This window comes from Paraburkholderia sp. RL18-085-BIA-A, assembly GCF_046027075.1.
Classification (GTDB): Bacteria; Pseudomonadota; Gammaproteobacteria; order Burkholderiales; family Burkholderiaceae; genus Paraburkholderia.
Genome location: NZ_JARESU010000030.1, coordinates 1 through 56,159, shown reverse-complemented (window position 1 = coordinate 56,159; position 56,159 = coordinate 1). Strand labels below are relative to the sequence as shown.

Sequence of the window (56,159 nt, the reverse complement as noted above, 5' to 3'; positions counted from 1 at the left end):
ACGTGCAATCGACCAGTTCGGCCAGTGAAGTGGCGCCCGCTTTCGGATGGCCCTGGCGGCACACGATCACCGGATCGGACGGATAAAGCGGCGTCACCGACAGATCGGCCGTGTCGGTATGTTTCGACACGAGCGCAACCGCGAAGTCGAGCGTGCCTTCGCGAATCCACGAGATCATCATTCGCGACGTGCCGGTGCGTAGATGCACCGCGACCCGCTCGAAGCGCGTGCGAAATTCCATCAGCACCGGCGCGAACGCATCGACGAGCGGCTCGGTCGTCATGCCGAACGTCACCTCGCCGACGTAATCGCCGCGCAATTGCTGCACTTCCTGCTCGGCTCGCTCGCATTCGCCAATGATCGCGCCGGCCCGCTGCAACAGCCGCTGGCCGAGCGCGGTCAACGCGATGCCACGGTTCGTGCGGATGAATAGCGTCGCGCCCAGCATCGCTTCGAGGTTCTGCAACTGCTGCGTGATGCCGCTCTGCGCGATGCCGAGCGCGCGTGACGCCGCGCGGATGCTGCCATGCTCGGCGACCGCCGTGAACGCGCGCAACTGGGAGATCGTCAACGCCATGAAGAGCTTCCGTCTGGTGATCGGTAAAGGTGATCATGATAGTTCGAACGGGACTTCTTTGAGGCGCGGCGGCGGCATACGATGGCGCGGTCGTCCTTCGACCATCCCACACCCGGTTCCCCATGAAAATTCCGCTGATGATCCTGAGCGCCGCGCTGACTTTCAGCAGCGGCGTGTTCGCCGCCGAGCCCGGCACATTGCGCCTCGGCATCGACCCGAGCTATCCGCCGATGGACGCCAAAGCGCCAGACGGCAGCTTCCAGGGTTTCGACGTCGACCTCGGCAACGAAATCTGCCGGCGCATTCACGCGCGTTGCCAGTGGGTGGAGCTCGAATTCTCGGGGATGATCCCGGCGCTGCAAGCGCGCAAGATCGACGCGATCCTGTCGTCGATGGCGATTACCGAAAAGCGCGAGCAACAGATTCTGTTTTCGTCGAAGATCTTCCAGTTCAAGTCGCGGCTGATCGCGCGCCAGGGTTCGCCGCTCGCGGCTGGCGTGAACGCGCTGGCCGGCAAGCAGATCGGCGTGCAGTCGGGCACGCAGTTCGAGGGCTACGCGTTGAAGAACTGGGCGCCGCTCGGCGCGCACATGATTGCGTACAAGGGGCAGGACGAAGTGTTCGCGGACTTGCAGAACGGCCGCCTGGACGGCGCGTTGCTGGGCTCGGTGGAAGCGGGCCTCGGCTTTCTGCGCACGCCGGCGGGCAAGGGCTTCGTGTTCGTCGGCGAGCCGCTGTCGATGGGCGATCGCGGCGTGGGCATCGGCCTGCGCAAGGACGAGACCGCGGTGCAGGTGTCGATCAACGAGGCGATCGCTTCGATGCTCAAGGACGGCACGTATGCGCGGATCGCGAGGAAGTACTTCGACTTCGACCCGTACGGCAATTGATCATTTACTTCGTATTCTTCTCCCCCAGGCTTTCCGCTCATGAACAGGCAATCGATTCCGCTTCTATCGCCGGCTATCGGCACGCACCGCGAACTGGTGTCGTTTCACTTCGGCACGCGGGGCAGCGGGCAGAAGATCTATATCCAGTCGTCGCTGCACGCGGACGAAACGCCCGCGATGTTGACGACCGTGTTGCTCAAACGACGCTTGCTCGAACTGGAGAAGCAGGGCGCGCTGAATGCGGAAATCGTGCTGGTGCCCGTGGCGAATCCGGTTGGGCTCGGACAGTATGTGCTCGGTCAGTTCCTCGGGCGCTTCGACCTCGGCAGCGGCAAGAACTTCAATCGCCACTTCCTGCAATTCTCGAAGCTGGTCGCGCGTGCGAAAGAGGCGTTGGGTTCCGATGCTGCGGAGAACCGGCGCATCGTGCGCGAACTGGTTGCGGCTGAACTGGCCGAACAGAAACCGCTGACCGAATTCGAGTCGCTGCAATTGGCAATGCTGAAGCTCTCGTTCGATGCGGATGTCGTGATCGACCTGCACTGTTCGCTCGAAGCCGCGATGCACTTGTACACCAGTGAGGCAGCGTGGCCCGAGTTCGAGCCGTTGTCGCGCTATCTCGGCGCGCAGGCGTCATTGCTGGCGACCAACTCGGGCGGCGAGTCGTTCGATGAAACCCATAGCCTGTTGTGGTGGACGCTGCAGCAGCAGATGCCGGCCGACAAGCCGGTGCCCACTGGCACGATTGCGGTGACGGTGGAATGCCGCGGCCAGCGCGATGTCTCCTACGAAGTTGCCCAACGTGATGCGGACGCGATCGTCGATTATCTGGTGTGGCGCAACGCGATTCAAAGGGACGTCGAGCCTTTGCCCGCATTGCTTTCGCCTGCCACGCCGCTTGCGGGGAGCGAGCAGTTTTACGCACCTGTCAGCGGGATTCTGATTCATCGCGCGAAGATCGGCGAGACGGTTGATGTCGGACAGGCCTTGTTCGATATCGTCGATCCGCTGACCGACGAGACGACCACGATCTCCAGCAATACCGAAGGCGTGCTTTATATGCGCCGTGCAATCCGGTTCGTGACCGCGGGTGCGCCGCTAGGGCGTGTGACGGGGACGCGGCCGTTCAGGACCGGGGTCTTGCTGGGCGCGTGAGTTGTTCTCCCAGCGGCGCGTCCTGCTATTTTCTGCCGACCAGATACGTCACGCCATTCGGACCATAGCGCTCCGAATGCGCGTAATCCGCAGGCAAGTGGAACACATCGCCGGGCCGGTACAGCCGCTCTTCAGCGCCGATGCGTATGTGCAATTCGCCGTCGAGGATCAGCGCCTTGGCTTCGAACGGATGCTCGTGCAGATCCATCGCTCCGTTGGCTTCTCGCGTCACGACGACAGGCTCGGGGAAACCGTCTTTCGTCAGGCTTTCGGTGAAGGCGTTGCGATCCATGGTGGCACCATCGTCGGGGAATAACGAAGACTGACTGTACCGCCATCCGCCGATATGTGCAGAGCGCCTTCAGCGCACCGACAACGCCAACACCAGCGAAATAAAGCCCGCAGGCTTCGATCGACCACCGCAGAACCAAGCGGCGAGTCAACCGAAGCCGGGCGCGGCATGATACGGCTTAGTTCACCACCAACACCGGCGCGACCGCCGCCGGATCGCTGATACTCGGACGGCCATTCTCGACGTGACCCGCGAAACGGCGCGAGAAGCTCGCATCGTCATTGCTCGTCACTGTCAGGTCGTACCAGTGATGGCTCGACGCCAGCACCCACGCCTCTTCGACATGCGCGCCGGCCGGCACCAGCACCGCACGCGTGCGCGCGCCATACGCGTTGTCGGTCACCGTCAGGCGCGCAATGCCGTCGCCGCTGTTGGTGAACTTGAGGAACACGTTGCCGTTCGCGACGTCGTATTGGGGCTTCACCTCAGGCTGCGCCGGCTTGTTGTTGCCATGCCGGCCCTCGCCTTGCGCGCTCTGCGTGTTCACCTGCTGCGCATTGCCCGCGAACTTGCGCACGAAGCCGTTCGGTCCGAACACTTCGAACGAGTAGACGCCGTTCGTCGTCGTCAGATCGAAGGTCTCGCTGAGCGACTTGTCCGCTTCGACTGTGTAGCGCCACGGACCATCGGTGCGATTCGTCGAGTACACGTAGAAGTGCGCGCCCTGGTCGCCGGTGTTGGCGATCGAGATCTCGAACGTGTTGCGGTTCGCGTCCGCGTCGCCGTTCACATGCAGTTCGTACGGCAACGCACGCGCGAAGCGAATCCCGCTTTCCTGCGGGTCGACGACGCCCGGCGTCGCCGGCACGGTCGGCTTGGGCTGCGTCGCGCACTGGTTGTCGGCGATGCTCTTGTAGTTGCTGGTGTCCGGCAGCGGCGGCACTTTCGAGTCCGGCGTGCGGAAGTCGAACGCGGTGGTCAGGTCGCCGCACACTGCGCGGCGCCACGGCGTGATGTTCGGTTCATGAACCCCAAAGCGCGTTTCGATGAAGCGGATCACCGACGTGTGATCGAACACCTGCGAGCACACGAAGCCGCCCTTGCTCCACGGCGACACGATCGTCATCGGCACGCGCGGGCCGAGGCCGTACGGCAGGCCGTCGGCGGTATAGCTGCCGCCACGCGCGGGATTGACCACGTTGTGAATTTCGCCGTCGGTGCTGACCGTCGACTTGCCTTGCGCGGGCGTGGTAGCCGGTTGCGGCGGCACCAGGTGATCGAAGAAGCCGTCGTTCTCGTCGTACATGATGAACAGCACGGTCTTGCTCCACACCTCGGGATTCGACGTCAACGCATCGAGAATCTGCGACGTGTATTCGGCGCCGTATGCGGGCGTATATTGCGGGTGCTCGGAGTAGGCGGCCGGCGGGCACAGCCACGAAACTTGCGGCAGTTTGTTCGCGAGCACATCGGCCTTCAGGTCGTCGATGGTGCGCACGGTTTGCGCGCGCTCATACAACGGCGAGCCCGGTTGCGCGTTGATGAAGTTCGTGAAGTTCTGCAGGATGTTGGTGCCGTAGTTGCCGTTCAACGGATCGACGCCGGTCAGGCCCTGCTGATAGACCTGCCACGAAATGCCCGCGGCTTGCAGGCGCTCCGGGTACGTGGTCCACGAGAGCAACTGGTAATTCGGCGGACTGTCGCCGTCGACGAAATCGTTGTTGTCGAGAAGCGGTCCTCCGAGCGTGCCGGTCGGGTCGACCGTGCCGCTCATCAGATACGACCGGTTCGGGTGCGTGGGTCCCGGCAGTGAGCAGAAGTATGCGTCGCAGACGGTGAACGCATCGGCCAGCGCGTAGTGAAACGGAATGTCGCTGCGCAGGTGATAGCCCATCGTCATGTCGGTCTTGTTGGCCGGCCACTGATCGTAGCGGCCGCCGTCGATCGCGGCATGGGTCTTGTACCAAGAGTGATCCAGATCGCCAACGCATTGCGCGCTGGTGGTCGACGTGTCCAGATGGAACGGCAGCACCGGCTTGGTCGCATCCGCTTTCGACGGCTGATACCAAACCGGCTTGCCATTCGGCAGCGGAATCGGGAAGCGGTCGTTGTAGCCGCGCACGCCGCGCATGTGGCCGAAGTAGTGGTCGAACGAGCGGTTCTCCTGCATGAACACGACGATGTGCTCGACATCGCGGATCGTGCCCGTGCGCGAGAACGCGGGCACGGCCAACGCATTGCGAATCGATTCGGGCAGCGCGGTCAGCGCGGCGGCAGCGCCGGCGGAAGAAGCCACGGTCTGCAGGAAACGGCGACGGCTAGTTGATGTCATCGAATATCACCTCTGCGGATGGAAAGAATAGCGCGCGTTGGAGCGTGGGGAAAGCAGGTCAGTTGTTGCTGGCGCTGTCGCCGGGGGCGTAGTGCATGACGGGTGTGACTTGCTGGGTGTCGGCAGCGAGACTGGCTTGCATGTTCTGCGTGATCGGGTCGGACGCGGCGGCGGGGTTCACCGCGAGTGCAGCGGATGCGTCGGGGAGCGCAGCCGCTAACGATGTCGCCTGATGCCGCTGCGCGCCGCTATCGGCAACGGGCGGCGATGAAGTCGAGGCGTTCACGCTTGAGTCGTCAGCGCCGCAAGCGCTCAACGCTACGGTGGCGACTGCGATCGACGCGATGCTCGCGAGGCGTTTGCTTCTTCTCATGTCTGCATCCGGTTTCGTGAAAGCGGGTGCAGTCTCCAATCCTTTCAAGAAATAATTGTGAAACGTTTGCGAGCCGCATATCTTTCGTCAATTCGTTGGTTATTCGAAAGGAAATGGAAAGTAATAGGAAGGACAATCGTCACCGTTACGCCATTTGACTAACGCCTCAGGTACGCCCAATGAATGATTGACGGCTTTGCATAACCGGTTGATCCATGACACGCATCGAACGACCCTTCGACATCACGCGTCTTGAAGAGGAATGGCTGGAGGCGGACGGCTTTGGCGGTTTCGCGTCGGGCACCGTGGGCACGTTGCGCACGCGCCGCTATCACGCGTTGCTGCTGAGCGCGACGCGCGCGCCGTGTGGGCGCATGGTGCTCGTCAATGGTGTCGAGGCGTGGCTCGAAGCGGGAGGGCGGCGCTATCCGTTGACCATGCAGCGGTATGTGCCCGATGTCATCTATCCGGATCTGGGCGCGAGTCTCGTCGCTTTCGACACCGTGCCGTGGCCCACGTGGCGCATTCAACTCGATGCGCAGATGGCGCTGACCGCCGAAGTCCTCGTCAGCAAGGCGACGTGTGAAACGGTGTTGCGTTGGCGGCTGGAGGGCACGGCGACGTCCGCTGATATGAACGCGCTCGTCCTGAAGGTCAGGCCTTTGCTGTCGGGCCGCGATTACCACGCGCTGCATCATGAGAACACCGCGTTCAACTTCAGCGCACGGATCAGCGACGATCACGCATGCGCGAGCTGGCAACCATATGGCGATGTGCCGGTGATCCATGCCGCGACGAACGGCGCGTACACGCACGCGCCCGATTGGTATCGCAACTTCAGCTACGCGCGCGAAGAGGAGCGCGGCCTCGACTTCAGCGAAGATCTGGCGACGCCCGGCGTGTTCAGCTTCGTTCTCGTCGGCGGTGAAGCGGTGATGGTGCTCAGTGCATCCAATGCAGGTAGCGCGGGAACGTCCGTCCTTGCAACGCAATGTGAAAACGCGCGGGCTGTCGCCACTCACGCAACCGAACTCGCACGTATCGAGCAGCAACGCCGCAGCGCGCTGGGCTCACGCCTGCAGCGCTCCGCCGATGCCTACGTGGTCTCGCGCAACAACGGCCGCACGATCCTCGCGGGCTTCCCGTGGTTCACCGACTGGGGCCGTGATACCTTCATCGCGATGCGCGGGCTGCTGATCGCGTCGAACCGTCTCGACGAAGCCGAAGCGATCCTGCTCGAATGGTCGGGCTTGCTGTCCGAAGGCATGCTGCCGAACCGCTTTCCCGACTACGGCGACACGCCGGAGTACAACTCGGTCGATGCGTCGTTGTGGTTCATCGTCGCCGTGTACGACTACCTGGCCACGCGTCACGCCGGCGCCGCGACCCGCACACGCTTGCAACAGGCCGCCGAAACGATTCTGGCCAGCTATACGAAAGGCACGCGCTTCAACATCCAGGCCTGCGCCGACGACGGCCTGCTGCGCGCCGGCGTCCCCGGCGTGCAACTCACGTGGATGGACGCGAAACTCGGCGACTGGGTGGTCACGCCGCGCATCGGCAAACCGGTCGAAGTGCAGGCGCTCTGGATCAACGCGTTGCGCATTGCAGCAACCTGGAACCCGCAGTGGCAGCCACCCGCCGAGCGAGCGTTGCAAGCGTTTCATGAACGCTTCGTCGACCCGTCCACCCAAACGCTGGCCGACAACGTCGACGTCGATCACATGAAAGGCGCGGTGGACCGCTCGATCCGGCCGAACCAGATTTTCGCGGTGGGCGGCCTGCCGTTCCCCTTGCTCGAAGGCGCGGCGGCGTGCGCGGTGCTCGAACAGGTCGAGACGCAATTGCTCACGCCCCTCGGCCTGCGAACGCTCGCGCCGTCCGACCCGGCGTATCGCGGCCGCTATAGCGGGCCGCTGCTCGCGCGCGATGGCGCCTATCATCAAGGAACCGTCTGGCCGTGGCTGCTGGGCCCTTTCGTCGAAGCATGGCTGCGGGTTCGCGGCGCCACGGCGGATGCCCGCGCGCAAGCCAGATCGCGCTTTCTCGACCCGCTCTACGCGCATCTGGACCACGCCGGCCTCGACCATCTGTCCGAAATCGCCGACGGCGACGCGCCGTATACGCCCGCCGGCACGCCGTTTCAGGCGTGGTCGCTCGGCGAATTGCTGCGCATCGAAAGCCTGCTTGCCGGGTCGGGGCCCACCGCCGCGTAAACCGCGCTACGATGTGTGTCCCATCGCCAAGCCTGAAGCAAGGACGAAGTCATGCCACCGCTGCGCGCTGCCAATCTGCTCGACACCATTGAAGGCTCACGCCTGCATTCGGCCGCTTGCGACCGTTGGCAGCGCTGGGGGCCGTATCTGAGCGAGCGCCAATGGGGCACGGTGCGCGAGGATTACAGCGCAAACGGCACCGCCTGGGACTCCTTTCCGCACGACCATGCGCGCAGCCGCGCGTATCGCTGGGGCGAAGACGGTATCGCCGGTTTCGGCGACGACAAGCTGAGCTGGTGCGTGTCGCTCGCACTGTGGAATCGCAAGGACCCGATCCTCAAGGAGCGCCTCTTCGGCCTCACCAACGCCGAGGGCAATCACGGCGAGGACGTGAAGGAGCTGTACTTCTACCTCGACGGCACGCCGACGCATTCATACATGCGGATGCTCTACAAGTACCCGCACGCCGCCTTTCCGTACGAAGATCTGGTGCAGGAAAACGCTCGACGCGGCGGCGACATGCCCGAGTACGAGATTCTCGATACCGGCGTGTTCGACGATCTGTGCTATTTCGACGTGCAGGTCGAATACGCGAAGCACGCGCCCGACGACATCGTGATGCGCGTGACGATCGAAAATCGCGCGGACGAGGCTGCGTCGCTCGATGTGCTGCCGCAAATCTGGGCGCGCAACTCGTGGTCGTGGAAGGAGAACAAGGACAAGCCGTCGCTGGTCGCCGGCACGGACCACAACGGTGACACGCACTTGATTGGGCGTCAGCATGGTCATGAGCCGATCGTCGTGACCGCGTGGTCGAAAGACGCGCCGCAACTCGCGTGGCTCTTCTGCGAAAACGACACCAATGTGAAGCGCCTGTTCCACATGGACGGCGCCGGTCCGTTCAAGGACGGCTTCAACGACTATGTCGTCCAAGGCGACCAGCAGGCAATACGCCGCGATGCCGGTACCAAGGCCGCCGCGCATGCCGCGCTCGAATTCGCTCCGCACGGCCGCGCCGTGGTGTATTTGCGCTGGCGTCCGGAGTCGGCCCCGGACGATGCGCAGTTCGATGCCGATGCAGTGTTCGCGCAGCGCATCGCCGAGGCCGACGAGTTCTATGGCGCGCTGCAACACGAGATCGCCGACCCCGACGCGCGCCTCGTGCAGCGTCAGGCGCTCGCCGGCATGCTGTGGTCCAAGCAGTACTACCAGTATGACGTGCAACGCTGGTTCGACGGCGATCCGCTGCAACCCAAACCGCCGGCGAGCCGCAAACACGGCCGCAATGCGGACTGGCGTCACCTGTGCAATGCGGACATCGTATCGATGCCCGACAAATGGGAGTACCCGTGGTACGCGTCATGGGACCTCGCGTTCCATGCGGCCGCGTTCGCGCTGATCGACCCGGCGTTTGCGAAGCGTCAATTGCTGCTGCTGGTGAAGGACCGCTATCAGCATCCGAACGGCCAACTGCCTGCGTACGAATGGGCGCTCAGCGACGCGAACCCCCCCGTGCATGCATGGGCTGCGTGGCGCGTGTACGAGATTGACCGCGCGCTCACCGGCAAGGCGGATCGCGATTTTCTCGAACTTGTGTTCCATAAGCTGTTGCTGAATTTTTCGTGGTGGGTGAACCGCAAGGACGCCGACGGCCACAATATTTTCCAGGGGGGCTTTCTCGGACTGGACAACGTCGGTATCTTCGACCGCTCGTCACCGCTGCCGACCGGCGGCCACATCGATCAGGCCGACGGCACCGCGTGGATGGCCGCGTATGCGCTCGACCTGATGCGGATCGCGCTCGAACTCGCGTATGCGAACCATGTGTTCGTGGACATCGGCGTGAAGTTCTTCGAGCACTTCCTGTATATCGCCGAGGCCGTGAGCTGCGACGACGGCTGCGAGACGGGCCTGTGGGACAGCGACGACGAGTTCTTCTACGACAAACTGCGCCTGCCTGACGGCAGCAGCATGCCGATGCGGGTGCGCTCCATCGTCGGGCTGATTCCGCTGTTCGCGGTGCACGTGCTGGAAGAGCGTCTGCATGGCGGCTTGCCGTGTCTGCGCGAGCGGCTCGTGTGGTTCCTCGAACATCGTCCGGATCTCGCGAAGCTGGTCTCGCGCTGGAACGAGCCCGGCAAGCGCAACGCGCTCTTACTCTCGTTGCTGCGCGGTCACCGGATGAAAGCATTGCTGCGGCGTGCGCTCGACGAAAGCGAATTTCTTTCCGATCACGGCGTGCGGGCGTTGTCGCGCTTTCATCGCGATCACCCGTTCGTGTTCAATCACAACGGCAAGAGTTTCTGCGTCAAGTATCTGCCGGCGGAATCCGACACGCGCGTGTTCGGCGGTAATTCGAACTGGCGCGGTCCGGTGTGGATGCCGGTCAACTATCTGCTGATCGAATCGCTGTACGAATTTCACCGCTATTACGGTGACGAGTTTCGCGTCGAATATCCGACGGGCTCGGGACAGAAGTTCTCGCTTAGCGAAATCGCCGATGAACTGGCGCGCCGCGCGACCACGTTGTTTCTCAAGAACAAGGATGGCGAGCGGCCCGTGATGCGCGCGTATCCGCTGTTGCAGGCCGACCCGCGCTCGAGCGACCTCGTGCTGTTCCATGAGTACTTTCACGGCGACAACGGGCGCGGCGTCGGCGCTTCGCATCAGACCGGCTGGAGCGGGCTCGTTGCGTTGCTGCTGCAACCGAGGGTGATGGCGGCATCGGGCAACGTGCCGTTGGCGGGCGAGCCCGAACGCGCGCCGATTCCTGTTGCGGCGTCGGCGCCGGCTACCGCGCCGGCCCGTATGCCCGAACCAGCATCCGAACTGGCGTCCGCGCTCGCAGCTACCACAGCAAAGTAGTAAGCACGGCCGACGCGCATGCCGCGCGGGCCGCGTGATCGTTTTTGAACTGTGTCGGTTCAAGCGTGGTCTTTCATGTATCGCCACGTCCGTTCCATTGGCTTCCTCAAGTGAATCCCATGTCGACTACACCGAACGCCCCAGCTTCCGATCATTCCGCCGCCGCTCAGGCACCGAGCTGCAAGGTCAGCGCGAGTCCGCATGACGCGCCGCCGTCGCCGGCCGGCAAACGGCCCGCGCCACCTTGCACGCTGGTGATCTTCGGCGCCGGCGGCGACCTCACCAGGCGGCTCTTGATGCCCGCGCTGTACAACCTCTCGGTGGACGGCCTGCTCGATGGCGCGATGAAAATCATCGGCGTCAATCACGGCGAGCGCGAGACGAGCGAGTGGCGCGAAGACCTGCACAAGTCACTACAGCAATTCGCCGCCGACAAAGCCAGCACCTTCCACGCCGGCAAGCTTGACGACCACGCGTGGGACTGGGTCGCGCAACGCCTCGAATACATGGCCGGCGAGTTCGAAACCGACGACACCTTCACGAAGCTCAAGCAGGTCTTCGAACAGTCGCCGGGCGGCAACGTGATCTTCTATCTCGCAGTCGGCTCGCGCTTTTTCAAACCGATCGTCGAGCATCTCGGCAAGGCGGGCTTGCTGAAGGAAGGCGACGGGGAAAGTGGCGGCTTTCGCCGTATCGTGATCGAGAAGCCATTCGGCACCGACCTCGCGTCGGCGCGCGATCTGAACGCGCACATTCTGTCGTACGCGAAAGAATCGCAGGTCTATCGCATCGATCACTTTCTCGGCAAGGATACCGTGCAGAGCATTCTCGCGGTGCGCTTCGCGAATGCGCTGTTCGAGCCGATATGGCGGCGCGAATATATCGACAGCGTGCAGATCACCGCGGCGGAAACGATCGGCGTGGAAGGGCGCGGCAAGTTCTACGAGCAGACGGGTGCGTTTCGCGACATGGTGCCGAACCACCTGTTCCAGTTGCTCGGCATGGTCGCGATGGAGCCGCCCAACTCGTTCGACGCCGAAGCGGTGCGCGACAAGAAGGCGGAAATCTCCGACGCGATCCAGCCGCTGACTCCGGACGACGTCGTATTCGGCCAATACGAAAAGGGCCCGGCGGGCGTCGGCTATCAGGAAGAACCGAACGTCGCGCCCGGCAGCACGACGGAGACGTACGCGGCCGCACGCGTGTTCGTCGAAAACTGGCGCTGGGCCGGCGTGCCGTTCTATCTGCGCACCGGCAAGCGGCTGGCGGCGCGTCGCACGGAAATTTCGGTGCAATTGAAACCGGTGCCGTTCCGCCTGTTCCGCGATACGCCGGTCGATGCGCTCACGCCCAACGTGCTGACCTTGCGCATCGATCCCGCGCATGGCACGAGCTTCGACTTCAATGTGAAAACACCGGGCCCGGTGATGCAGGTCGGCGGGGTGCAGTCTTCGTTCGACTATGCCGACTTCTTCGCGGAACGCGCCAATGTCGGCTATGAGACGCTGCTATACGACTGCATGCTCGGCGACGCGACGCTGTTCCAGCGGGCCGACAGCATCGAAACCAGCTGGTGCGCGGTGGACGACGTGCTGCATCCGAAAAGCGGCGGCGCAATGCCCGTGCGCGGTTATGCGGCCGGCAGCGAAGGCCCCGCACAGGCCGACGCGCTGCTCGCGCGCGACGGCCATGCATGGCGGCCATTGCAACAGCATGCAGTCGAGAAGAAGTAACGCCAACACGCGCTCATCAACGTCAACATGATCGGGGGACACCGTGGCAACAACCAAGACGAAAGTAACGGGCAGCACTGAGCGGATTCTTGCAATCGACGTCGGCGGCACCGGCCTGAAGGCCGCGATCATCGACTCGGAAGGCCAGATGAAAACCGAGCGCGTGCGGGTGGCGACGCCGCATCCGTGCACGCCGGACCAGTTGGTCGATGCGTTGGCGAAGCTGGTCGCGCCGCTCGTCGAACAGGCGCCCCCCACGCTGATGTCGATCGGATTTCCGGGCGTGGTGCGCAACAACCGCATTCTCACCGCGCCGCACTTCGGCCTGGAAGGCTGGCATGACATTGCGCTCGCCGACTCGTTGGCGCAGCGTCTGGGTGGCTTGCCGGTGCGCATGATCAACGATGCTGAGATGCAGGGCTTCGCTGCGATCGAAGGACATGGCCTCGAATTCGTGCTGACGCTCGGCACGGGCGCGGGCACCGCGATGTTCCGCGACGGAGAGTTGATGCCGCATCTCGAACTCGCTCATCACCCGGTCAGCAAGAAAGGCGTCGCATACGACGAATACATCGGCGAGGCAGCACGCGAGAAGGCGGGGAATAAACGCTGGAACCGGCGCGTTCATCAGGTGATCGGCATTCTGGAGTCGCTCGTGAACTACGACAAGCTGTGGATCGGCGGCGGCAACGCGGCGCGTCTGAAGTTCGAGTTGCCTGCGAACGTGGCGACCGTATCGAACGATGCCGGTATCGAAGGCGGCGCGCGCTTGTGGCATCCGCTGTCAGTGCGCGAAACTCGGCAATTGCCCGAAGCGAATCAACGCACGGGGCGATTCAAATAGCGCCCGATTTGCGGGCCAATATCAGGGAGTGTTCAACGTGACTCGATGCGGCTTTGGTATTGCAAGGCACCTGTTGTCGGCGGGCGTGTGTGCGGCGCTCGCTTTGGCAACCGCGCATGGGTACGCGGTGGAAGCGTTCGCGGTAGCGTCGCCGGGTTTGGCCGATGGCGGCACATTGGATTCGAGCCACGCGGCCAGCACTAATAATTGCGGCGGCGGCAACGTGTCGCCGGCGCTGCAATGGCGTAACGCGCCCGCCGGCACGAAGAGTTTCGCGGTCACGATTTTCGATCCCGACGGCGCCAAGGGATTGGGCATCGTGCACTGGGTGCAGTACGGCATCGCGCCGTCGACCGCGGCGCTCGCTGCGGGCGGCGCCGCGCCGCCCGGCAGCGTCGCCGGCACGAATCGGACCGGCGGTCCCGGTTATTACGGGCCGTGTCCACCGGTTGGGGACGTGCCGCATCACTACGTCGCGCAGGTCTATGCGCTCGATCTGCCACCCGATGCGCTGCCCGCCGGCTTGACCCGCGATGCGCTGCACGCGGCCATCAAGGACCATGTGCTTGCCGCGACGAGCACGGTGCTGCGGTATGGGCGATGAGGCGTCCGGCTTATCTCGCCGCGTCGCCCCAACGGTATTGCACGCTGGCTTCGTCGAGCTGGGTCTTGATCTGTGCATCGAGCACCAGTTCGGAAGCCGCGAGCGTATCGCTCAACTGCTCCGCGCGGCTCGCGCCGATAATCGCTGACGTGACGAGCGGATTGGCCAGCACCCAAGCGAGAGAAACCCGGGTCAACGACTCGCCCGTCGGCGCCACGATCGCTTTCAATTGCTCGATCGTCTCGAACTCACGCTGGTGCCAGTATCGCTCCTGGTACATCGAGCCGGCTTTGCCGACGCTCTCGGTGAAACGCCCGGTTGTCGGCGCGGCGTTCAACTGGTGCTTGCCCGTCAGCAAGCCGCCCGCCAGCGGGTTATACGGCATCACGGCTAATTGTTCCTCTGCGGCCAACGGCAGCAACTCCCGCTCGATCTGGCGGAACAGCAGGTTATAGCGAGGCTGCACCGACACGAAGCGCGCGACGCGCAACACATCGGCGCGTCCCAACGCGCGCGCGAGCCGATACGCGAGAAAGTTTGATACGCCGACATAACGCGCTTTCCCCGAGCGCACGATCGCATCCAGTGCCTCGAGCGTTTCGTCGAGCGGCGTGTTCGCATCGTCGGAGTGGAGCTGATAGAGGTCCACGTAATCAGTGCCGAGGCGGCGCAGCGACGCGTCGATGGCATCCAGAAGATGTTTGCGCGACGCGCCCTGATCCCACGGTGCGGGCCCCATCTTGCCCACCGCCTTGGTCGCGAGAATGAAGCGCTCGCGTTTGCCCTTCAACCAGCGCCCGACGATTTCCTCCGTACGTCCGGCAATACTTTCGTCGCCGCCGAGCGGATACACGTTGGCCGTGTCGATGAAATTCACGCCAGCGTCCGCCGCTGTGTCGAGAATGCGATGCGAGACATCTTCTTCGGTTTGCAGGCCGAAGGTCATCGTGCCGAGACACAGGCGCGAAACGGTCAGGCCGGTGCGGCCGAATTTGCGGTATTGCATGGTCAACTCCGAAGGTGAACGGATCAGTGGCGGTATGCAGTGTTGCAAAAAGGATAAACGGAGTCGCGATTCGATGTCGTCTGCAAGCCTCGCGTTAGGTTATTGAAATGAAAGGTAATAGTAGGGGTCAATTGGGCTGCTAGCCTGCCGTTATTCGCTGTCTGCGTACTTATCATTACAGTGACGTAATAAAACTCAGTCATCTGTTGAATGAAAATTACGATATCCATACGTTAGTAAAAATCCGAAACAATTTTCTTACGCGATGTAACACAGGGCGCGATTGATGCGCCTTAATCCATATGGAATGATAGCGATTCTCATTTAACAACTAGCCAGCCACCCCGTCCTTTCTGCGCCAGTCAGACGACCGGAAGCCAGCCAATTGCAGATTTGTCATTGATCGCATCTCAGACATGCGAATTTGACAAGTGCACACCTGACGGGATTTCCATGTTCAACCACACGCCGCTTGCGACTGCGTTAGCGCTAGCTTTTGCCATTCCATTTGCGACACCGGCTGTCGCGCAGACCGCTCCTCAATCCGCGTCGCAACCTGCGGCCGACAGTGAATCGACAAACGGTTCGGCAAACGGAGCGGCAAACGCAGCGGCAAGCACCGTGGCCGAGAGCGGCACGCTGCCGACCATCGGCGTCCAGGCGCAGGCTGAACAACAGGACTTCCAGGCTGAACGTGCGACTGTCGGCGCGAAAACGCCTACCGCGTTGCGCGATATTCCGCAAACTGTCACCGTCATCAACAAGGCCGTGCTGGCCTCACAAGGGGCCACCTCGTTCCAGGACGCGCTGCGCAATGCGCCGGGCGTGACGATCGGCGCGGCCGAAGGCGGCCAGATCGGCAACAACATCAACCTGCGCGGCTTCACTGCGCAGAACGACATCTACCTGGACGGCTTCCGCGATCGCAACCAGTACTATCGCGACACCTTCGACCTCGACGAGCTCGAAGTGCTGTACGGTCCGTCGTCGATGCTGTTCGGCCGCGGCTCGACGGGCGGCGTGATCAATCAGGTCAGCAAGAAAGCGAGCCTGAAGGACTTTGGGGAAGTCTCGGCGATGATCGGCACCGACGACCGCTACCGCACCAGCGTCGACGTGAATCACAAGCTGACCGATACCTCGGCGATCCGCCTGAACGCATTCGGTCAAAGCCTGGGTTCGACGCGTGACGTGATGAAGAACAAGGACTTCGGTGTCGCGCCGGAAGTTCGCTTCGGGATCGGCACGCCGACCGAAGTGACGCTGTCCGCGCTGATCCAGCACAATCACGACATGCCCGACTACGGCATCCAGGCGTTGAACGGCCGTCCCGCGCCAGTGCCGAAAAACACCTTCTACGGCTTGACCGACGACCGCACGATCCAGGACGTGCAGATTTTCACCGCCGGGATCAAGCACAAGATCTCCGATGCGCTCACGCTGACCAACCAGACGCAGCTCTCGCACTCGATGACCGATGCGCGCGAAACCGCGCCGCAAGCGGTGCTGACCGGGCCGCTGTCGTCGAGCACCGCATTGTCCAACGGCAATTTCACGACGCTGTCGCCGTCGCAACTGTTCATCAAGTTGCAGAGCCACGACCGTGTGATCGAGAACCACTCGATCTACAACGACACGATGCTCGAATACAAGTTCGACACCGGCCCGATCAAGCATGACCTGATTGCCGGCTTCGAGCTCGGTCACGACAGCTATTCGAACCAGGCGTACACGCGCAACAATTTGCCGATCGTGCCGATGTTGAATCCGCCGATCATGAGCACGCCGTCCAATGTGACCACCACGGTCGGCAACTACGCCGACTCCGGTGCAAACGAACTTTCGGCCTATATCAACGACACCGTGTCGCTCAACCAGCACTGGAAGGTGATCGGCGGCCTGCGCTGGGATCGCTTTCAGGCGCAGATCCACAACACGATCACCGCGCCGCTTTACGCGAGCCAGACCAACTTCTTCACCAGTGTGCGCGCGGGCGTGATCTACCAGCCCACCGACTGGCAGTCGTACTACGTGTCGTATGGCACGTCGTTCAACCCGTCGCTCGAAAACCTGACGGTGACGAACCTGACGCAAAACCTCGCGCCGGAATCGACCAAGTCGTATGAAGTCGGCGGCAAATGGGATCTGCTTGGCGGCAATCTCTCGGTGACCTCGGCGTTCTTCCGCCAGGAAATGGACAACGCCCGCACGCAAGTCTCGCCGACCGAATTCGAACTCGCCGGCGACATCCGCGTGGACGGTTTCCAGGCGGGCGTGGCCGGACACATTACCGACAAGTGGCAGGTGTTCGGCGGCTACACGTACATGGACGCGGTCATCCTGAAGGCGCTCGACGGCACGCAAGGGCACACGCCGGCCAACACGCCGCGCAACACGCTGACGCTGTGGACCACTTACGCGATCACTCCGCATTGGGAGATTGGCGGCGGCCCGATCTATATGTCGCCGCGCTACGCGTCGAATACGAACTACGTGCGGGTGCCGGGCTACACGCGCTGGGACGCGACCGCCGCCTATCACGCGAAGAAATTCGACGTGCGCCTGAACCTGCTGAACCTCACCAACAAGGAATACTTCGACGCGCTGATTCCGTCGGACGGCGGTCGTTCAGTGCCGGGGGTCGGACGCACGCTGCTGGCGACTTTCGACTATCGCTTTTGATACACGCAGGGCGGATACGGTAGCCTTGTTGGTTTTGACAACGGCAAGCTGACGCAAAGGAAACACTATGTTGCTGCAGATTCCGAAGGTACTGGACGCCGGGCAGTTGCGCTTCGTGCGCGAGCGGCTCGAACAGGCCGGCGACGCGTGGGTCGATGGTCGCGCGACCGCTGGTTATCAGGGCGCGCCGGTCAAACGCAACCAGCAGATCGCCGAGCACTCGCCGGTTGCGCGCGAGCTTGGCGATGTGATTCTCGCGTCGATCGAGCGCAACCCGCTGTTCATCAGCGCGGTGTTGCCGAATCAGGTGTATCCGCCGCTTTTCAATCGCTACGAAGGCGGCATGCAGTTCGGCAGCCACGTCGATGGCGCGGTGCGCGTGCTGCCCAACGGTGTGAAGCTGCGCACTGACGTGTCGATCACGTTGTTCATTTCCGAACCCGACGAATACGACGGCGGCGAACTTGTGATCGAGGACACCTACGGCGTGCAGCAGGTGAAGCTGCCGGCGGGCGACATGATCGTCTATCCCGCCACCAGTCTGCATCAGGTCACGCCGGTCACACGCGGCGCGCGCATCGCCAGTTTCTTCTGGGTGCAAAGCCTCGTGCGCAGCGACACGCAGCGCGCGCTGCTGTTCGACATGGACACCGCGATCCAGCGCCTGAACGCCACCCACGCCGACGACACCGCGCGCCGCAGCCTCGTCGGCTGCTATCACAATCTATTGCGTACCTGGAGCGAAACGTGAGCGTCCGCGAGACTATCGACATTCAACCGTCGGCCGACATGGACCACGCGATGCGCGAGCCGCGGCGGCTCGACAGCGGAGAACCGAAGTCGCGGCAGCAGCGTTCGCGGCGCGCGACCTTCATCAAGTGGCTGCGTAAGGTGCATGGCTGGGTCGGTTTGTGGGGCGCCGCGCTGGGTTTGCTGTTCGGTACCACGGGGTTCTTTCTGAACCATCGCGGCGGGCCGCTACGGGTCTCCACCGGCGAGCCGCAAGTGTCGGTGTTGCAGCTGCCGTTGCCGCAACCGGCACCGGACACGCCGCGCGAGTTGGCCAAGTGGCTCAAGTATGAACTGAAGCTGGTCGGCAATCCGGGGCGCGTGCAGAAAGAGCCCGCGCATCCGGTCGCGTGGGGCGAGCGCAGCGTCTTGCAGCCCGAGCATTGGCAACTGAATTTCTCGTCGCCGCGCGAAAGCACGTCGGCCGAGTATTGGGTCGGCAATGGCTATGTGACGGTCAAGCGCAGCGAGAACACGTTTCTCGCGATGCTGACGAATCTGCATAAGGGCGTGGGCTTGAGCGTCGGCTGGGTGCTGCTGATCGATACGCTCGCGGGCAGCCTCATCCTGTTGTCGCTCACCGGCGTGCTGCTGTGGACGGAGTTGAACAAGCGCAGAACGGTCGGCGCGGTGCTGGTGTTGGGATCGATCGCCGCCGCCGTCTGTATGGGACTGATGTAAAAGCGGGCGCTTGCCCGATAGACGCGAGCCGGCGGGCACGGTGTTGGTCGGCCGGCCTCGCGGCGCGTGCACCACTGCGGTGAAGCCGCCGCTCGCGCTAGAATCTCCGCAGATCGCCACTTTGCAGGCTCTGCCGGAATTCGCCGATGACCACCCTCGCCAATCCAGTCGACGCCGCGCTCATCACGCGGCGCGCGATTCGCGCTTTTCTCCCCACGCCGGTGCCGCGCGCCGACATCGAAGCCATTCTCGAAGCCGCCAGCCGCGCGCCCTCGGGCACCAACACGCAGCCGTGGAAAGTCTATGTGGTGACAGGCGAGTCGCTCGCGCGTCTGTCGCGGGATCTGCTCGCGGCCTTTGACGACCCCCAACGCGACGCGCTATATCGCGAAGAGTATCCGTACTACCCGCAGCAGTGGGTGTCGCCGTACATCGACCGCCGCCGGAAAGTCGGCTGGGATCTGTATGGCCTGCTCGGCATCGAAAAGAGTGACAAGGGGCGCATGCATGCGCAGCACGCGCAGAACTACCGCTTCTTCGGCGCGCCGGTCGGTCTGTTCTTCACGATCGACCGTGTGATGGAGCGCGGCAGCTGGCTCGACTATGGCATGTTCCTGCAGGCGATCATGACGGCCGCGCGCGGGCGTGGCCTCGACACCTGTCCGCAGGCCGCGTTCACGCCATTTCATCGGGTGGTGGCGCCACATCTCGGCTTGCCGGAGGGCGAGCAGCTAGTGTGCGGCATGTCGCTCGGTTTCGCCGACCAGAACGCTCTCGTCAACACGCTGCGCACCGAGCGCGAACCGGTTGAACGGTTCACGCAGTTCCTTGATTGAGCGCGGCTTACAACACGCGCGACCCTTCTCCCCCCACTATCCCTCGGAACATTATGAAAACTTCGCGCCGCCATTTTTTGATGCTGAGCGTGGGCGTCGGCTCATCGCTCGTGCTGTCCCGTGCGGCTTTCGCCGACACCGCGAACCGGCTCAGCGAAGCCGACCCGAAGGCGCAAGCCCTCGCTTATGTGGAGGACGCGTCGAAAGTCGACAAAGCCAAGTTTCCCAGCTACGCGGCAGGGCAAACGTGCGCCAACTGCTCACTGTTCCAGGGTAAGGCTACGGACGCCTATGGCGGCTGCACGCTGTTCGGCGACAAGCAGGTGGCTGCGCGCGGCTGGTGCAGTTCATATACGAATATGTGAGAGGGAGCGGGCGGCGGGCGTGTTTCCGGCGGGCAACGCCGCTCACATCAAACCCGGCTCAAATCTCACATCAACGCCTTCAACACCAGTTCATGCGAGCGGCCGATCCACACGGCCGCGTCGCGGTGATCGCGCAGGGCGTCGCCGGTATTCGGGTGCAGGAAGATATCGAGCGCGCCGTGATTCAGCGTGAGCCAGCCGACCACGTCGGCAAATTGTGCGTGGGCGAATCCGAGCTGATACGACCACATAGGATGCGGGCCGACCGGGCGTTCGTGAAAGCGGCCGATTTGCAGCTTGTCGTTCCAGTGCGCTTCGATCTGCTCGCGGAACGCCCACGCGGCGTCGCGGCTGCTCGAATCGAAATAGATGTGGGCGTGCCAGCTTTCGATGGCGGAGGTGTCGCGAAAGGTCATTTCAGAGTCCATTGCGTTCTGTTGCGTGTCAGGCTGCGTCAGTCTTTATCCGACATTCATTCTGCTTCGATTTCCGCCGGCGCGCGCGGTGCGCGCCTCATGTAAAACTGTGTATCGTCTTCGCCGACTACCTCGAAGCCGAGCCGGTCGTACAGGCGTTTCGCGGGATTGCCTTTGAGCACCTTCAACGTGACCGGCAATGCATCGGCCTGGCCGGCACGCAAGACGGTGCGCAACGCGCGTTCGCCAATGCCGCGCCGTTGCACCGACGGCATGATCTGCAATTGCACGACCACCCACTCGCTATCGGTGCGATGCGCTTTCAGCAAGCCGGCCGGCGCGCCGTCGACGCAGACCACTCGCGCCGTATCGTAACGATGCAGCAGGCGTGCGCGATGTTCGGCGTCGTCCGCGGGTTGGCCGGCGCGCGTGAGGTGTTCTGTCATCGTGGCCTTGCGTAGTGCGAACAGAAAGGGCTCGTCGTCGGCGAGCGCGGGACGCAGGGTCAACCCAGATTCTCGAGTGGACATAGGGGTGATGTTGCCACGCGCGGGTGGCAAGTAAGTTTTGTCGTGAATTGTCGCGCCAGCAGCGCTTTTTTACCACGCGGTGATGTTTCGGCTCGCGCGCTTTCGGGTTCGACGCGAACGGCTATCCGTTGGGTCGGGTGTTGACGCTGACGAGAGGGACGCACGGCGAGGCGCGCCGTTCCAAATGCCGCCGGTGTTAGCGTCTTGCCGAATGCGTCGTTCGCGGCGTTTGCGTCAGACTCGCTACGCGAAGCCCGATGTTGCCAACCCCCGGTGGCACGTGCTTTGCTTTTGCCTCCTGCGCAGATTGCCGGCGCGCGCCGGTTCGATGCTTCGCGCTCGCGCTGCCGAACCGCCGACGAACGGCGCCCACCTGGCACCATAACGAAAAATGCTGAACGAAACCACACACTGTCACGCGCGAAGTCGATGGCAAAGCCGTCACGCTCGTCTTTTATCCTGACACCGGGTGTTTGCGTTTCGCGGACACACGCGGCCTGTGTCATGAACTGAGGCCGCCGCATTGATGGCTCGCAAGCGTTTGCGTGTCGCGCGGCGTGCGCAATCGAACGCTGGCGACGACAGAAAGTTTGACTGCGGGCCTCACCGTGTTGTTGCATGAGTTCTGCGCGAAGCGGCCACGCGGGTTGAGCGGTCCGATGCGTGTGTCGGCTGACGAATTGGCTGTTGATGCACCCACTGATGAGCCCGGTCGCGCGGCTGCAGGTTCGCCGAATGGTGCGTCGGCGTATTTGTCGATTCACGCACCGCTTCGCGCATCGTTCAATGCGAGGATGGCGACGACGCAATAGCGCGCATTGCTCAGTCGAAACAAAGCGGCGGACGGTCTGCGTTTTCATTCAGTTTTTGCAGTGACGTTCGTCCACATGACGAGCGGCTTAACGAACTTTGCGAGGTGGGCTATGGAGATTGTCGAGCTTGAACCCAGCGTCTCGGCAGACGGACGTGCGGTGATCTTCCAACTGTCGACGCGTGGACGGGATCTCGAATGCGCCGTCACGCGCGAAGCGTTGGAGCAGCACTTCTGGTTGCAGCACGACGCTAGCGCGGCACGCGTGCTGAAGGCCTTCGCGGATGGACGCAAACGCATCACGGCAGTCGCGGAAAGAAAGATGCTCGCACGTCCGGGCGAGAAAGTACTGCTGACGATAAGCGATTTCACTGCGCGCGGTTGATGGTCCTGATGCGACTCTTCTGCGCGAGGTCTTGCATCGCGATGTGTGCGAGACTCGCAATACGCGAAGCTGAACGAGCGATGGCGAACGTGCCGTCGCTCGCGCGGCTGTTCGCGCATTCGGTGCGAGTGTGCCCATTCTGCTGACTAGCCGTCGCGTTGCTCACGCTCGCATGTTTCAAGCGCGCGTTTCCACTCCCTCCTCTTTCATCTGCCTGCCGACAAACCTGTGATCGACCTAACCGGTCGAAGTTACCGGCGCCGCGCCTGTCCGACGAAATCCCTGTTACATCGATTCGGCAAATTAGCCCGCCAATGCCCCTCGCTTCGGCCAATTGCATCCGGAGGCGCTCGCATACACTGTTTTCCATGGAGCGACAAATCACCGAGCCCATCGACGCGGTCTTCCCCCCGCGTTGTTTTGAACCGTACCGTTGATGGCAGTTTGCCGTGGTGGTCGAAGTCGAACACGGCAGGGCAGTAACGCAGTAGGAAGTAGAAGCAATGCGCACAACGCGCGATCCATGCGATCGGGCGCGAATCAGCAGGGGTTGCAGCCAGGAGTAGTCGAAGGCGAAGGACCGGGCTGTAATGCAGCAGTTCAGAGAGCAACAGCTTTTTGCAGTGGCAGTGGCAGTGGCAGCACCTTGAAGTAGTGGTTTGACGCAGCAGCTTTCGCGGTAGAAATAGCAGTAGAAGTAGAAGTAGAAGTAGAAGTAGAAGTAGCAGTAGCAGTAGCAGTAGCAGTAGCAGTAGCAGTAGCAGTAGCAGTAGCAGTAGCTGTAGCAGTAGTAGTAGTAGTAGGAGCAGCAGCAATTCAAGTAGCAACAGCTTTGCAGGTTGATGGCTATTGGTCGGCAGGCATCCACGCGCATGTACGACTGTTCCATCCTGTCGACCCTGTTCCGTCATCGGAACAGGGTTTTTTTTCGCCGGCCCACATTGCGTGACTTGTATTCGACGGATTTGAACCGATATCCAGAAATTGCATCCCGCGTTGCGCACGAGAATTCGGCGGTCACGCAGGGAGTGAATGAAGGAGCCTGAATCCCTATGTCCAGTAAATCGCGAGCCCGCAAGCGCGGCCAGTCGGCCATGTCCCCGTTGTTGCGCGCGCTGACCTACAGCCGCACGGCGCACGAGCCGGTCACCGCTGTGATGCTTCTGCAGGGCTATGCGGCGCTCGACGCATTCCGGCGCGGCCAGGGCTCGCGCAATCTGCACACGACACTGAGCCGGCATCTGCTGGTGTCGCAGGAGCTGGCGCGTATCGGACTCGGTGAAGGCGTGCTCGGCGACATCGAAAGCGCGCATGCGGCGCTGGTTGGGCTCGACGCCCGTGAACATGCGCAAGTCCGCTGGACCCTCGAAGAGGATGAATACGCGCGACTTTGCACGGCGCTTGCGATTCTCGACGGGCAATTGTCGGTGGCGTCGTTGAGCGAGATCGCGACTGCGGAAGCGAGGATGATCGAAGGCTTGATGCGTTCTGCGCAAGTGCAGGCTATTTCGGAAGCGGCAGTCTGAGTCGCGCGAGCTTGCTTTCGACAAACCCGTAACAAAACGCCCCTGTGGGGCGTTTTCTGTTTTCAGCGGCGCGTGGGCGGCGCGCGAGCGCCGCGCCACGCACGTCAGTCGTTGTACCTCGTGATGTCGTAGTACGCGGTCCCATTCTGCCCGCCGCTCAACTGCACCAGCCGTGAGCCGCCCGATGTCAGCGCCGTGAACTTCGACGGTCGTTCCGCCGGCCGCCAGAGCGGTCGTCTGAATCTGCACCGACGTCACCGGATACGCGAGGTTCTGCGCCTTCACGAGACTCGACCGCCCCTTGCTCGTTGATCAACGGCGATTTCACCGCATGGTTTAGCGAGTCCGGAGAATACTTCAATGCGCCGCTAACGTGGCGCGCTTCAAAAGCCCATCCGCGCAAAGTGCGTTGCTTACGAATCTCCGTAAGCAACGGGCCGCCGCAACCGCGCCCGCGCCGGACCGGGTTTGCCGGAGTCATCCCTGCTTGCTAGACTGGCTCCCACCTATTCGCCGCAAGCGCGCCGGTTGTCGTTCAGCCTCTGCCGGAACGAACCCGCCGGACCTTTACGTGGGCGGCGTGATCCATTGGAGACGTCATGTCTTACATGCTGCTCATCGTCGAACCCCCGAATCAACGCGTCGAACGCGGCGAGGCCGCGGGGCGCGAAGTGTACGACCAGATGGTGCGCTTCGCCGCCGACCTGAAAGAGCGCGGCAAACTGGTCGCGGTCGAATCACTCACGTCGCAGAAAGACGCGGTACGCGTTCAGGTTCGCGGCGGCCAGCCGAAAGTGCTCGACGGCCCGTTCGCCGAGGCGAAGGAAATGATCGGCGGCTTCTTCCTGCTCAACTGCGAAACCCGTGAAGAAGCCGTGGCGATCGCGCAGGCCTGCCCGGCGGCGTCGTGGTGCACGGTCGAAGTCCGCAAGCTCGGGCCTTGTTTCATGTAGGCCGTGCCGCGCGTCGGCTGTGTTGTGCGGGGGTTTTCCCTGGGGCGCGGGGTTGCATGTCGATCCGGCCACGCATTGCTCGTCGTGTGAGTAAGAAGCCAGCCAATCCGGGCGGCTCTCTCCGTCACCACGAACAGGAGCAACGTCGATGCGTTTCATGATCCTCGTAAAAGCGACGTCCGCCAGCGAAGCCGGCGAGATGCAGGAGCCGTCCCTGATGGCCGCGATCGCCGCGTATCACGAAGAGCTGGCCAAGGCTGGCGTGTTGCTCGACGCGACCGGCCTGCAGCCGAGTTCGAAAGGCTGGCGCATTCGCTACAGCGGCGGCAAGCGCACGATCGTCGACGGCCCGTTCGCCGAGACGACGGAACTGATCGCCGGGTACACGCTGATCGAGGTGCGCTCGCGCGAAGAAGCGATGGAGTGGGCGCGGCGCTTTCCCGCGCCGTTCGGCGAGCAGGCCGACGGCGAAATCGAAGTGCGGCAACTGTTCGAACTCGACGACTTCGAGCCCGGCCCGGAGTTGGAGCGGTTCCGCAATCTCGAAGCATCGCGCCGCTGAGTCGAAGCTTGGCGAGCCGACCGTGCGACTCATGCGACCCGCGCGGCCCGCCGACCCGCAATCCGACGAATGGACTCCATCATGCACAAGCAGATTTACGTGAACCTCGCCGTCGACGATCTCGAGCGGTCGAAGGCATTTTTCAGCACACTCGGTTTCAGCTTCGAGCCGCGCTACACCAATGAGCAGGCGGCCTGTCTGATTCTCGGCGACAACCTCTACGCGATGTTGCTGGTCAAGGACCTGTTCAAGTCCTTCACGCGCAAGTCGCTTTGCAATCCGAAGGAAAGCACCGAGGCGCTGGTGGGTTTGTCGTGCGAAAGCCGCGGCGAGGTGGATGCGCTGGTCGCGCGAGCGCTCGCCGCGGGCGGCGCGGTGCCGCGTGCGCCGCAGGACTACGGCTTCATGTACGGACACGGCTTCGAGGATATCGACGGACACATCTGGGAGTTGATCTACATGGACCCGAACGCGCAGGCAGCGGGTTGAGGCCGTGACGACACAGGCCACCCATCGTGCCATCGAGGCAGTCTGGCGGATCGAATCCGCGAAGGTCATTGCCCACATCGCGCGGATCGTGCGCGATGTCGGGCTCGCCGAGGAACTGGCGCAGGACGCGCTGGTGGCCGCGCTCGAACATTGGCCCGAGGCCGGCGTGCCCGACAATCCGGGAGCGTGGCTGATGGCGACCGCGAAGAACCGCGCGCTCGACCGCTTGCGGCAGGAAGCGCTGCGCGCCCGCAAGCGCACGGAGCTGGGCCACGACCTTGACGCGCTGGAGGCGCACGTCGTGCCGGACTTCGTCGATTCCCTCGATGCTGCGCGCGCCGACGATATCGGCGACGACTTGCTGCGGCTGGTGTTCACCGCGTGCCATCCGGTGCTGTCGACGGATGCGCGCGTCTCGCTCACGCTGCGCCTGCTCGGCGGGCTCACCACCGACGAAATCGCGCGCGCCTTTCTCGTACCTGAGGCAACCATCGCGCAGCGGATCGTGCGGGCCAAGCGCACGCTGTCGGCGGCCAAGGTGCCGTTCGAGGTACCGCAAGCGGACGCGCGCGCGGCGCGGCTCGCGTCGGTACTGCAGGTGATCTATCTGATTTTCAACGAAGGCTATTCGGCCACGGCCGGCGACGACTGGATGCGTCCGGCGCTATGCGAGGAAGCGCTGCGGCTCGGCCGCGTGTTGAGCGGTCTCGTGCCGGATGAAAGCGAGGTACACGGCCTCGTCGCGTTGATGGAAATTCAGGCATCGCGCATGCGCGCGCGCACCGATGCGCAGGGCCGGCCGGTGCTGCTGCTCGATCAGGATCGCAGCCGCTGGGACCCGCTGCTGATTCGCCGCGGCCTCGCCGCGCTCGGCACCGCGCATGCGTTGGGCGGCGCGAGCGGTCCGTACGCGTTGCAGGCCGCGCTGGCCGCCTGTCATGCGCGTGCCCACCGCGCCGAAGATACCGACTGGACGCAGATCGTTGCGTTGTACGACGCGCTCGCGCAGGTGGCGCCGTCGCCGGTGGTCGAGTTGAACCGGGCGGTGGCGGTGGGAATGGCGTTCGGGCCGGCTGCGGGACTGGAGATCGCCGACGCGCTCGCCGCTGGTGCGGCGCTCGCGAATTATCACTGGCTGCCGAGCGTGCGCGCCGATCTGCTGGTCAAGCTAGGGCGCGTGGAAGAAGCGCGCGCCGAGTTCGAACGCGCCGCCGGGATGACGCGCAATGCACGCGAACGCGAGTTGCTGCTCGAACGTGCGCGCGGCCTCGCGCATGGAAGCGCTTGATAGCCAGCTAGCTAGCGGATCAACTGACGCACACCCAATGCGACGATCAGACCGCCGCACACGCGATCGGCCCACGCCTTGCCGCGCCGGTACGCCGCCGCAATCCGCGCGTGCGACAGCGTGAGCGCGACGAAGCCGTACCAACCGCTCGCGACGACGCACACCATGCCGAGCATGGCGGCGAACGTGCCGACGCTCACATGCGCGGGCGCGGCGGACGAGAACACCGCAGCGAAGAACGCCATCGACTTCGGATTCGCGATGTTGGTCGCGAAGCCTTGCGCGAACGCTTGCCGCAGGCCGCCAGCCGGCGCATTTACGATGGACGCCGGCTGACCCGCCGAAGCGTTGACGATCAGCCGGCCGCCGAACCAGATCAGATAAGCGGCGCCGGCCACCTTGACCGCGAGTGCCAGCCACGGGAACGCGGCGAACACGATGCCCACGCCCAGAATCGCGCAACTCGCCCAGAACAGATTGACCAGCACGATGCCGGCAACCACCGCGAGCGCTTCGAAGCGCGTGGCCGATGCCGCCTTGTGCGCGACCGCGACGAAGTTCGGCCCCGGGATCACCACGCCGGCGATATACACGGAGAACACGCCTAGAACGGCGGAACCATCAACCATATGACACTCCTTGTTGCGGACCCTGTGGCGCGACGCGCTGGGTGAACGCGCGCGCTGACAGATGTCCGAAGCAGATTCAAGCGCAGATTCAAACCCCGAAAAACGCCACGCCGGCAGTCAGCACGCCCGCTGCCGCCACGAGGAACGACAGATTGCGCATCCAGTTCTTGCGGGTCAGCAAAGTGATCGCGCACAGCGCGATCGCAACCTGGATCAGCAGCGTGGCCTGCGCCCAGCGGTGATGGCCGTGCAGCAACGCTTCGCTTCGGTTGTCGTTTTCGACGACTTCCTTTTCGATCGCTTCGGCCTTCTCGCGGATCGGCACTTTCTGCTGCGTATATTTGTCGACGTCGGCGAGGAATTTCGCGTGAGCGTCGCTATTGCTGGCCGACAGCGCCGCGCCGAGTTCAGCGAGATTTTCTTTCTCGCCCTTGGCCTGGTAGTAATTCCACTGGTTCGATGCTTCGGTTTTCTTGATCGCGGCTTCGTTCTTGTAGAACAGCGCGAGATTTTCGCTGTTGCCGCTCTGGTACGCGCAGAGCGCGCCGATCGTCGCGAGGATCGCCGTCATCACGGCCATGCGGCTCGCAAACGGATCCGCGTCGTGATGAGCGGCGTGCTCGACGGCGTGGTCGTGCGGACCATGCACTTCATATTCTTCAGACATCCGGTTCTCCAAGGCACTGCTTTTCCATTGTCACCGGGCGGCGCGCGGGCCCGGGGGCCTCAATCTTAGCGTGTGACGCGCGGCGATGGAAAAGTCGCAGTTGGAGAAAAGCGCAGGTCCTTCAATGCGCGCCCGATGCGAGCAATGTGCGCACGAGCGGAATCACATGCTCGCCGCCGAGCATGCCGAGCAGGCCGACCAGAGCGACGGTCGGCGGCGCGGGCGACTTCACGTCCATCACGCTGTAGAGCAGTCCGACCACCACGCCCGCGGCCAGCGAGACCAGATACGGCTTCATGTTCGATGTTCCTTGGGAATAGGCGGGCCGTCACGCCCGCCGGTCGCGACGGCAGTCACATGCGGATGACGACGCGGCCACGCGTGCCGCCGGCCACTGCCTCATAGGCTGCGCGGGCCCGTTCGAGTGGAAACGCCTGCGCGATGGCCGGCCCCGTCAGCTTGCCGGTCTCGAAGCCTTCGACCAGCGCCGTCATCAACGGCGCCGATTCCGCGACGCCCAGCTTCGCGCTGTCCACGCCTAGCAATTGGGTCTCGTTGTGATAGAAGTCGATCAGATCGAATTCGACGCGGCGCTTGCCCGTGCCGCTGATTTCCAGCACCCGGCCGCGCTGTTTGACCAGACTCAGCGCGGTCTCGAACGCGACGCCGCCGACCGAGTCGTACACCACCTCGGCGCCTGCGCCGCCGGTCAGCTCGCGCAAGCGCTCGGTGATGTGTTCGTCGAACGGCACGTAGTCGTCGATCAGGCGCCCGGCTGGCGTCGTCGCGTCGAGCGGCTGACGATCGACTGCGATCACGCGCGCGCCGTGCGCTTTCGCGATCTGCACCACCGCGCCGCCGACGCCCCCGCCCGCGCCGATCACCGCGATGGTTTCGCCCGCGCGCAATTGCGCGTACTCGACGGTGCCGAGCCATGCGACCACGAAGTTCACGCCGATCGCGGCGGCCTCGGCGTGACTCAACGTGGCGGGCTTGCGCGAGAGCGCGGCGAGCGGAATCTTGATGAACTCGGCATGCGTGCCGTCGCGCGTGAAGCCGATGTCGCCGCCCGTGCCCCACACTTCGGCGTCCAGCCACGCTTGCGGGCCGTCTACCACTACGCCGCTGAAGTCGCGCCCCGGCGTGCGCGGCAAGACCGTGTGTTCGAAATGGCCGGATACGTTCTTGACGTCGCTCGGATTCACCGAGGCCGCCATGATCCGCACGACGGCGTTGTCGGCATCGGCTTGCGGTGTGGGCAGATCGACGTAGTCGAGCACCTCGGGGGTGCCGAAGGATTTGAACTGGATCGCTTTCATCGAGTGGGACTCCGGGTGGATGCTGGGCTGCGGCGTGCAGTGCAATCAACGTAGTCTAGGTGGCTCACATCAAGACGTCAGGACGAGGACTTTCGATTTTCGGACAACGCGCGACGAGAGGGTCGCAGCGGTGTCGAGACTTCAGCGCTGGCGGCTTTGGGCGTGTTCCGGCGATCCTTCCACCGCCTCGCTCAGCGTGCCGCCCGGGTCGAAGCCGGTGGGCGGCGCACCCAGCTCGCGGCGGAACATATCGCTGAAGCTGCTCGGCTGGAACCCGAGCGAGCGCGCGATACTGCCGACCGGGCGTCCCTGCGCGAGTGCCGACAAGGCCACCGCCAGTTGCACCTGACGCCGCCATTCGGCGAAGCCGACGCCCAGTTCACGCCAGAATAGGCGCGCAAGCGTGCGCACGCTCGCGCCGACCGATGCCGCATGCTGCTCGAAGCTGATCGCGTTCGACGGGTTGTCGATCACCGCGCGGCACAGCGCTTCGAGCCGCCGGTCCGACGCGTCGGGCAGCGCGATGCGCAGCGACGAGCGCCGCGCGTGCGCGAGCTCCAGCATCGCGAGACGATAGGCGGCGTCGAGATAGGTTTGATCGCGCGCGCGGGTGCGCTCATGTTCGGCTATCGACGTAATCAGTTCGCGAAGCAGGCCGTTGACCTCGAACACATCGCTGCGCCGGCTCAGGTGGCCGACATTGCGCTCGTGCAGATAGAGGTTGCGCATCTCCACTTCGCTCATCATGTGGATCGAGTGGAGCGTGCCGGCCGGCAGCCAGACTGCGCGCTGGGGCGGCACGACTAGCGCTTCGCGGCCGACTTCGACCCACATCACGCCCGACACCGCGTACAGCACCTGCGCCCACGTGTGCGAGTGCGGGTCGATGCGAAGTCCGCGCGGATAGTGGCGCGCGAGCGAGCTGGCGTTGGCGTCGTCGGGGAGTTCGGGTGGGCGGGCTTTGGGCACGGCGGATCGGGTCGCGCTTCGCGTAGCAGGGTCGCGGACCTTGCTGGCCCGTGTGCGAAGCATAGCGCGAGGTGCGGGTCACCGCAGAGTCGCATGCCGCAGCGATAGCGGTCGCGCGTCGTATTTGAGGTGAGAGCCAATTCCCTGCGCATGAGATGCAGCGACACTCCGGCCAGCGCTCAGGCGACCTATTTGAGCGCACTACGCAGAGCCTCAGGTGCGATGCCCCATCACCGCCAGCAGCACCGACAATGTCACCACCGATCCCACCGTCGACAACAAAATCGTCCGCGAAGTGATATGCGCTTCACGCTCGTAGAACTCGGCGAGCATGAACGGACCGGTGCCGGTAGGCAGCGCGGCCAGCACGACCGCTATCTCGACCAGCATCGGCGCGAGTCCGAAGACGCGCGCCGCGAGCCACCATGCCAGCGCCGGCTGCACCAGCAGCTTGACGCCGGTCAGCAGCAGCGAGATGCCGCCCGCGCCGGTTTCGGTCGGCCGCTTCTCCGCGAGAAACAGCCCGAGGCTCACCAGCGCGCACGGACTGGCCGCGCCGGCCAGCAGCTTCAGAAACGTTTCCGCGCTAGCGGGCAACGCGACGTGCAAGCTGGCAAACAGCACGCCCGCCAGCGGCGATACGATCAGCGGATTGCGCGCGAGCGAGCGCAGCACTTTCAAACCCAGCTTGTGCGGCGTGCGCTCGGTCTGCAAGCCGATTTCGATCAGCACGATCGCAAACGCGAACAGCACGCATGCGACGAGGATCGTCGCGATCGTGGTCGGCGTGAGGCTCGCCTGGCCGAACGCGATCATGCCGAGCGGAAAGCCGATATAGCCCGTGTTCGGATACGACGCGGCAATCGCATCGACGCTGGCGTCGGCGAGATGACGGCCACTGAGCAAACGCGTCGCGAGGATCAACACGAACACGCTGACACATGCAATCGAAAACGTCGCGACGAAGGCCGGCTGGTACAACTGCCGCCAGGTGGCGTGCGCCATCGTGTCGAACAGCAAAGCGGGCAGCGCGAGCCAGACCACGAACCGGTTCAGTTCCGACGCGGAATTCGGGCCGAGCACGCCGCGCCGGCGGCACGCAAAGCCCGCGAAAATCAGGCCGAAGACGGGAAGCAGAATCTCGAGGGTGGCTAACATCGGTGCAAGAAGTGCGAGCGGACAGGACAACCCGCCAGCGTAGTGGCTTGCGTTGATACAATCCAATACTGTTTTATCGCTTCGACGATACCTTTTTTGCATCGTCGGCCGACGGGAGTGCATTGTGATCGACATCAAGGCGCTGCGTTACTTCGTGACGCTCGCGGAGACCCGCCATTTCGGCCGCGCGGCGGCGCGTCTGAATCTATCGCAGCCACCGTTGAGCCGGCAACTGGCGGCGCTGGAGGCGAGCCTTGGCGTCACGCTGATCGAGCGCAGCCCGCGCAGCGTGACGTTGACCGCGGCCGGCGAGCGCTTTTACGCCGATGCGAAAGCGATTCTCGCGGCGGTGGAACAGGCGGTCAGCAACGCGCAGGCCGCCGCGCACGGTGATGCAGGCAAGCTCTCGATCGGCTTCACGATGTGTTCGGCGTACAGCGTCGTACCCGGCTATGCGCGGGTGTTCGGCGTTGCATATCCGGAGGTCGCGTTGAATTTGCGTGAAGTCGTATCGAACGATCTCGCCGCGCAGGTGCTCGCCGGTCAGATCGACGCGGCCATCATGTTCCCGAACGTGCCGGACAAGGGGCTCGTCATGCGCACGATTCTCCGCGAGCCGCTGTGTGTCGCGCTGTCGCGCAGCCATCCGCGAGCCCGCGCGCGGCGTCTGAAGATCGGGCAGCTGGCGGGCGAGCCGTTCGTGCTCGCGTCCGAGGAAGTCGCGCCGAGTCTGCGCGCGGCGATTCTCGACCATTGCCGCTCCGGCGGCTTCGAACCGGATATCCGCTTCGAAGTACAATTGCAGCAGACCGTGCTGAGTCTCGTCGATGAAGGTGTGGGCGTCGCGCTGGTGCCCTCGTCGATGCGCAAGGCGCAACTCGCGGGCGTGGTGTTCAGGCCGCTGGTCGACGCACCGCAGATCGAGCAGGTGCTGGCGTGGTCGCCGGCGAATCGCAATCCGTGTCTCGCGCGATTTCTCGAACTGGCGTGAAGGCTGAGGTCATGGGCTGGCGAGCCGGTTGACGGAAGCTGCCTCGTCCTCTGGATAGCGCAGCGCGTCCTGCTTGATGCGGCGGCGTAGCCAGAAAGTCCACAGCGTCAGGCCGGCATAGACGCCGTAACGCAGCATATTGGATGCGAGGGCCGAGCGCGGGTCGTTCGGCCATTGCCAGACGATCGCGCTGCGCAGGATGTTCTCGCCCACCATGCCGACGCCCCACACGAGCGTCATCAGGCGGATATAGGCGGCGAGCGTGGGGCGCTCGCGCCAATGTTTCTCGAAACTCTCGGCGCTGCGATGATCCTCGCGCGACATCGTCGAGCGTGCCAGATAGAAAACGAGCGGCCGCCGCAGCGCGAGCGATGCGAGGAACGACGCGCCGATCATGCCCGACACCATCGGGTCTTCGATCGACTGCATGCGCGCATCGCCCCCGACGAGCCTGGCAAGAACCGATAGCACGACGCCGGCCAGCACGATCGCGCTGAGCGCGTCGAAATGGCGGTAGCGCAGCAGGTCCCAACTCATCCACGCAATCAGCGGCACAGCCGACGCGAGCAGCGCGGCGAGCTGGCCCCAGTGCGGCACGGCAAGCCGGTAGGCGAGCCAGGGTAGGGCGACGTTGACGAGCAGTGCGCAGAGATAGCGCAGGCGGGGTTTCATCGGCTAAGAAGTGGCGGGCGTGGCAAGGAGCCCGAATCGCGCATGCCGTTGCCGACGCGCTTATCGCATCGACGTGGTCGCGCTGACTCGCGCAAGCGTATGCGGGCAGTGTAGGGTGCGTCGCATGCCACGGGTGGCGGTGCCGCGGCGAGCGCCGTCCGCCACGCCCGCTTCACCGCCGCGCTCGCGTGCTCATCTCAGGCCGCCGCCCTCTGCCGCGCAATCAAATCCACCAGTCGCTCAACCTGCCGACCTTGCGCATCGAAGTTGCCGGCGTCGAGCCAGCGCGTATAGCTCAAGCGCAGCGCGGGCCATTCACTGTCGATGATCGAAAACCACGCGGTATCGCGATTGCGTTCGCGATACACGATCGCCTGGCGGAAGATCCCTTCGAACGTGAAGCCATAGCGCAACGCAGCCGCGCGCGACGGCTCGTTCAACGAATCGCACTTCCATTCGAAGCGCCGATAGCCGAGCTTGTCGAACACCTCGTTCATCAGCAGGAACATCGCTTCAGTGGCGATGCGCGTGCGCTTCAGGCGCGGCGAATACGTGACGTGGCCGACTTCGATCACGCCGTTCGCACGGTCGATGCGCATCAGCGCCAGCGTGCCGACCGCCTTGCCGCTTGCCAGGTCGATCACCGCATAGTGCAACGGGTCTGCGGACGCGGCGGCGCGCGTCAGGTGCTCACGGTAGGACGCGAGGCTGTCGAATGGACCGACCGCGAGATAGGTCCAGTCGCGGCCATCGAAGGCCGAACTGTAGGCGTCGTACAGCTCGCCGGCATGACGTTCTACGTCGACCGGTTCGATCCGGCAATAGCGACCCGTCAGCGGTTCGCGGCCGGGCGGCTGGGCGCCGTTCCAGCCCGGCACGGGCGCGTCGATCGGCTGGTCGAACGCATTGCGTCTGGGTTCCATGTCTGCTCTCCTCTCGTTCGTCAAGTTCGTGAATGATCGTCGATGTGCTCAACGATACGGCAAACGTGGTATGTTCAAAAGATCCACGATCAGCCCATTTGATAGGTCCAGCTGCCATGATCGAGATCATCGGTCCGCTCGTCCATGCGCCCGCAGCGGCGCCCGGCGCAAAGCCCACGCCGCTGCAGAAGCAACTGATCGAGCGATTGCAGCAGGCAATTCTCGCGGGACGGTTGCCTGCGGGTTCGCAGTTACCGTCGTCGCGTTTGCTGGCGGCGGAGATGGGCGTGTCGCGCAACACGGTGGTGATCGCTTACGAGCACCTGGCCGCCGTCGGCTACGTGGTCGCCGATAAAAAGGGTACGCGCGTGAGTCCGCTCTCCAGCCCGGCCGCGCGCGGCGAGCCGCCGGTTCCGCCCGCCGTGCCCAGCGTCGCCTACGCGACGCGCGTCGCGCAGTTCGCCGCGACCCGCACGCATGCCGACAACACTTTCTCGCTGACTCCCGGCACGCCCGCGCTGGACCGCTTTCCGCTCGGCGCCTGGCGGCGCGCGCTCGAACGTTCGATGGACCAGGCGTTGCCGCTCGCGCTCGGCTACGGCACGCCGGCGGGAGAACCGGCGTTGCGCGATGCGATCGCCGCGCATCTGCGGATGGCGCGCGGCGTGCGCTGCGAGGGCTCGCAGGTGGTGATCACCGAGGGCGCGCAGGAGGCGCTGAACCTGTGCGTGCGACTCTTGACGAATCCGGGCGATGTCGCATGGGTCGAGGACCCGGGTTATCGCGGCGCGAAGGCCGCTTTCAACCTGGGCGATCTGAACACGCTGCCGATCCCCGTCGACGCTGAAGGCATGGCCGCGCCGCCCGGCGCATGGCGCGCCCATCCACCGAGGCTGATCTATACGTCGCCCGCGCATCAGTACCCGACGGGTGCGGTGTTGTCGGTGGCGCGTCGTCTCGAGTTGATCGCGCAGGCGCGGCGCTGCGGCGCGTGGCTGATCGAGGACGACTACGACGGCGAGTTCCGCCACACCGGCGAGCCGATCGCCAGCATGCAAGGCCTCGTCGACGATGCGCCGGTGCTCTACGTTGGCTCGTTCAGCAAGACGATGTTTCCGGCGCTGCGCATCGGCTTCGTCGTGCTGCCGCGCGCGATCGCCGCGCACGCAGCCGTCGCGTTGCAGGAGATGCTGCGCGGCGGGCATCGGCTGGAGCAACTGGCGCTCGCGCATTTCATCGAAAGCGGCGAGTTCGGGCGGCATCTGGGGCGCATGCGGCGGTTGTACCGCGAGCGCCAGCAGGCGTTGCGCGATGCGCTCATCGCGCATTTCGCGTCGGCGCAAATTCTGGGTGGCGATTGCGGCATGCATCTGACGCTGCGTTTGCCGCCGCGGCTCGCTGATCGAACCGTCGCTGAACGCGCGCGTGCCAAGGGGCTCAATCCGCGCGCGCTGTCCGGCTTCGCGCTGCAGCCGCGCGCGGAAACGAACGGGCTGGTGATCGGCTACGGCAACACGCCCGCCGAGCGCCTCGCGCCCGCCATCGACACGTTGGCCGGGCTGGCGCGCGAACTGGAAGGCAAGCCGCCGCGCGCGTCGAAAGCCGCTTCGGCGGCCGTCCCCGGCGCGACGCTGCGCGAGTAAGTTTTTACGTTTGTCCGCGTGGCCCATGTCGCGCTATCGTGTCGTTTATGCGCGGCGAGGTCGAGATGTTCGAGGTCGACGAATTGCCCGCAAGTCATACCCGGCGCACCGCATTGCAACATCGCGTGCGGGCGGTGCCGGCCGCTGTCAGGCGCGGGTATGAAGAATGCCTTGATCGTGTTTTCTATCACGCTTTATCCGACCGGAGACGACATGAAGGAAATCGAACCGACCCCGTGGTTTGAGCTTGCGGCCCACACGCCCGTCCGTGACGGCTGGTACGAGGTGCAGTTGACAAGCGGGGACACGGCGTTTGCGAAATTTGGCGACGGCATCTGGACCGAGAAACCGTTGCTGGTCTTCACGCACTGGCGCGGCTTGTCCGCCGATCCATCGAAAGCCGCCGAGGGTGAGGCCGAATCCATCGGCGCCGAGGCCACCGCGGCCCAAGGTGTACGCGCCGCCTGGAACGCATTCTTCCCAGGGCTCGGCGAAGAACAGCACAAACCGCTCGACGCGGTGCCCAACGGCAAAGCGCCACATTGACAGATGCGCGGGGCGGCGGCTTGCGGGCTGCCGTCCTGAAGCGCGTTTGCTTTCCCTCTTCCTCTACTTCTGTTCTTGCGCTTCGGCGGCGCGCGCCGCTGCGTCGATAGCGGCGAGCAGGCCAGCTTGCGGGCTGGTCAGCGGCGTCGCGCCGCGCGTGACGCGCTCCGCCGCGCCTGCCATCGAGGCCTGCGCGAGCGCGACGATATCCGCGCCGTTTGCATAGGCGGAGTCCAGCGCGGCGGCGACCGTCGCGAGATAGGCCGCCGAATCGCCTGCCTTGAAAAGATCCCATGCGCCGCTGACCAGTTGAACGTCGACATGCGCGGCGGTGCCCGTCGCGGCCTGAAGGAAGAGGCTAGTCGTGGGTTCGAGCGTGGTCGGCGCGGCGCATAGCACGACGACCTTGCCGCCGCTTGCCACCGCGCGCTGTGCGAGTGCTGCGTCGATTCGCAAGACAGGAGTCGGAGCGCACTGTTTGGCGAGCGTGTCATCCACGGCTGGGCCGAGTGTCGAGCAGGTGAGCAACACGGCGTGCGAGCCGCTACTGAGCGCGAGCAGCGCCGCCTGCGTTTGTGCTGCGACGGCCTCGGTCAAGCCGCCGTCTCGCTCGGCGGCCGCGAGCAGATCCGCGCGAACCACGTGCGTCAGTTCGAGCGTTGGCGAGCCGATGGCGCGGGCCGCGGCGTCGAACACGGCGATGTTGCTGTCGGCGGTATGCAGGCATACAAGGCGCATGGCTTCTCCTCACTTTCCGGTGGTCGCACATTCTTGCCTGGAAACGGCGCGGGCAGGTAGCGCCGAATGACCGCACCCGCGCCGTCATGTCATGACGCCGCTACAATCCCCTCATCCCTTCAGACGCAAGCAAGCACTTATGAAAGTCACCCGAGAACCCGTGGCGTTGTCGCGGGCCACGCAGTTGCTCAATCATGGACCGGTCACGATCATCACCAGCGCGCACGGCGGCCGCTCGAACGTGATGGCGGCGTCGTGGGCGATGCCGCTCGACTTCAACCCGCCGAAGGTCGTGGTCGTGGTGGACAGCCGCACGCTCACGCGGCAACTGATCGAAGCGAGCGGCGTGTTCGGCCTGCAACTGCCGACCCGCGGATTCGCCGCGCAGACGCTGGCGGTCGGCAGCCACGCGGGCGTCGAACTCGACAAGTTCTCCGCGTTCGACCTCGACCCCTTCCCCGCGCAGATCATCGACGTGCCGATGCTGGCCGGCTGCATTACCTGGATGGAGTGCAAGGTGATTCCGGACGAGAGCCAGCGTCACGATCTGATCATCGGCGAAGTGGTCGCCGCGTATGCGGACAGCCGCGTGTATTCAAACAACCGCTGGCACTTCGGCGACGACCCCGAACTGCGCACCTGCCATTACGTGGCCGGCGGGACGTTCTTCGCGACCGGCGACGCGTTCGAGGTCGCGCCGGCGAGCGCCGCGTCGGCGGATTGATGAGCGGCAGGCGGCACGCGTCGAGCCGCCTGTTGGCATCGAAGCGATGCTTCGTCTTGTGTTCGAGCGGCGCGACGAGTTCGCGCCGCTATCTCCTGCGTCAGTTGGCGCCTTCGGCAAACGCCTTCAGCGCACCGCCCGCCAACCGGTAACGCACCCATTCGCTTTGCGCGCTCGCGCCGAGCGATTCATAGAAACCGATCGCCGGTTCGTTCCAGTCGAGCACGCTCCATTCGAAGCGGCCACAACCGGTGTCGCACGCGATTTGCGCGAGGTGGCGCAGCATCTGTTTGCCCGCGCCGCTGCCGCGCGATGCCGGTGACACGTAGAGGTCTTCCAGATAAAGCCCCTGTTTGCCGAGCCACGTGGAGTACGAAAAGAAGTAAACGCAGAAGCCGACCGGCTCGCCGTTCATTTCGCAAATGAGCGACCTGGCCGGAGCGCCTGCGCAAAACAGGCTGGCTTCGATGTCTTTGGCGGAGGCGACGACTTCGTGCTCGGCTTTTTCGTATACCGCGAGTTCGGTGATGAAGCGAAGAATCAGCGCTGCGTCGGCGGTGGTGGCGGGGCGGATGTGAATAGTCAAGGCAAAGTGCTCGATGAGTTGGATGGTGGATCGACGCCGGGCGAGGACGCGTCGGCTTCGGATCGGACGTACATCGTAGCGTTTATCGCACGCTTATGGCCAGCTATGCAGGCAGCTTGTGCGCAGTATTTGCCGCGTTAGCGGTTGACGCGCGCTGACAAAATCGCTTACTGTCGATCCATGGACTTTCACTTGATTCCCTTCGCTGCCGTCACTACCACGACGACCACCTTCACAGGCGGGTCGTCTGGAGGTTGCGCGCGCTAGCAGCAAGGGTAGCAGTGGCAACCCACCAAAGGCCCCACCGGAAACGGACGGGGCCTTTGGCGTTTCTGGCTCTCCGTTTGCGGCATCCATCAACGATCCGCCGGCGATTTACCGACGGTATTCGAGCTAACGGAGCATGACTGTGAATGACATCGACCATCGTGTACTAGGCAATAAACTCGATCTCTACCATCAACAGGAGGACGGTGCCGGCATGGTGTTCTGGCATCCGCGCGGCTGGGCGTTGTATCGCGTGCTGGAAGATTATGTGCGCGCCCGCATGCGTCGCGCGGGATTTCGCGAGATTCGCACGCCACAGTTGCTGGCGCGCTCGCTGTGGGAAAAGAGCGGTCACTGGGAGAAGTTCGGCGCGGCGATGTACTCCCTCGCTGAGGCCGAAGAAGGGCGCGCGCTCTGCCTGAAACCGATGAGCTGTCCTTGCCATGTGCAGGTGTTCAAGCAGCGCGTGCGTTCATACCGCGAGTTGCCGGTTCGCTATAGCGAGTTCGGCGCCTGCCATCGCGACGAACCGTCGGGGTCGCTCGAAGGACTGAAGCGCACGCGTGCTTTCGTGCAGGACGACGCGCACGTCTTCTGCTCGCACGCGCATATCGAAGCGGAAGTGGGGCGCTTCTGCGCGCTGTTGCGCTCGGTCTATGCGGACCTCGGCTTTTCGGCGTTCGAGGTCGCGCTCGCGACGCGGCCAGCTTCGCGAGCGGGCAGCGATGCAACGTGGGATCGCGCGGAACACGCGTTGGCTATTGCGGCCCGCGCGGCAGGACTCGCGTTCAACGTGCTCGAAGGCGAGGGCGCTTTTTACGGGCCGAAACTGGAGTTTCATCTGACGGACAGCCGCGCACGGCGCTGGCAATGCGGCACGATCCAGCTCGACTTCGTGCTGCCCGAACGGCTCGACGCGGAATTCGTCAACGAGCGCAATGAGCGCGAGCGGCCGGTGATGATCCACCACGCGGTGCTGGGGAGCATGGAGCGCTTCATCGCGATGCTGCTCGAACATCACAACGGCTGGCTACCGGTGTGGCTCGCGCCCGAGCAGGTCGTGGTGGCGACGATCAGCGAAGCAAATGCGGCTTACGCTCAAGAAGTGATGCACGCGCTCGACGATGCGGGCATCAGGGCGTGCCTCGACAGCCGGCCCGAGAGGCTGGAGAAGAAGATCGTCGATGCGCGCGAGAAGCAGGTACCGATCCTGGTCGCACTGGGCTCGCGCGACGAGCGTGACCGGACGATCAGCATCCGCCTGCGCGACGGGCGGCAGTCGACGCTGGCTTTTGCGGATGGTGTCGAGCATTTGCGGCTGGCGGCGCTGCCGCCGCTTATGGCATCGCGAGCTTGATGGAGCAGTCGCTTCGAGACGGCGTTTGAAAGCAGGCCGTGTCGGCCACCACCATGATGTTTCGGGGCAGGCCGGTGCGGCTGCAATCCTAACCCGCAGGCGAGTCATGCCACACTGCGATCTGGCAGCGCTCTTGGCTTTCGGAATTTGTTTTCCGTACAAGTTTCTGCATGACGGCTCTGGAAAGCGCCACCGTTGCAGCCACCGCGGCTAGCCTCGAGGCGTCGTCTTTCACGCCAAAGGCGGACGTTGATCCAGCGGACCACCAAATGGCCGAAATGGATTGAGGCGGGAAACTGACTCGGTGCGGGAGCGCTCGTTCGATGCCGGTCTCGATGGGGTGCACCGACAAACGCGCGGGCCGAATTCAGGTCCCGGCCTAAACGGCAGCCGCCCTTTCGCGGTGTAGTATTCCGTCATGTCCGCGTTATTGCTCCGCTTCGACGGCGCGCATATTTACGTATCCATGACGAGCCCGGCAAGCTGGTCAAAAGACATGGAAGCTGCTTCAACGGTACGTATGGTGGCGTCGGCCGTGAAAGCGGCATTGATGGGAAATACATCGTGTCAACCGAGTGGAAGCGCCGCGTCAGGCTATTTATCCAGCGTTTCTGGCAGCCGACCAGCGCGTGCATGACCTGCATGCCGGGGAGTTGGGGCAATATCATGAGCCTTGCCCACTGGACGATTGCACTCCATACAGGTCTGCTCACCGGGCTCCTGGCCGTACTTTTGACCTTCACGCCTGCGGCGAGACTCTACGGGCATCGGTACGGCAATGCGCTGGTCGTCGGCTTCCTGACAACGTTAGGCGATGCCTACTCGCATCCGGGTCACTCCCGCATCCCCTATGTCGAGCACGTCGTGACGGGTGCTGTTTCAGGTCTCTTGACGTTGGTTGCATCATATCTTTTCGAAGACCGTGCGCGACGCCTTCGGGCGGCATGGGTTCGGGTTTTCGGATAACTTGTCCGTTGACTTTCTGAGCCCTCTGGGTCGAATCGAAAGAGCCTCGCCGGTCTGGTGCGCCTCATTGCTGGTGCGCCCGCGCGCGGAAAGCGGTCGTTCGACGCGACCGTCTGGATCGCTGACAAAACGTTTTTCCCGAAAGCGACCTTTCGTATCGCGCGGTGTTCGACTCACCGGCGATGGCCGCTCCGGCCCATTTTCAGCCATGTTCGTCCTATCCTACTTATCCCTTCAACGGCAACCAGATCTCCAATCCACCCATCCCGCTCACCGGATCAAACTGCTCGCCATACCGCTCGAAATTCGGCGCATCCGCAGGCAGATGCCCCGACGCCGGCAGCCACTGATTCCAGATCGTATTCAATGTGCGGCGAATTGCCGAGATATGCTCGCGATGACTGAACACCGCATACCTTTGGGCGGCGATCCGCACGCGGCTCAATTCCGCCGGCAACGCCGAAAAATCGCTGACTTCGACGCCGCACAGATAGTCGAAATTGCCCGCGTCGTCCGCGTTGTAGCACACGCCGTAAGCCACGCTGCCCACTTGGCCCGGCACCTTGCCGAAGTACGCGCCAAAGCGCTGCCACTGCGATGGAATCGCCGTGCTGGTGTCGCACGTATAGCGCTCGCTCAGACCCGCGACGAGAAACGGCTTGCCGTCTTCGAAGCGCGGCGGCTCCAGATGCGTGAGGAGGGTTTCGTCCATTTTGATCGGCTCCACGATGGTGATGTTGTCTAGCCGGCCACGCGCGCGCAGCGCTTCGGGCGTGAGTCCGAATTGCTCGCGAAACGCGCGGGTAAATGCTTCATGAGAACCGTAACCGGCGTCGATGGCCACCGCGAGGATGTCGGGCGCGCCGTCGGCGAGCCGTCGCGCGGCCTCGCTCAGACGGCGCGCGCGCACGTAGCGCATCACCGAAAGCCCGGTGGCCGCCTCGAAAGCGCGCGCCAGATGAAAGCGCGACACGCACCCGCATTGGGCGATGTCGTCGAGCGTCAATTCGCCTGCAAAATGGCTTTCGATAAACCAGAGCGCTTTTCCGACCGGGTTCATATCGGCTCTCGTGTCAGCATGAAGCCAGCATAGCCACCGGCGAGGCTCCGCGTTTGATCGCGCTTGCGGTTTTGCTGCGAGTTTCGCGTGGCGGCGCGCAGGTCAGCAGTTCTCGGTCGCCGCCTCGTCGCCGGTAGCGCGCGCAGGTTCCGACGATACCGGCACGCCATGAGCACCGGCGCCACCCGGCTGCCCAGGCTGCCCCGGCCGCAACAGCAAGCCGCCAAGAACGCCAGCCGCCGCAGCGAAAATCGCGCCCAACGCAAACGCCACGTGGTAGCCGCTATTCAGCGCCGCCGTCGCGCTCCCCGCTGTTTGCAGCGCGTCGCTGCGAGCGGCCGCGAGACTCGCGAGCACGGCAAGCCCAAGCGCGCCGCCCATCATGAACGACGTATTGACGATACCGGACGCGAGGCCCGAATCGGCCGGATCGACATCGCTCATCGCGGCGAGCAGCATCGGATTGAACGCGATGCCTGCGCCGACGCCGAGCAGGATCATGGCGGGCAGCACGTCGGGTACGAAGTTGCCGTCGACCGGCGCGCGTGCGAACCACGCGAGCGCGCACGCCGCGAGCAGCAGACCCGCCGCCAGCGGACGGCGCAGGCCAAAGCGCATCACCACGCGCGCCGACAGGCCGAGAGAGAAAAACGCCATGATCAGATTCGACGGCAGAAACGCGAGCCCGACTTGCAACGGCCGGTAGCCCAGCACGCGCTGCAGGTATAGCGCGGAGATGAAAAACCACGCGAACATCGCCGCCGCCCACAGAACGGCGATCACGTTCGCGATCGCGACATTGCGCAAGCGGAACAGGCCGAGCGGCATCAACGGATGCTGGACCCGCGCCTCGATCATCAGGAACGCGGCCAGCAGTGCGAGCGCGGCGAACAGCAAGCCGAGCGTTTGACCCGAGGTCCAGCCCGCTTCATTGGCATTGACCACCGCGTAGACGGCCAGCATCAGCGACGCGGTGACCGTTACCGCGCCGGCCACGTCGAGCCGCTCGCCGTGCGCATGTCCGCGAGCGGACGGCAGCAGCGCGACACACGCTGCGTACACGGCGACACCGATCGGCAGATTGACGAGAAAGATCCAGTGCCAGCTCAACAGGTTGGTGAGCAGGCCGCCGAGCAGCACGCCGATGCTGCCGCCGCTCGCGCAGACAAAGCCGTACACGCCCATGGCCTTTGCGCGCTCGCCGGGTTCGGTGAACAGATTCATGATCAGCGACAGCGATACCGCCGAGACGACCGCGCCGCCGAGTCCCTGCACGGCGCGTGCGCCGACCAGCAGGATTTGCGAGTTCGCCATCCCGCAAGCGAGCGACGCCAGCGTGAAAAGCGTGATCCCGCCGAGAAACAGCTTGCGGTGTCCGTACAGATCGCCGAGCCGTCCGCCGAGCAGCAGAAAGCCGCCGAAGGTCAGCATGTACGCGTTGACTACCCAGACCAGCGAGGTTTCGGTAAAGCCGAGGTCCCCCGCGATGGACGGCAGCGCGACGTTGACGATCGTGGTGTCGAGTACGATCATCAAGACGCCCAGGCATAGGACGATCAGCGCCAGCCAGCGTTGTCTGCCGTGAATGGAATGGGTCATGTGTGCGCTCCTGTGCCGCGGTCGCGCGGATTCAAGGGACTCGACCCGCGGAGGGATGTGCCGCCGCTTGCGGACCGCGGGCCATATGTCGAGAGCAATGGGATTTTTGAGTCTAGCATCCCCGAGTTTCGCGTCACACTACGAAACCCCGCTATGCACAGTCACCGTGACTGCGAAATCCCGCGCGCCCAACCGCGTCAGTCGCCGCCGAGAATCTCGTACTTGCCGCCGCGTTCGAGTGCACGCTGATACGCCGTCCGCGCGTGAATGCGCTTCAGGAAACCGGCTATCGCGGGCAACTGGCCTTCCATGCCGCCGCGCGCCGTCGCGGCTTCGAGCGGGAAGCTCATTTGCACGTCGGCGGCGGTGAAGTCATTGCCGACGAACCAGCCCGTCGCGCTCAATTCCTTGTCGATATAGCCGAGGTGCAATTTCAGCTGAGGGTCGATGAAACTCGATTGCAACGTCGCCGCGATCTTGCGCGCGATCGGTTTGGCGAAGAACGGCATCGGCGCGCCTGCGATGCGCAACGCCACCAGTTTGAGCAGCAGCGGTGGCATCGCCGAGCCTTCCGCGTAGTGCAGCCAGTACGTGTAGCGCAACCGTTCCGCCGTGCCGGGTGCGGGCGCAAAACGCCCCTGTCCGTATTTGCCGACCAGATACTCGACGATCGCGCCCGACTCCGCGATGGTCACGCCGTCGTCGGTAATGACGGGCGACTTGCCGAGCGGATGCACCGCGCGCAACTCGGACGGCGCAAGCATCGTTTTCGGATCGCGCTGGTAACGCTTGATCTCGCACGGCACGCCGAGTTCTTCGAGCAGCCACAACACGCGTTGCGAGCGTGAGTTGTTCAGATGATGGACGGTCAGCATGGGTCGATGGACGTTGGCGAGTGGAGCGTCACATCATAGGCAGGTTGTGCCGAGGTGTGGCTCTAGTCGCACCTCGCCTCCCTCTCTGGCTCATCCGGCTCACGCGGTTCAAACCCGCGCCTTGCTGCCCATCAGCTCATTCGACGGCAAGGTCTCGTCGAGCAGCTTACGCGCGCTTTCGATTCCGGCGACCGGCAACCCTTCTGGGTTCAGCAAGCCCACTTGCACAAGCACTGAAGCCTGATCCCAATAGATGTGCTCGTTGTAAAGCTTGTCGCCACGGAAGCACACCACCGCCAGCATCGGCACTTCAAAATACTTGCCGGTCGGGGTGACGCCCGGCAACAGCCAGTCGATTTCGCAGCTATGCGTGCAGCTGAAAATGAATTCGTCGACGATACGATCCGCGCCGATCGTGCGTGAAATCGGAATCAGCTTCGTATCGGGCGGATTCGAGTTGACGAAGTGATGCGTGTAGAAGCGCTTGAGCCTGTCATGACCAACGCCGCCGGTCATCGTCGGCACATGGTTGACGTAGGGCTCGGCGACCATGGTCGGCATCACCGCGTCGACGTCGCGCGTGGCGAATTCGTGGTAGCAGTGCGCTTCCCACAGTGCGTTGAGATCGTAGACCGGACCGAGCACCTTGCGCAGCAGCGCGAGCGTGCGCGAATACGCCATCATCGCGGCGGGTTTGTCGTACTGCGGACGCGCGGGCGCGGCGAACGCGTGATCGCAACCGGGGTACACGTACTGCTCGATTTGCGGGCGCGTGCGCAATGCGGCGCTGATTTGTTCGCGCGTGGCGGGAGGACAGTGCGCGTCGTTTTCGGGGAAATGGAACACCATCGGGCAGCGCACGGCGGGCACTTCATCCAGATGCGCTTCCAACCCGACGCCGTAGTAGCTGACCGCGCAGTCGACGTCGGTGCGCGCGGCGCTCAGGAACGCGAGCTTGCCGCCCAGGCAGTAGCCCACCGTGCCGACCTTGCCGGCCTGCTCGGGCATCGCGCGCAACGCGGCGACGGTCGCGGCGATATCGTCGATGGCGAGATCGACGTCGAACTGACCGAGATAGCCGAGCGCCTGCTGCATATCGGCGTCGCCGTAACCGAGTTCGATACCCGGCTTGATGCGCCAGAACAGATCCGGCACCAGCACCACATAGCCTTCCTCGGCGTAGAGGTCGGCGGTCGCCTTCATCGTGTTGTTGACGCCGAAGATCTCCTGCAATAGCACGAGGCCTGGTCCCGACCCCTGCGCCGGACGTGCGACGTAGGCGTTGAAACGGCTGCCATCCTGGGCGACGACTTCGATGAAAGATGCGGCCATGCGGTGTGTCTCCTGTCGATCGGAGTTAGCGCTTTAGCTGTCGGCCGGAGTTAGTGCTTCAGCACTTACTCCGGTCCCATGCAAAGCTCTTACTCCGATCCCACGCACTAGCGAGTCGATCGGAGTTAGCGCTGTAGCGCTTACTCCAGTCCCACGCAAAATAGTTGCGCAGGAAGTTGGTTAAGTCATCGTGCGCAACTCGAAGCGTTTGAGCTTGCCGGTTTCGGTGCGCGGCAGTGCCTCGACGAACGTGATGACGCGTGGGTATTTATACGGCGCCACGCTATTTTTCACGAAATCCTGCAGTTGCGCGACCAGTTTGTCATCCGGCTCATAACCCGGGTTGATCACGACGAACGCCTTGACGATCTGTCCGCGGGTTTCATCCGCCACGCCGATGACCCCGCATTCGGACACCGCATCATGTTGCAGCAGCACGCTCTCCACTTCGGGACCGGAGATGTTATAGCCGGCCGAAACGATCATGTCGTCGGCGCGCGCCTGGTAGAACACGTAGCCGTCCTCGTCGAGATATACCGAGTCGCCCGGCAGATTCCAGCCGTCGCGCACGAACTTCGCCTGCCGCTCGTCGGCGAGATAGCGGCAGCCGGTCGGCCCGCGCACCGCGAGTTTGCCGATCGTGCCGGGCGGCACCGGTTGCATCGCGTCGTCGACGGCCTGCACGACGTAGCCGGGCACCGCGCGGCCGATCGCATGCGGACGAATCTGCTCGCCCTGCGCCGAAATGAAAATGTGGATCAGCTCGGTGCCGCCGATGCCGTCGATCATGTCGATGCCGGTCGCGTCGTGCCACAGCCGCCGTGTGGAATCCGGCAGCGCTTCTCCGGCCGATACGGTCTTCTTCAGGCTCGACATGTCATGGCGCGCGACGAGCGGCGCCATTTGCCGGTAAAAGGTCGGCGCGGTGAACATGATGGTCGCGTGAAAACGTTCGACGGTTTGCAGCAGAGTCTCGGGCGTGAGCTTCTCGATCAGCACCGTGGACGCGCCTACCCGCAGCGGAAAGCACAGCAAGCCGCCGAGGCCGAACGTGAACGCGAGCGGCGGCGTACCGCAAAACACATCGCTCGACGACGGCTTGAGCACATGACGCGGGAACAGATCGCACATCGCCAGCACGTCGCGATGAAAGTGCATGCAGCCTTTCGGCGAGCCGGTCGTGCCGCTCGTGAAGGCGATCAGGCAGACGTCGTCCGCGGCGGTGTCGCATGCGGCGAACTGGTCGGGCTTGTTGACCGCGAGGGTGTCGAGCGAATCGGCGGCGTCATCGTGGAACAGAAGCGTCTGCTTCAGGCTCGCGCAGTAGAACTCGTCCCGAGGATCGGCGCAGCGCGCCAGTTCTTCGGTCAGGCGCGCGTCGCACAATGCCGCGCCGATCTGCGCCTTGTCGATGATCTGCTTCAGTTCCTTCGCGCGCAGCAATGGCATGGTCGGCACCACGACCAGACCCGCCTTCAGCGCCGCGAGCGCGGCGACGGCCATCTGCAATGTGTTCGGCCCGCGCAGCAGCACCCGGTTGCCAGGCTGCAAACCCATTTCGTCGACCAGCACGTGAGCGCTGCGATTGACGAGCGCGAGCAGTTCGCCATAGGTGGTGGCGCACGGCGCGCCGTCCACCTCGGACCAGATCGCCGGACTGTCGCGATGACCCGCTTCGATGGTCCGCTCGAGCAGCTCGGCCGCGCAGTTCAGGCGCGTCGGATAGGCGACGTCCGGGTTGTCGAGCAGAAAGACGGGCCACTGGTCCTGCGGCGGAAGATTGTCGCGCGCGAAAGTATCGACGTGTGCTGACGGTTCCATCTCGGGTCTCCCGGGCGTTGAGCCGGCTAAATGCGCTTCGGTTGGCTTGGGTGGCTTGCGTGGGCTTGTTTTCGTTCGATGCTTACTGCGGTATCACTGCGGTCGCTTCGATCTCGACCTTCGCTTCGTCTTCGATCAGCGCGACGACCTGCACCGCGCTCATCGCTATGTCGTAGTCGCCGACCAACTCGCGAAACGCACGGCCGATGTCTTTCAGAGCCGCGAGATACTCGCGTTTGTCGGTGACGTACCACGTCATCCGCACCAGGTGCTCGGGCCGACCACCCGCTTCGTGCAGCACGGCCACGACGTTTTTGAGCGCCTGGATGGCTTGCGCGGCGAAGTCGGTGGTCCGGAACTGCGCCTGTTCGTCCCAGCCGATCTGGCCGGCGATGAACACCTGCGTGCCGCTGGCAGCGACGCCGTTCGCGTAGCCGCGCGGTTTGATCCAGCCGGCGGGAAGGAGAGCTTGTTTCATGAGCGATGCGCCTCGATGGATTCGGGTTGAGGGGCAAACATCGCGAGCGCGCTCGCGATGTCGGCGGGAATGTCGATGGATGTGCCGCTTTCGAGCGACGTGGTCACCAGCACCTGCTTCGCGCGAAAACGGATTTCGCCGCCGTAATGGCCGACGATCTCGATGCTGATCGAGCGACGGCCGATCGCGCTCACGCCGAGCGTCAGCATGATCGTTTCGCCCATCTGGCTCGGCCGCGAAAACTCGCAGTCGAGTTTGACGATCGGCAAACCGACCCGGCGCTGCGCGATCATCTGCGTATAGTCGATGTGCAGGCCTTCGTTGAACCAGTCCTCGACCAGCGCGTTGGTCATCACCAGATATTGCGGAAAGAACACGATGCCCGCCGGATCGCAATGCGAGAAGCGGATTCGCACGGGCCGCTCGAAGGTCGCGTTCATTAGCGTGGTGCTCCGGCGGCGGCATGCGCTTTCAACAGATCGCGGCCGATGATCAACTGCTGCACTTCGGTCGCGCCTTCGTAAATGCGCAGTGCACGGATCTCGCGATACAGCATTTCGACGGCAGTGCCGCTTTGCACACCCATGCCGCCAAAAAGCTGCACGGCGGCGTCGATCACCTGTTGCGCGCCTTCGCTCGCATGCCACTTCGCCATCGCCGCTTCGCGCGTGACGCTTTCGCCTTGATCGCGCAGCCACGCGGCGCGATAGACGAGCAGCGCGCTGCTGTCGATGGTCAACGCCATCTGTGCGAGTTTGGCCTGCGTGAGCTGGAAATCGCCGAGTGTCTGCCCGAACATCTTGCGCGACGACGCCCGCGCGAGACCCTCGTCCATCGCGTGACGCGCGAAGCCCAGCGACGCAGCGGCCACCGACGTGCGGAAAATATCCAGCGTGCGCATCGCGAGCTTGAAGCCTTCGCCGGGCGCGCCGAGCATCTGGCTGCGCGGCACGCGAGCGCCCGCAAAATGCAGACGCGCGAGCGGATGCGGCGCGATCACGTCGATGCGTTCGGCAATCTCGAGCCCCGGCGTATCGGCATCGATAATGAATGCGCTGATGCCGCGCGCGCCCGGCGCTTCGCCGGTTCTCGCGAACACCACATAGAAGTCGGCGATGCCGCCGTTGGAGATCCATGTCTTGTCGCCGTCGAGCACGTAAGCGTCGCCGTCTTCACGGGCCGACAGCGCCATGGCCGCGACGTCTGAGCCCGCTTCCGGTTCCGACAGCGCGAACGCGGCGATTGCCGTGCCGTTCGCGACGCGCGGCAGATAGCGCGTCTTTTGCTCATGCGTGCCGCCGAGCGAGATCGCACCCGAGCCGAGCCCCTGCATCGCGAGCGCGAAATCCGCGAGGCCCGAGTGCCTGGCGAGCGTTTCACGCAGCAGGCACACGGCGCGCGTGTCGATCGTGTCGCCGTGGCCGCCGTAGGCGACACCGCCTACGCCATATTTCAGCCAGCCTGCGGCGCCCAGTTCATGCACGAGACGGCGGCAGGTCGCATCGGTGTCCGCGTGGTCTTCGTGCGCGAGATTCGCGCGGCACCAGGCTTCGATGCCGGCGGCCAGTTCGCGATGACGCGGCTCGAAGAACGGCCACGCAAGCGCACTATGCAAATCCATTTGATTGTCGGCGCTCAACTCAATCTCCCTCGAAAACCGGACGCGACTTCAGGGCAAACGCACTGTACGCGCGCTCGAAATCGCGTGTGCTCATGCAGATAGCCTGGGCCTGCGCTTCGGATTCGATCGCTTCGTCGATGCTCATGCTCCATTCCTGGTGCAGCATCTTCTTCGTGATGCCGTGCGCGAAAGTTGGACCAGCGACGAGATCGGCGGCGAGCTTCTGCGCTTCTTCGACGAGCGCGGCCGGTTCGCAGAGGCGGTTATAGAAGCCCCATGCATGGCCTTCGTCGCCGCTCGCCGAGCGGCCGGTGAAGAGCAGTTCAGCGGCGCGCCCCTGGCCGATGATGCGCGGCAATATTGCGCAAGCGCCCATGTCGCAGCCCGCGAGGCCGACACGCGAAAACAGGAACGCGAGCTTGCTGCGCGCGGTGCCGAGTCGCAGGTCGGACGACATCGCGAGAATCGCGCCCGCGCCGGCGCACACGCCGTCGACGGCTGCGATGATGGGTTGCGGGCAGTGGCGCATCGCCTTGACGAGATCGCCGGTCATGCGAGTGAAGAGCAGCAGTTCCGGCATCGGCAGATCGATCAGCGGTGCGATGATGTCGTGCACGTCGCCGCCGGAACAGAAGTTCTCGCCCGCGCCGTGAATCACCACCGCCTTCACGTCGGTCGCATAGGCCAGTTGCCGGAACAGGTCGCGCAGCTCCGCATATGATTCGAAGGTCAGCGGGTTCTTGCGCTCCGGACGGTTCAGCGTGATCGTCGCGACCTTGGCCGTCACCGACCAGCCGAAGTGTTGCGCCTCGTATCCGGCGAGCGTCAGGCGGTTGCCGGCCAGCAGCGCGTCGGCGTTGGATCGTGTCATGGTGTCTCCTTCTGATCCCATGTAGATGGTTGCTGCGGTTCGGTGTGCTTCAGACTTTCAGACTGTCGAGCAGATGTTGCTTGAGTTTGCCAAGGCGCTGATGCGTGCGCGACTTTTCATCGAGGCTCAGGCCGCCGAACAGTTCGACGACCCATTGCTCGTGCGCGACCGCCATCTTGTCGAATGCCTTGCGGCCGGCGGGCGTGAGACACACGCTGGTCGAACGGCGATCGTTCGGATCGGTGTCGCGCGATACCAGCCCTTCTTTTTCTAGCTGGTCCGTAATGCCGGTGATGTTGCCGCCCGTCACCATCAGACGGCGCGACAGCTCGGTCATCTTCAGACCTTCGGGGTGGCGTTCGAGCTGCGCCATCAGATCGAAACGCGGCAACGTCATGTCGAATTCGATGCGCAGACGTTTGCGCAATTCGGCTTGCACGAGGTTGGTCGTGGTCAGCATGCGCAGCCACAGACGCAGACCCATGTGACTGTCCGCGCCCGTGCTCATTTCCAGGTCCACGACGTTCTCCGCGGGTTTGGCGACGCCCTTGCGCGGCGGCTTCGTTTCGCCCGCCGCCATCGGCTTCTTGATGTTGGTTGACTTGCTCACATTACTTCTCCACCAGAGATGGAAATGGATTGCCCCGTGATGGCGTCCGAGCCGGGTTGGCACAGCCACAGCACGCTGTTGGCGACCTGCTCGGGACTCACGAAGCGATGTTGCGGATTCGAGCGCAGCAAGGTTTCGCGCGCCTGCTGTTCGGTGCGCGAGGTTTTGCTGGTGATCTGTTCGAGGGACGCGTGCAGCAGTTCGGTCTCCGTGTAGCCGGGGCACACGGCGTTGACGGTGATGCCCTTGGTCGCGACTTCCAGCGCGAGCGAGCGCGTGAGGCCGATCACGCCGTGCTTCGCGGCGCAGTAGGCGGTGACATACGCGTAGCCGATTTGCCCCGCCGTGCTGGCGACATTGACGATGCGGCCACGGCCGCGTTCGAGCATGCCGGGCAGCACCGCGCGCGTACCGAGAAAGACGCCGGTGAGGTTCACGTCCAGCATGCGCTGCCACAGCGCGATGTCGGTGTGCGTGAACGGTGCGGCTTGCGCCTGGCCCGCATTGTTGACGAGGATATCGACCGGGCCCGCCTGGCTGAAGGCGTTCGCCACCGACTCTTCCTGCGTCACGTCCACCACGATGCACGCGACGTCGCCGAATGCGCGGCATTTTTCCCGCTGTGTTTCGAGCCGCTGCACGTTGCGGCCCATCAGCGTGACGCGTGCGCCAGCGCGCAACAGTGCTTCAGCGACCGCCGCGCCGATGCCGCTGCCGCCGCCCGTCACGACGGCGTGTTGTCCGGCAAGCACGGATTGGGGCGTAGTCAAGTGGCTCACGATGTTCCCTCGGCGCGTTGCGCGCGTTCTTGCGCAGACAGGCCTGCATTCGCGGCGGCCTGCGCGCGCTCGCGTTCCAGATTGCGTTCGAGTTGCGACTTCGCGGCGGTATAAGGCTTCGGCCACGCAACATCGAAATAGCCGATCTTCGCCGCTTCGTTCAGCGTCCACGCCGGGTTGGCCAGATGCGGCCGCGCAATCGCGCACAGATCGGCACGCCCCGCGGCGATGATGCTGTTCACGTGATCCGCTTCCGAAATCGCGCCGACCGCGATCGTCGCGATGCCGGCTTCGTTGCGCACGCGGTCGGCAAAGGGTGTCTGGAACATGCGGCCGAACACCGGCTTTTCTTCCTTGCTGACCTGGCCCGACGACACGTCGATCATGTCGGCGCCGGCCGCCTTGAACGCGCGGGCGATCTGCACGGCGTCGTCTGGCGTGGTGCCGCCTTCGACCCAGTCGTTTGCGGAGATACGTACGGAAATGGGCTTCTCTTGCGGCCACACCGCACGGATCGCTTTGAACACCTGCAGCGGATAGCGCAAACGGTTTTCGAGCGAACCGCCGTATTCGTCGGTGCGATGGTTGGTGAGCGGCGACAGGAAGCTCGACAGGAAGTAGCCGTGCGCGCAGTGCAATTCGAGCCAGTCGAAACCGGCGTCAGTCGACATGCGCACGGCGTTGACGAATTGCGCTTCGATTTCGCACAGCTCTTCATGCGTGGCTTCGCGCGAATGCTGGCTCACGCCACGCAGATACTGCTGCGGTGAGGCCGACACGAGCGGCCAGTTGCCTTCGGCGAGCGGCTGGTCGATGCCTTCCCACGAGACGCGTGTCGAGCCTTTCGCGCCGGAATGGCCGAGCTGGATGCCGATCTTCGCGTCCGACTGACGATGCACAAGATCGACAATCCGTTTCCAGGCGGTGAGATGCTCGGGCGCGTACATGCCGGGACACGCGGGCGTGATGCGCGCTTCGGGCGAAACGCAGGTCATCTCCGTCATCACGAGCCCGGCGCCGCCCATCGCGCGCGCGCCGAGGTGCATCAGGTGATAGTCGCCGGCCACGCCGTCGACCGCCGAGTATTGCGCCATCGGCGATACCACCACGCGGTTTTTCAGCGTGACGCCGCGTAGCGTGAATGGTGTGAACATCGGCGGCACGGAATGCCTGTCTGGCGCGCGCTCCACGCCGGAGCGCCGGGCCAGCCAGTCTTCGAATGCCGACAGATAGCGCGCGTCGCGCTCGCGCAGATTTTCGTGCGAAATACGCTGCGAACGCGTGAGCAGCGAATACGCGAACTGTTCCGGCTCGAACGACGTGTAGCGGTCGACGTGCTCGAACCATTCCGTCGAATTGCGCGCGGCGTTCTGGATGCGCAGCACGTCGATGCTGCGCACTTGGGTGTAATGCTGCAGCGCGGCGGGCAAATCGCCGGGATGGGCACCGATGCTGTTGGCGAGTTCGATCGCGTCTTCGAGCGCGAGCTTGGTGCCCGAACCGATCGAGAAGTGAGCGGTATGCGCGGCGTCGCCCATCAGCACGACCGGCGTTTGCGAGCCGTCGGCGTTGCGGCGCCAATGCACCCATTCGCCGTTGACCACGCGCGGGAAACGAATCCATTGCGACGAGCCGCGCAAATGCGCAGCGTTCGACATCAGCGCGTTGCCGTCCAGGTACTTCGCGAACAGCTTCTCGCAGAACGCGATGCTGTCTTCCTTGCTCATTTCGTCGAGACCGGCGGCGCGCCACACCCGCTCAGGCGTCTCGACAATGAAGGTGGAAGTCTGATCGTCGAAACGATAGGCATGCGCCTGGAACCAGCCGAATTCGGTTTCTTCGAACGCGAACGTAAAGGCGTCGAAAAGCTTCTTGGTGCCGAGCCACACAAAGCGGCAGTCGCGCGTGTCAATGTCCGGCTGATAGGTGGCCGCGTACTTTTGCCGGATCGCGCTGTTCAGGCCGTCGCACGCGATGATGAGGTCGGCTTCGTAGACGCTGTCGTCCGTCACCTGGGTTTCGAACACCAGCTTGACGCCGAGTTCTTCGCAGCGCGCCTGCAGGATATTCAACAGGCGCTTACGGCCGATGCCGCAAAAGCCATGGCCCGATGAGCGGATGTGCCGGCCGCGGAAATTGATCTCGATGTCGTCCCAGTGGTTGAACGCGTTGAGGATCGTATCGGCGCTGGGGGCGTCGGCCGCGCGCAGGTTGCCGAGCGTCTGGTCGGAAAACACCACGCCCCAGCCGAATGTGTCATAGGGACGGTTGCGCTCGACGACCGTGACTTCGTAACCCGGATTGCGGCTTTTCATCAACAAGCCGAAGTACAACCCGGCCGGACCGCCGCCGATACAGACAATGCGCATGCTCGCTCCCCAATGTGGTTCTGCCTGAGTGTTAATTTAGGCTTAGATAGTTTAAGTGTCAAGTAAAGTTCACGGCTTGTCCGGCCGGGGCCTGCCGTTCTCGATCCTGGAAACTAAAAGTGTCAGTTGAAAATAAAAATGACAAGCTCATCCACAATGTGAAATGGACGGACTGGGGTATGTGGCGGCTCGCGGGAAGTCGCAGGCTATCAAAGGGAAACTGCAGTAAATGCTTTGTCGTCAGGCTGGCAATGAAACTCAAATGGTGCCAGTACAGATTGCAGGACAATTCCGGCCGGTCTATGCCGGCGTGCCCTTCTCATCGAATTCGTGGTGCTGGTGGGTCGGTGAGGCCGCGAACCTGGTTGTGCCCATGAAGTCCGTGGGTAAGCGGGCATAGGAGCGTGGAAAGCTATTCTGCGACTGCGGCCCCGCTTTTTTGCAATTCACAGAGTCTGAATACCGTCGCGACGCGCGTGCAGACAGCCCCCGGCGACGCCGAATCTGCATCGAAACTGAACGCTTGCGGATCGGCGCTTTGCTAAAGCCAGCGACGCACGCGTGCACAGTAGTCGGCGTAGCGAGTCTCGTGCATCCTCAACATACGTGCTTCTTCGAATCTGGCTTGCATTTGGACCAGCAGTTCAGACACGATCCAGAACATCAATACAGGCCATGTCGGTACGACGAGAAGCTGTCCTGTCATTGACCCTCTGATTCCGAGGTAGATTAGCTTGGCCGATCATCTCACGACCAGACCCCCCCGGGAGCGCGAATTGTGTTCAAGCCGATATTGAACGGGCTGGGATCATCGAAATGCAACTGCGCGCCGGCCGCGGGTCGCTCTTGCACGCCGTGCATTTTCACATTGCAGGGTTGTCGCTTCCTTCATTCGGGTGGCTGTGGCATTTTGCTCGCAGGGCACTCCCATGAGATGCATGACGTAGTTGACGCTTCATCTCATGACGCCATGACCGCGTATGCATCGCCGAAGGTGCCGCGCAAAAATCGGATCCATGACTTATCGAATGAGGACGTCAATGTCACAAACCAGAACTTCGAGCAGTAAAGACGAGCTTATCGCGCGATGTCTTCCATTCCTTGAAGAGGTCAAGGACATGACCACGGGCTCCGAAGTGGAGCAATGGCTCAACGATCAGTACGGGACAGATAGCGAGTTCTATCAGGATCTGGCGCGCTTGATCAGGATTGGCGTGGAAGAGGAAGGCTGGGCTGCCAACATAGAGATTGCTGGGTGGAACTATCGCCGTGCCCGGCTAGTCGAGCCTTCGGAAAAGACCTTTGGATTCAGCATCACTACGGTTTACATGGATAGCCGTGGAAACGATCAGGCCAATCCGGAAGGCAGCTTCCGTGGCGATTATCACT

General features: G+C 63.7%; 54 protein-coding genes (1 of these 54 running past the window's edge). 25 read left to right on the top strand and 29 right to left on the bottom strand.

The features are described 5' to 3' along the window. Nucleotides 1–577: the 5' portion of a LysR substrate-binding domain-containing protein gene (locus P0D89_RS21415; RefSeq protein ID WP_408358615.1), read on the bottom strand. 344 nt of this gene lie to the left of the window's left edge; only the first 577 of its 921 coding nucleotides appear in the window; its start codon is at nt 575–577; the stop codon falls past the left edge of the window. Between the two features lie 122 nt (nt 578–699). On the opposite strand from P0D89_RS21415, the gene P0D89_RS21410 reads away from it, so the two are divergent. Next, nucleotides 700–1,467 (top strand): transporter substrate-binding domain-containing protein, encoded by a 768-nt coding sequence (locus tag P0D89_RS21410; protein ID WP_408358614.1) that lies wholly within the window; start codon nt 700–702, stop codon nt 1,465–1,467. 39 nt (nt 1,468–1,506) lie between these two features. After that, entirely contained in the window at nt 1,507–2,622 is a 1,116-nt protein-coding gene (locus P0D89_RS21405; protein WP_408358613.1) for a succinylglutamate desuccinylase/aspartoacylase family protein, read from the top strand. Between the two features lie 25 nt (nt 2,623–2,647). Here the strand turns inward: P0D89_RS21405 and P0D89_RS21400 are convergent, their stop codons facing one another. The 3 genes from P0D89_RS21400 to P0D89_RS21390 all read right to left on the bottom strand — a co-directional run bounded on the left by P0D89_RS21400 (nt 2,648) and on the right by P0D89_RS21390 (nt 5,619). Beyond that, complete coding sequence (locus tag P0D89_RS21400) at nt 2,648–2,914, bottom strand: cupin domain-containing protein (RefSeq protein WP_408358612.1); 267 nt, start codon at nt 2,912–2,914, stop codon at nt 2,648–2,650. A gap of 178 nt (nt 2,915–3,092) precedes the next feature. Continuing rightward, nucleotides 3,093–5,246: a phosphocholine-specific phospholipase C gene (locus P0D89_RS21395; RefSeq protein ID WP_408358611.1), complete on the bottom strand. Its 2,154-nt coding sequence runs from the start codon at nt 5,244–5,246 to the stop codon at nt 3,093–3,095. Between the two features lie 58 nt (nt 5,247–5,304). Further along, nucleotides 5,305–5,619: a hypothetical protein gene (locus P0D89_RS21390; RefSeq protein ID WP_408358610.1), complete on the bottom strand. Its 315-nt coding sequence runs from the start codon at nt 5,617–5,619 to the stop codon at nt 5,305–5,307. Nucleotides 5,620–5,834: 215 nt separating this feature from the next. Here P0D89_RS21390 and P0D89_RS21385 point away from each other — a divergent pair, with 215 nt between their 5' ends. From P0D89_RS21385 to P0D89_RS21365, 5 genes are all read left to right on the top strand, one after another. Continuing rightward, entirely contained in the window at nt 5,835–7,835 is a 2,001-nt protein-coding gene (locus P0D89_RS21385; protein WP_408377167.1) for an amylo-alpha-1,6-glucosidase, read from the top strand. 51 nt (nt 7,836–7,886) lie between these two features. After that, nucleotides 7,887–10,700 (top strand): MGH1-like glycoside hydrolase domain-containing protein, encoded by a 2,814-nt coding sequence (locus P0D89_RS21380; RefSeq protein WP_408358608.1) that lies wholly within the window; start codon nt 7,887–7,889, stop codon nt 10,698–10,700. Between the two features lie 119 nt (nt 10,701–10,819). Further along, nucleotides 10,820–12,433 carry a glucose-6-phosphate dehydrogenase gene (zwf, locus tag P0D89_RS21375; RefSeq protein WP_408358607.1) on the top strand — a complete coding sequence of 538 codons (1,614 nt, stop codon included), beginning with the start codon at nt 10,820–10,822 and terminating at the stop codon, nt 12,431–12,433. 43 nt (nt 12,434–12,476) lie between these two features. Continuing rightward, nucleotides 12,477–13,277: an ROK family protein gene (locus tag P0D89_RS21370; protein WP_408358606.1), complete on the top strand. Its 801-nt coding sequence runs from the start codon at nt 12,477–12,479 to the stop codon at nt 13,275–13,277. A gap of 37 nt (nt 13,278–13,314) precedes the next feature. Next, nucleotides 13,315–13,881 carry a YbhB/YbcL family Raf kinase inhibitor-like protein gene (locus tag P0D89_RS21365; protein ID WP_408358605.1) on the top strand — a complete coding sequence of 189 codons (567 nt, stop codon included), beginning with the start codon at nt 13,315–13,317 and terminating at the stop codon, nt 13,879–13,881. A 10-nt stretch (nt 13,882–13,891) separates the two neighbouring features. Here P0D89_RS21365 and P0D89_RS21360 read toward each other — a convergent pair whose 3' ends face one another. Further along, nucleotides 13,892–14,887, bottom strand: a complete 996-nt coding sequence (locus P0D89_RS21360; RefSeq protein ID WP_408358604.1) for an aldo/keto reductase — start codon at nt 14,885–14,887, stop codon at nt 13,892–13,894. 453 nt (nt 14,888–15,340) lie between these two features. On the opposite strand from P0D89_RS21360, the gene P0D89_RS21355 reads away from it, so the two are divergent. The 5 genes from P0D89_RS21355 (at nt 15,341) to P0D89_RS21335 (ending at nt 20,240) form a co-directional block, all read left to right on the top strand. After that, nucleotides 15,341–17,569 (top strand): TonB-dependent receptor, encoded by a 2,229-nt coding sequence (locus P0D89_RS21355; RefSeq protein ID WP_408358603.1) that lies wholly within the window; start codon nt 15,341–15,343, stop codon nt 17,567–17,569. A gap of 67 nt (nt 17,570–17,636) precedes the next feature. Then, nucleotides 17,637–18,320: a Fe2+-dependent dioxygenase gene (locus tag P0D89_RS21350; protein ID WP_408358602.1), complete on the top strand. Its 684-nt coding sequence runs from the start codon at nt 17,637–17,639 to the stop codon at nt 18,318–18,320. Then, nucleotides 18,317–19,039, top strand: coding sequence for a PepSY-associated TM helix domain-containing protein (locus P0D89_RS21345; protein WP_408358601.1), 723 nt, complete (start codon nt 18,317–18,319; stop codon nt 19,037–19,039). The genes P0D89_RS21350 and P0D89_RS21345 overlap by 4 nt, the downstream gene beginning before the upstream one ends. Nucleotides 19,040–19,185: 146 nt before the next feature. After that, entirely contained in the window at nt 19,186–19,875 is a 690-nt protein-coding gene (locus tag P0D89_RS21340) for a nitroreductase (RefSeq protein ID WP_408358600.1), read from the top strand. A 53-nt stretch (nt 19,876–19,928) separates the two neighbouring features. Continuing rightward, nucleotides 19,929–20,240: a high-potential iron-sulfur protein gene (locus P0D89_RS21335; protein ID WP_408358599.1), complete on the top strand. Its 312-nt coding sequence runs from the start codon at nt 19,929–19,931 to the stop codon at nt 20,238–20,240. Between the two features lie 65 nt (nt 20,241–20,305). Here P0D89_RS21335 and P0D89_RS21330 read toward each other — a convergent pair whose 3' ends face one another. Together P0D89_RS21330 and P0D89_RS21325 are read right to left on the bottom strand one after the other, a co-directional pair. Then, nucleotides 20,306–20,656, bottom strand: a complete 351-nt coding sequence (locus P0D89_RS21330; protein WP_408358598.1) for a DOPA 4,5-dioxygenase family protein — start codon at nt 20,654–20,656, stop codon at nt 20,306–20,308. A 56-nt stretch (nt 20,657–20,712) separates the two neighbouring features. After that, nucleotides 20,713–21,186 carry a GNAT family N-acetyltransferase gene (locus P0D89_RS21325; RefSeq protein WP_408358597.1) on the bottom strand — a complete coding sequence of 158 codons (474 nt, stop codon included), beginning with the start codon at nt 21,184–21,186 and terminating at the stop codon, nt 20,713–20,715. Between the two features lie 923 nt (nt 21,187–22,109). Between P0D89_RS21325 and P0D89_RS21320 the strand changes: the two genes are divergently transcribed. The 6 genes from P0D89_RS21320 (at nt 22,110) to P0D89_RS21295 (ending at nt 27,200) form a co-directional block, all read left to right on the top strand. After that, a complete protein-coding gene (locus P0D89_RS21320; RefSeq protein ID WP_408358596.1) occupies nt 22,110–22,382 on the top strand; it encodes a DUF1488 family protein in 273 nt (90 codons plus the stop codon). Between the two features lie 1,052 nt (nt 22,383–23,434). Next, entirely contained in the window at nt 23,435–23,908 is a 474-nt protein-coding gene (locus P0D89_RS21315) for a hypothetical protein (RefSeq protein ID WP_408358594.1), read from the top strand. Nucleotides 23,909–24,507: 599 nt separating this feature from the next. After that, nucleotides 24,508–24,861, top strand: a complete 354-nt coding sequence (locus tag P0D89_RS21310) for a YciI family protein (RefSeq protein WP_408358593.1) — start codon at nt 24,508–24,510, stop codon at nt 24,859–24,861. Between the two features lie 148 nt (nt 24,862–25,009). Next, nucleotides 25,010–25,423: a YciI family protein gene (locus P0D89_RS21305; RefSeq protein ID WP_408358592.1), complete on the top strand. Its 414-nt coding sequence runs from the start codon at nt 25,010–25,012 to the stop codon at nt 25,421–25,423. Between the two features lie 81 nt (nt 25,424–25,504). After that, nucleotides 25,505–25,912 (top strand): VOC family protein, encoded by a 408-nt coding sequence (locus P0D89_RS21300; protein ID WP_408358591.1) that lies wholly within the window; start codon nt 25,505–25,507, stop codon nt 25,910–25,912. 4 nt (nt 25,913–25,916) lie between these two features. Beyond that, nucleotides 25,917–27,200 (top strand): RNA polymerase sigma factor, encoded by a 1,284-nt coding sequence (locus P0D89_RS21295; RefSeq protein WP_408358590.1) that lies wholly within the window; start codon nt 25,917–25,919, stop codon nt 27,198–27,200. 11 nt (nt 27,201–27,211) lie between these two features. Here the strand turns inward: P0D89_RS21295 and P0D89_RS21290 are convergent, their stop codons facing one another. The 6 genes from P0D89_RS21290 to P0D89_RS21265 form a co-directional block, all read right to left on the bottom strand. Beyond that, nucleotides 27,212–27,829 (bottom strand): LysE family translocator, encoded by a 618-nt coding sequence (locus P0D89_RS21290; protein WP_408358589.1) that lies wholly within the window; start codon nt 27,827–27,829, stop codon nt 27,212–27,214. An 88-nt stretch (nt 27,830–27,917) separates the two neighbouring features. Continuing rightward, nucleotides 27,918–28,496 carry a DUF4337 domain-containing protein gene (locus P0D89_RS21285; RefSeq protein ID WP_408358588.1) on the bottom strand — a complete coding sequence of 193 codons (579 nt, stop codon included), beginning with the start codon at nt 28,494–28,496 and terminating at the stop codon, nt 27,918–27,920. Nucleotides 28,497–28,617: 121 nt separating this feature from the next. After that, nucleotides 28,618–28,794: a DUF1427 family protein gene (locus P0D89_RS21280; protein ID WP_408358587.1), complete on the bottom strand. Its 177-nt coding sequence runs from the start codon at nt 28,792–28,794 to the stop codon at nt 28,618–28,620. 55 nt (nt 28,795–28,849) lie between these two features. After that, nucleotides 28,850–29,815, bottom strand: a complete 966-nt coding sequence (locus P0D89_RS21275) for a quinone oxidoreductase family protein (protein WP_408377165.1) — start codon at nt 29,813–29,815, stop codon at nt 28,850–28,852. Nucleotides 29,816–29,956: 141 nt separating this feature from the next. Next, nucleotides 29,957–30,784: an AraC family transcriptional regulator gene (locus P0D89_RS21270; RefSeq protein ID WP_408358586.1), complete on the bottom strand. Its 828-nt coding sequence runs from the start codon at nt 30,782–30,784 to the stop codon at nt 29,957–29,959. 213 nt (nt 30,785–30,997) lie between these two features. Continuing rightward, a complete protein-coding gene (locus tag P0D89_RS21265) occupies nt 30,998–31,942 on the bottom strand; it encodes an AEC family transporter (protein ID WP_408358585.1) in 945 nt (314 codons plus the stop codon). 124 nt (nt 31,943–32,066) lie between these two features. On the opposite strand from P0D89_RS21265, the gene P0D89_RS21260 reads away from it, so the two are divergent. Beyond that, nucleotides 32,067–32,933 (top strand): LysR family transcriptional regulator, encoded by an 867-nt coding sequence (locus P0D89_RS21260; protein ID WP_408358584.1) that lies wholly within the window; start codon nt 32,067–32,069, stop codon nt 32,931–32,933. 9 nt (nt 32,934–32,942) lie between these two features. Here P0D89_RS21260 and P0D89_RS21255 read toward each other — a convergent pair whose 3' ends face one another. After that, entirely contained in the window at nt 32,943–33,605 is a 663-nt protein-coding gene (locus tag P0D89_RS21255) for a VC0807 family protein (RefSeq protein WP_408358583.1), read from the bottom strand. A 197-nt stretch (nt 33,606–33,802) separates the two neighbouring features. Next, complete coding sequence (locus tag P0D89_RS21250; protein ID WP_408358582.1) at nt 33,803–34,528, bottom strand: GNAT family N-acetyltransferase; 726 nt, start codon at nt 34,526–34,528, stop codon at nt 33,803–33,805. A 116-nt stretch (nt 34,529–34,644) separates the two neighbouring features. On the opposite strand from P0D89_RS21250, the gene pdxR reads away from it, so the two are divergent. Together pdxR and P0D89_RS21240 are read left to right on the top strand one after the other, a co-directional pair. Then, nucleotides 34,645–36,171, top strand: a complete 1,527-nt coding sequence (pdxR, locus tag P0D89_RS21245; protein ID WP_408358581.1) for a MocR-like pyridoxine biosynthesis transcription factor PdxR — start codon at nt 34,645–34,647, stop codon at nt 36,169–36,171. Between the two features lie 213 nt (nt 36,172–36,384). Continuing rightward, complete coding sequence (locus tag P0D89_RS21240; protein ID WP_408358580.1) at nt 36,385–36,717, top strand: hypothetical protein; 333 nt, start codon at nt 36,385–36,387, stop codon at nt 36,715–36,717. Between the two features lie 63 nt (nt 36,718–36,780). Here the strand turns inward: P0D89_RS21240 and P0D89_RS21235 are convergent, their stop codons facing one another. Beyond that, the gene (locus P0D89_RS21235; protein WP_408358579.1) at nt 36,781–37,455 is read right to left on the bottom strand and encodes an aspartate/glutamate racemase family protein; all 675 of its coding nucleotides are present in this window, start codon (nt 37,453–37,455) and stop codon (nt 36,781–36,783) included. 139 nt (nt 37,456–37,594) lie between these two features. Here P0D89_RS21235 and P0D89_RS21230 point away from each other — a divergent pair, with 139 nt between their 5' ends. Continuing rightward, a complete protein-coding gene (locus tag P0D89_RS21230) occupies nt 37,595–38,179 on the top strand; it encodes a flavin reductase family protein (protein ID WP_408358578.1) in 585 nt (194 codons plus the stop codon). 100 nt (nt 38,180–38,279) lie between these two features. Here the strand turns inward: P0D89_RS21230 and P0D89_RS21225 are convergent, their stop codons facing one another. Continuing rightward, complete coding sequence (locus P0D89_RS21225; RefSeq protein WP_408358577.1) at nt 38,280–38,765, bottom strand: GNAT family N-acetyltransferase; 486 nt, start codon at nt 38,763–38,765, stop codon at nt 38,280–38,282. 403 nt (nt 38,766–39,168) lie between these two features. On the opposite strand from P0D89_RS21225, the gene thrS reads away from it, so the two are divergent. Beyond that, nucleotides 39,169–40,389 carry a threonine--tRNA ligase gene (thrS, locus tag P0D89_RS21220; protein ID WP_408358576.1) on the top strand — a complete coding sequence of 407 codons (1,221 nt, stop codon included), beginning with the start codon at nt 39,169–39,171 and terminating at the stop codon, nt 40,387–40,389. A 564-nt stretch (nt 40,390–40,953) separates the two neighbouring features. Then, nucleotides 40,954–41,355, top strand: a complete 402-nt coding sequence (locus tag P0D89_RS21215) for a hypothetical protein (protein WP_408358575.1) — start codon at nt 40,954–40,956, stop codon at nt 41,353–41,355. Between the two features lie 226 nt (nt 41,356–41,581). On the opposite strand, the gene P0D89_RS21210 is transcribed toward P0D89_RS21215, so the two are convergent. The 12 genes from P0D89_RS21210 to P0D89_RS21155 all read right to left on the bottom strand — a co-directional run bounded on the left by P0D89_RS21210 (nt 41,582) and on the right by P0D89_RS21155 (nt 54,770). Then, entirely contained in the window at nt 41,582–42,415 is an 834-nt protein-coding gene (locus P0D89_RS21210; RefSeq protein ID WP_408358574.1) for an AraC family transcriptional regulator, read from the bottom strand. Nucleotides 42,416–42,517: 102 nt separating this feature from the next. Continuing rightward, a complete protein-coding gene (locus P0D89_RS21205; RefSeq protein WP_408358573.1) occupies nt 42,518–44,014 on the bottom strand; it encodes a DHA2 family efflux MFS transporter permease subunit in 1,497 nt (498 codons plus the stop codon). Nucleotides 44,015–44,211: 197 nt separating this feature from the next. Further along, nucleotides 44,212–44,889, bottom strand: a complete 678-nt coding sequence (locus P0D89_RS21200) for a glutathione S-transferase (protein ID WP_408358572.1) — start codon at nt 44,887–44,889, stop codon at nt 44,212–44,214. 108 nt (nt 44,890–44,997) lie between these two features. Beyond that, nucleotides 44,998–46,221: a dienelactone hydrolase family protein gene (locus P0D89_RS21195; RefSeq protein ID WP_408358571.1), complete on the bottom strand. Its 1,224-nt coding sequence runs from the start codon at nt 46,219–46,221 to the stop codon at nt 44,998–45,000. 180 nt (nt 46,222–46,401) lie between these two features. Further along, on the bottom strand, nt 46,402–48,042 hold the full coding sequence (locus P0D89_RS21190) for an AMP-binding protein (RefSeq protein ID WP_408358570.1): 1,641 nt from the start codon (nt 48,040–48,042) through the stop codon (nt 46,402–46,404). 82 nt (nt 48,043–48,124) lie between these two features. Beyond that, entirely contained in the window at nt 48,125–48,520 is a 396-nt protein-coding gene (locus tag P0D89_RS21185) for a RidA family protein (RefSeq protein WP_408358569.1), read from the bottom strand. Then, a complete protein-coding gene (locus P0D89_RS21180) occupies nt 48,517–48,960 on the bottom strand; it encodes an acyl-CoA thioesterase (protein WP_408358568.1) in 444 nt (147 codons plus the stop codon). The genes P0D89_RS21185 and P0D89_RS21180 overlap by 4 nt, the downstream gene beginning before the upstream one ends. Continuing rightward, complete coding sequence (locus tag P0D89_RS21175) at nt 48,960–50,141, bottom strand: acyl-CoA dehydrogenase family protein (protein WP_408358567.1); 1,182 nt, start codon at nt 50,139–50,141, stop codon at nt 48,960–48,962. Before P0D89_RS21175 ends, P0D89_RS21180 begins: the two co-directional genes overlap by 1 nt. 19 nt (nt 50,142–50,160) lie before the next feature. Beyond that, nucleotides 50,161–51,012: an enoyl-CoA hydratase family protein gene (locus P0D89_RS21170; protein WP_408358566.1), complete on the bottom strand. Its 852-nt coding sequence runs from the start codon at nt 51,010–51,012 to the stop codon at nt 50,161–50,163. Nucleotides 51,013–51,061: 49 nt separating this feature from the next. After that, nucleotides 51,062–51,622, bottom strand: coding sequence for a MarR family winged helix-turn-helix transcriptional regulator (locus tag P0D89_RS21165; protein WP_408358565.1), 561 nt, complete (start codon nt 51,620–51,622; stop codon nt 51,062–51,064). Continuing rightward, nucleotides 51,619–52,392, bottom strand: coding sequence for an SDR family NAD(P)-dependent oxidoreductase (locus P0D89_RS21160; RefSeq protein ID WP_408358707.1), 774 nt, complete (start codon nt 52,390–52,392; stop codon nt 51,619–51,621). The genes P0D89_RS21165 and P0D89_RS21160 overlap by 4 nt, the downstream gene beginning before the upstream one ends. Nucleotides 52,393–52,397: 5 nt before the next feature. Then, complete coding sequence (locus tag P0D89_RS21155) at nt 52,398–54,770, bottom strand: bifunctional salicylyl-CoA 5-hydroxylase/oxidoreductase (protein ID WP_408377163.1); 2,373 nt, start codon at nt 54,768–54,770, stop codon at nt 52,398–52,400. Between the two features lie 1,040 nt (nt 54,771–55,810). On the opposite strand from P0D89_RS21155, the gene P0D89_RS21150 reads away from it, so the two are divergent. Continuing rightward, a partial coding sequence (locus P0D89_RS21150) for a 4-hydroxylaminobenzoate lyase (RefSeq protein ID WP_408377161.1) occupies nt 55,811–56,159 on the top strand: 349 nt, incomplete at its 3' end.

Excerpts from the sequence above, each read along its gene's own strand:
- P0D89_RS21410 (WP_408358614.1), top strand. The coding sequence starts at position 700 with ATGAAAATTCCGCTGATGATCCTGAGCGCCGCGCTGACTTTCAGCAGC.
- P0D89_RS21405 (WP_408358613.1), top strand. The coding sequence starts at position 1,507 with ATGAACAGGCAATCGATTCCGCTTCTATCGCCGGCTATCGGCACGCAC.
- P0D89_RS21400 (WP_408358612.1), bottom strand. The coding sequence starts at position 2,914 with ATGGATCGCAACGCCTTCACCGAAAGCCTGACGAAAGACGGTTTCCCC.
- P0D89_RS21395 (WP_408358611.1), bottom strand. The coding sequence starts at position 5,246 with ATGACATCAACTAGCCGTCGCCGTTTCCTGCAGACCGTGGCTTCTTCC.
- P0D89_RS21390 (WP_408358610.1), bottom strand. The coding sequence starts at position 5,619 with ATGAGAAGAAGCAAACGCCTCGCGAGCATCGCGTCGATCGCAGTCGCC.
- P0D89_RS21385 (WP_408377167.1), top strand. The coding sequence starts at position 5,835 with ATGACACGCATCGAACGACCCTTCGACATCACGCGTCTTGAAGAGGAA.
- P0D89_RS21380 (WP_408358608.1), top strand. The coding sequence starts at position 7,887 with ATGCCACCGCTGCGCGCTGCCAATCTGCTCGACACCATTGAAGGCTCA.
- zwf (WP_408358607.1), top strand. The coding sequence starts at position 10,820 with ATGTCGACTACACCGAACGCCCCAGCTTCCGATCATTCCGCCGCCGCT.
- P0D89_RS21360 (WP_408358604.1), bottom strand. The coding sequence starts at position 14,887 with ATGCAATACCGCAAATTCGGCCGCACCGGCCTGACCGTTTCGCGCCTG.
- P0D89_RS21355 (WP_408358603.1), top strand. The coding sequence starts at position 15,341 with ATGTTCAACCACACGCCGCTTGCGACTGCGTTAGCGCTAGCTTTTGCC.
- P0D89_RS21350 (WP_408358602.1), top strand. The coding sequence starts at position 17,637 with ATGTTGCTGCAGATTCCGAAGGTACTGGACGCCGGGCAGTTGCGCTTC.
- P0D89_RS21340 (WP_408358600.1), top strand. The coding sequence starts at position 19,186 with ATGACCACCCTCGCCAATCCAGTCGACGCCGCGCTCATCACGCGGCGC.
- P0D89_RS21335 (WP_408358599.1), top strand. The coding sequence starts at position 19,929 with ATGAAAACTTCGCGCCGCCATTTTTTGATGCTGAGCGTGGGCGTCGGC.
- P0D89_RS21330 (WP_408358598.1), bottom strand. The coding sequence starts at position 20,656 with ATGACCTTTCGCGACACCTCCGCCATCGAAAGCTGGCACGCCCACATC.
- P0D89_RS21325 (WP_408358597.1), bottom strand. The coding sequence starts at position 21,186 with ATGTCCACTCGAGAATCTGGGTTGACCCTGCGTCCCGCGCTCGCCGAC.
- P0D89_RS21320 (WP_408358596.1), top strand. The coding sequence starts at position 22,110 with ATGGAGATTGTCGAGCTTGAACCCAGCGTCTCGGCAGACGGACGTGCG.
- P0D89_RS21315 (WP_408358594.1), top strand. The coding sequence starts at position 23,435 with ATGTCCAGTAAATCGCGAGCCCGCAAGCGCGGCCAGTCGGCCATGTCC.
- P0D89_RS21310 (WP_408358593.1), top strand. The coding sequence starts at position 24,508 with ATGTCTTACATGCTGCTCATCGTCGAACCCCCGAATCAACGCGTCGAA.
- P0D89_RS21305 (WP_408358592.1), top strand. The coding sequence starts at position 25,010 with ATGCGTTTCATGATCCTCGTAAAAGCGACGTCCGCCAGCGAAGCCGGC.
- P0D89_RS21300 (WP_408358591.1), top strand. The coding sequence starts at position 25,505 with ATGCACAAGCAGATTTACGTGAACCTCGCCGTCGACGATCTCGAGCGG.
- P0D89_RS21290 (WP_408358589.1), bottom strand. The coding sequence starts at position 27,829 with ATGGTTGATGGTTCCGCCGTTCTAGGCGTGTTCTCCGTGTATATCGCC.
- P0D89_RS21285 (WP_408358588.1), bottom strand. The coding sequence starts at position 28,496 with ATGTCTGAAGAATATGAAGTGCATGGTCCGCACGACCACGCCGTCGAG.
- P0D89_RS21280 (WP_408358587.1), bottom strand. The coding sequence starts at position 28,794 with ATGAAGCCGTATCTGGTCTCGCTGGCCGCGGGCGTGGTGGTCGGACTG.
- P0D89_RS21275 (WP_408377165.1), bottom strand. The coding sequence starts at position 29,815 with ATGAAAGCGATCCAGTTCAAATCCTTCGGCACCCCCGAGGTGCTCGAC.
- P0D89_RS21265 (WP_408358585.1), bottom strand. The coding sequence starts at position 31,942 with ATGTTAGCCACCCTCGAGATTCTGCTTCCCGTCTTCGGCCTGATTTTC.
- P0D89_RS21255 (WP_408358583.1), bottom strand. The coding sequence starts at position 33,605 with ATGAAACCCCGCCTGCGCTATCTCTGCGCACTGCTCGTCAACGTCGCC.
- P0D89_RS21250 (WP_408358582.1), bottom strand. The coding sequence starts at position 34,528 with ATGGAACCCAGACGCAATGCGTTCGACCAGCCGATCGACGCGCCCGTG.
- pdxR (WP_408358581.1), top strand. The coding sequence starts at position 34,645 with ATGATCGAGATCATCGGTCCGCTCGTCCATGCGCCCGCAGCGGCGCCC.
- P0D89_RS21240 (WP_408358580.1), top strand. The coding sequence starts at position 36,385 with ATGAAGGAAATCGAACCGACCCCGTGGTTTGAGCTTGCGGCCCACACG.
- P0D89_RS21235 (WP_408358579.1), bottom strand. The coding sequence starts at position 37,455 with ATGCGCCTTGTATGCCTGCATACCGCCGACAGCAACATCGCCGTGTTC.
- P0D89_RS21230 (WP_408358578.1), top strand. The coding sequence starts at position 37,595 with ATGAAAGTCACCCGAGAACCCGTGGCGTTGTCGCGGGCCACGCAGTTG.
- thrS (WP_408358576.1), top strand. The coding sequence starts at position 39,169 with ATGACTGTGAATGACATCGACCATCGTGTACTAGGCAATAAACTCGAT.
- P0D89_RS21210 (WP_408358574.1), bottom strand. The coding sequence starts at position 42,415 with ATGAACCCGGTCGGAAAAGCGCTCTGGTTTATCGAAAGCCATTTTGCA.
- P0D89_RS21205 (WP_408358573.1), bottom strand. The coding sequence starts at position 44,014 with ATGACCCATTCCATTCACGGCAGACAACGCTGGCTGGCGCTGATCGTC.
- P0D89_RS21200 (WP_408358572.1), bottom strand. The coding sequence starts at position 44,889 with ATGCTGACCGTCCATCATCTGAACAACTCACGCTCGCAACGCGTGTTG.
- P0D89_RS21195 (WP_408358571.1), bottom strand. The coding sequence starts at position 46,221 with ATGGCCGCATCTTTCATCGAAGTCGTCGCCCAGGATGGCAGCCGTTTC.
- P0D89_RS21190 (WP_408358570.1), bottom strand. The coding sequence starts at position 48,042 with ATGGAACCGTCAGCACACGTCGATACTTTCGCGCGCGACAATCTTCCG.
- P0D89_RS21185 (WP_408358569.1), bottom strand. The coding sequence starts at position 48,520 with ATGAAACAAGCTCTCCTTCCCGCCGGCTGGATCAAACCGCGCGGCTAC.
- P0D89_RS21180 (WP_408358568.1), bottom strand. The coding sequence starts at position 48,960 with ATGAACGCGACCTTCGAGCGGCCCGTGCGAATCCGCTTCTCGCATTGC.
- P0D89_RS21175 (WP_408358567.1), bottom strand. The coding sequence starts at position 50,141 with ATGGATTTGCATAGTGCGCTTGCGTGGCCGTTCTTCGAGCCGCGTCAT.
- P0D89_RS21170 (WP_408358566.1), bottom strand. The coding sequence starts at position 51,012 with ATGACACGATCCAACGCCGACGCGCTGCTGGCCGGCAACCGCCTGACG.
- P0D89_RS21155 (WP_408377163.1), bottom strand. The coding sequence starts at position 54,770 with ATGCGCATTGTCTGTATCGGCGGCGGTCCGGCCGGGTTGTACTTCGGC.